The organism is Pseudomonas sp. UF-293 (assembly GCF_058245595.1).
The window spans coordinates 1-55,005 of the sequence record NZ_JBSICA010000028.1 but is presented as its reverse complement, the minus strand read 5'-3'; the positions used below and the strand labels follow the sequence as shown (position 1 = coordinate 55,005).

At 59.4% G+C, this 55,005-nt stretch carries 58 protein-coding genes and 1 pseudogene (1 of these 59 only partly in view); 38 read left to right on the top strand and 21 right to left on the bottom strand.

Annotation, left to right across the window (positions count from 1 at the left end):
* From AC4IHP_RS22850 to hcnC, 5 genes are all read left to right on the top strand, one after another.
* Window positions 1-459: the end of a hypothetical protein gene (locus tag AC4IHP_RS22850; RefSeq protein ID WP_460118383.1), read on the top strand. 471 nt of this gene lie to the left of the window's left edge; the window shows 459 of its 930 coding nt (coding positions 472-930); the start codon falls outside the window, past its left edge; it ends in the stop codon at window positions 457-459.
* Window positions 460-563: 104 nt separating this feature from the next.
* Window positions 564-1,220 (top strand): hypothetical protein, encoded by a 657-nt coding sequence (locus AC4IHP_RS22845; RefSeq protein ID WP_490832827.1) that lies wholly within the window; start codon window positions 564-566, stop codon window positions 1,218-1,220.
* A gap of 238 nt (window positions 1,221-1,458) precedes the next feature.
* Window positions 1,459-1,773, top strand: coding sequence for a (2Fe-2S)-binding protein (locus tag AC4IHP_RS22840; RefSeq protein ID WP_460118387.1), 315 nt, complete (start codon window positions 1,459-1,461; stop codon window positions 1,771-1,773).
* Window positions 1,770-3,179 carry a cyanide-forming glycine dehydrogenase subunit HcnB gene (hcnB, locus tag AC4IHP_RS22835; protein WP_490832826.1) on the top strand — a complete coding sequence of 470 codons (1,410 nt, stop codon included), beginning with the start codon at window positions 1,770-1,772 and terminating at the stop codon, window positions 3,177-3,179. The genes AC4IHP_RS22840 and hcnB overlap by 4 nt, the downstream gene beginning before the upstream one ends.
* Window positions 3,172-4,431: a cyanide-forming glycine dehydrogenase subunit HcnC gene (hcnC, locus tag AC4IHP_RS22830; protein WP_490832825.1), complete on the top strand. Its 1,260-nt coding sequence runs from the start codon at window positions 3,172-3,174 to the stop codon at window positions 4,429-4,431. Before hcnB ends, hcnC begins: the two co-directional genes overlap by 8 nt.
* A gap of 252 nt (window positions 4,432-4,683) precedes the next feature.
* Here hcnC and AC4IHP_RS22825 read toward each other — a convergent pair whose 3' ends face one another.
* On the bottom strand, window positions 4,684-6,492 hold the full coding sequence (locus tag AC4IHP_RS22825) for a monovalent cation:proton antiporter-2 (CPA2) family protein (RefSeq protein WP_490832824.1): 1,809 nt from the start codon (window positions 6,490-6,492) through the stop codon (window positions 4,684-4,686).
* Window positions 6,493-6,750: 258 nt separating this feature from the next.
* Here AC4IHP_RS22825 and AC4IHP_RS22820 point away from each other — a divergent pair, with 258 nt between their 5' ends.
* On the top strand, window positions 6,751-7,665 hold the full coding sequence (locus AC4IHP_RS22820; protein WP_490832823.1) for a LysR family transcriptional regulator: 915 nt from the start codon (window positions 6,751-6,753) through the stop codon (window positions 7,663-7,665).
* Here AC4IHP_RS22820 and AC4IHP_RS22815 read toward each other — a convergent pair.
* Window positions 7,655-8,425: a substrate-binding domain-containing protein gene (locus AC4IHP_RS22815; RefSeq protein WP_460118395.1), complete on the bottom strand. Its 771-nt coding sequence runs from the start codon at window positions 8,423-8,425 to the stop codon at window positions 7,655-7,657. The genes AC4IHP_RS22820 and AC4IHP_RS22815 overlap by 11 nt on opposite strands.
* A gap of 12 nt (window positions 8,426-8,437) precedes the next feature.
* Window positions 8,438-9,730, bottom strand: a complete 1,293-nt coding sequence (locus tag AC4IHP_RS22810; RefSeq protein ID WP_016775219.1) for an MFS transporter — start codon at window positions 9,728-9,730, stop codon at window positions 8,438-8,440.
* Window positions 9,731-10,255: 525 nt separating this feature from the next.
* On the opposite strand from AC4IHP_RS22810, the gene AC4IHP_RS22805 reads away from it, so the two are divergent.
* Window positions 10,256-10,564, top strand: a complete 309-nt coding sequence (locus AC4IHP_RS22805) for an RcnB family protein (RefSeq protein ID WP_024013366.1) — start codon at window positions 10,256-10,258, stop codon at window positions 10,562-10,564.
* A 19-nt stretch (window positions 10,565-10,583) separates the two neighbouring features.
* Here AC4IHP_RS22805 and AC4IHP_RS22800 read toward each other — a convergent pair whose 3' ends face one another.
* Together AC4IHP_RS22800 and AC4IHP_RS22795 are read right to left on the bottom strand one after the other, a co-directional pair.
* Window positions 10,584-10,895, bottom strand: coding sequence for a protealysin inhibitor emfourin (locus AC4IHP_RS22800; protein ID WP_490832822.1), 312 nt, complete (start codon window positions 10,893-10,895; stop codon window positions 10,584-10,586).
* Between the two features lie 14 nt (window positions 10,896-10,909).
* A complete protein-coding gene (locus AC4IHP_RS22795; RefSeq protein ID WP_252880461.1) occupies window positions 10,910-11,956 on the bottom strand; it encodes a M4 family metallopeptidase in 1,047 nt (348 codons plus the stop codon).
* A 131-nt stretch (window positions 11,957-12,087) separates the two neighbouring features.
* On the opposite strand from AC4IHP_RS22795, the gene AC4IHP_RS22790 reads away from it, so the two are divergent.
* Window positions 12,088-12,426, top strand: a complete 339-nt coding sequence (locus AC4IHP_RS22790; protein WP_071172862.1) for an FKBP-type peptidyl-prolyl cis-trans isomerase — start codon at window positions 12,088-12,090, stop codon at window positions 12,424-12,426.
* Window positions 12,427-12,488: 62 nt separating this feature from the next.
* Here AC4IHP_RS22790 and AC4IHP_RS22785 read toward each other — a convergent pair whose 3' ends face one another.
* Entirely contained in the window at window positions 12,489-12,824 is a 336-nt protein-coding gene (locus AC4IHP_RS22785; RefSeq protein WP_490832821.1) for a hypothetical protein, read from the bottom strand.
* Between the two features lie 141 nt (window positions 12,825-12,965).
* Complete coding sequence (gene ftrA, locus AC4IHP_RS22780; protein ID WP_490832820.1) at window positions 12,966-13,922, bottom strand: transcriptional regulator FtrA; 957 nt, start codon at window positions 13,920-13,922, stop codon at window positions 12,966-12,968.
* A 100-nt stretch (window positions 13,923-14,022) separates the two neighbouring features.
* Between ftrA and AC4IHP_RS22775 the strand changes: the two genes are divergently transcribed.
* The 4 genes from AC4IHP_RS22775 (at window position 14,023) to AC4IHP_RS22760 (ending at window position 17,784) form a co-directional block, all read left to right on the top strand.
* On the top strand, window positions 14,023-14,451 hold the full coding sequence (locus AC4IHP_RS22775; RefSeq protein ID WP_490832819.1) for a rhodanese-like domain-containing protein: 429 nt from the start codon (window positions 14,023-14,025) through the stop codon (window positions 14,449-14,451).
* Between the two features lie 333 nt (window positions 14,452-14,784).
* Complete coding sequence (locus AC4IHP_RS22770; RefSeq protein ID WP_024013359.1) at window positions 14,785-15,564, top strand: ABC transporter substrate-binding protein; 780 nt, start codon at window positions 14,785-14,787, stop codon at window positions 15,562-15,564.
* A gap of 212 nt (window positions 15,565-15,776) precedes the next feature.
* The gene (locus AC4IHP_RS22765) at window positions 15,777-16,889 is read left to right on the top strand and encodes a succinylglutamate desuccinylase/aspartoacylase family protein (RefSeq protein WP_490832818.1); all 1,113 of its coding nucleotides are present in this window, start codon (window positions 15,777-15,779) and stop codon (window positions 16,887-16,889) included.
* 181 nt (window positions 16,890-17,070) lie between these two features.
* Window positions 17,071-17,784, top strand: a complete 714-nt coding sequence (locus AC4IHP_RS22760; RefSeq protein ID WP_460118415.1) for an alpha/beta hydrolase — start codon at window positions 17,071-17,073, stop codon at window positions 17,782-17,784.
* Here the strand turns inward: AC4IHP_RS22760 and AC4IHP_RS22755 are convergent.
* Together AC4IHP_RS22755 and AC4IHP_RS22750 are read right to left on the bottom strand one after the other, a co-directional pair.
* The gene (locus AC4IHP_RS22755) at window positions 17,774-18,331 is read right to left on the bottom strand and encodes a DcrB/PsbP domain-containing protein (protein WP_460118417.1); all 558 of its coding nucleotides are present in this window, start codon (window positions 18,329-18,331) and stop codon (window positions 17,774-17,776) included. The genes AC4IHP_RS22760 and AC4IHP_RS22755 overlap by 11 nt on opposite strands.
* An 83-nt stretch (window positions 18,332-18,414) precedes the next feature.
* On the bottom strand, window positions 18,415-19,188 hold the full coding sequence (locus tag AC4IHP_RS22750) for a hypothetical protein (RefSeq protein WP_490832817.1): 774 nt from the start codon (window positions 19,186-19,188) through the stop codon (window positions 18,415-18,417).
* 146 nt (window positions 19,189-19,334) lie between these two features.
* Between AC4IHP_RS22750 and AC4IHP_RS22745 the strand changes: the two genes are divergently transcribed.
* The 4 genes from AC4IHP_RS22745 (at window position 19,335) to AC4IHP_RS22730 (ending at window position 23,501) form a co-directional block, all read left to right on the top strand.
* On the top strand, window positions 19,335-19,871 hold the full coding sequence (locus AC4IHP_RS22745; RefSeq protein WP_460118421.1) for a chalcone isomerase family protein: 537 nt from the start codon (window positions 19,335-19,337) through the stop codon (window positions 19,869-19,871).
* 105 nt (window positions 19,872-19,976) lie between these two features.
* Entirely contained in the window at window positions 19,977-21,296 is a 1,320-nt protein-coding gene (locus AC4IHP_RS22740) for an Nramp family divalent metal transporter (protein WP_490832816.1), read from the top strand.
* 166 nt (window positions 21,297-21,462) lie between these two features.
* A complete protein-coding gene (locus tag AC4IHP_RS22735; RefSeq protein WP_039762216.1) occupies window positions 21,463-22,683 on the top strand; it encodes a putative DNA modification/repair radical SAM protein in 1,221 nt (406 codons plus the stop codon).
* Window positions 22,680-23,501, top strand: coding sequence for a TIGR03915 family putative DNA repair protein (locus tag AC4IHP_RS22730; RefSeq protein ID WP_490832815.1), 822 nt, complete (start codon window positions 22,680-22,682; stop codon window positions 23,499-23,501). The genes AC4IHP_RS22735 and AC4IHP_RS22730 overlap by 4 nt, the downstream gene beginning before the upstream one ends.
* A 148-nt stretch (window positions 23,502-23,649) precedes the next feature.
* Here the strand turns inward: AC4IHP_RS22730 and AC4IHP_RS22725 are convergent, their stop codons facing one another.
* The 5 genes from AC4IHP_RS22725 to AC4IHP_RS22705 all read right to left on the bottom strand — a co-directional run bounded on the left by AC4IHP_RS22725 (window position 23,650) and on the right by AC4IHP_RS22705 (window position 29,849).
* A complete protein-coding gene (locus AC4IHP_RS22725) occupies window positions 23,650-24,669 on the bottom strand; it encodes a branched-chain amino acid aminotransferase (protein WP_016775201.1) in 1,020 nt (339 codons plus the stop codon).
* 234 nt (window positions 24,670-24,903) lie between these two features.
* Window positions 24,904-26,277: a dihydrolipoyl dehydrogenase gene (gene lpdA / locus AC4IHP_RS22720; RefSeq protein WP_490832814.1), complete on the bottom strand. Its 1,374-nt coding sequence runs from the start codon at window positions 26,275-26,277 to the stop codon at window positions 24,904-24,906.
* A 4-nt stretch (window positions 26,278-26,281) separates the two neighbouring features.
* Window positions 26,282-27,553 carry a dihydrolipoamide acetyltransferase family protein gene (locus AC4IHP_RS22715; RefSeq protein WP_490832813.1) on the bottom strand — a complete coding sequence of 424 codons (1,272 nt, stop codon included), beginning with the start codon at window positions 27,551-27,553 and terminating at the stop codon, window positions 26,282-26,284.
* Entirely contained in the window at window positions 27,554-28,612 is a 1,059-nt protein-coding gene (locus AC4IHP_RS22710) for an alpha-ketoacid dehydrogenase subunit beta (RefSeq protein WP_007952909.1), read from the bottom strand.
* Window position 28,613: 1 nt separating this feature from the next.
* Window positions 28,614-29,849, bottom strand: a complete 1,236-nt coding sequence (locus AC4IHP_RS22705) for a 3-methyl-2-oxobutanoate dehydrogenase (2-methylpropanoyl-transferring) subunit alpha (RefSeq protein ID WP_490832812.1) — start codon at window positions 29,847-29,849, stop codon at window positions 28,614-28,616.
* 184 nt (window positions 29,850-30,033) lie between these two features.
* Between AC4IHP_RS22705 and bkdR the strand changes: the two genes are divergently transcribed.
* On the top strand, window positions 30,034-30,522 hold the full coding sequence (gene bkdR, locus AC4IHP_RS22700; RefSeq protein WP_039762201.1) for a Bkd operon transcriptional regulator BkdR: 489 nt from the start codon (window positions 30,034-30,036) through the stop codon (window positions 30,520-30,522).
* A gap of 126 nt (window positions 30,523-30,648) precedes the next feature.
* The gene (locus tag AC4IHP_RS22695) at window positions 30,649-31,365 is read left to right on the top strand and encodes a class I SAM-dependent methyltransferase (protein ID WP_460118434.1); all 717 of its coding nucleotides are present in this window, start codon (window positions 30,649-30,651) and stop codon (window positions 31,363-31,365) included.
* A 14-nt stretch (window positions 31,366-31,379) separates the two neighbouring features.
* Here AC4IHP_RS22695 and AC4IHP_RS22690 read toward each other — a convergent pair whose 3' ends face one another.
* The gene (locus tag AC4IHP_RS22690) at window positions 31,380-31,628 is read right to left on the bottom strand and encodes a DUF6555 family protein (protein ID WP_460118436.1); all 249 of its coding nucleotides are present in this window, start codon (window positions 31,626-31,628) and stop codon (window positions 31,380-31,382) included.
* 160 nt (window positions 31,629-31,788) lie between these two features.
* Between AC4IHP_RS22690 and AC4IHP_RS22685 the strand changes: the two are divergent.
* Window positions 31,789-32,188 (top strand): annotated as a pseudogene (locus AC4IHP_RS22685) (ATP-binding protein); the annotation flags it as partial.
* Window positions 32,189-32,333: 145 nt separating this feature from the next.
* Here AC4IHP_RS22685 and AC4IHP_RS22680 read toward each other — a convergent pair.
* A complete protein-coding gene (locus AC4IHP_RS22680) occupies window positions 32,334-33,101 on the bottom strand; it encodes a sulfite exporter TauE/SafE family protein (protein WP_490832811.1) in 768 nt (255 codons plus the stop codon).
* Window positions 33,102-33,247: 146 nt separating this feature from the next.
* Window positions 33,248-34,003 carry a hypothetical protein gene (locus tag AC4IHP_RS22675; protein WP_490832810.1) on the bottom strand — a complete coding sequence of 252 codons (756 nt, stop codon included), beginning with the start codon at window positions 34,001-34,003 and terminating at the stop codon, window positions 33,248-33,250.
* A 142-nt stretch (window positions 34,004-34,145) separates the two neighbouring features.
* On the opposite strand from AC4IHP_RS22675, the gene AC4IHP_RS22670 reads away from it, so the two are divergent.
* The 7 genes from AC4IHP_RS22670 (at window position 34,146) to AC4IHP_RS22640 (ending at window position 39,729) form a co-directional block, all read left to right on the top strand.
* Window positions 34,146-35,012, top strand: a complete 867-nt coding sequence (locus AC4IHP_RS22670; protein ID WP_490832809.1) for a LysR family transcriptional regulator — start codon at window positions 34,146-34,148, stop codon at window positions 35,010-35,012.
* A 124-nt stretch (window positions 35,013-35,136) separates the two neighbouring features.
* On the top strand, window positions 35,137-35,697 hold the full coding sequence (locus AC4IHP_RS22665) for a nucleotidyltransferase family protein (RefSeq protein ID WP_490832808.1): 561 nt from the start codon (window positions 35,137-35,139) through the stop codon (window positions 35,695-35,697).
* A gap of 41 nt (window positions 35,698-35,738) precedes the next feature.
* On the top strand, window positions 35,739-36,173 hold the full coding sequence (locus AC4IHP_RS22660; protein ID WP_490832807.1) for an NUDIX hydrolase: 435 nt from the start codon (window positions 35,739-35,741) through the stop codon (window positions 36,171-36,173).
* Window positions 36,174-36,181: 8 nt separating this feature from the next.
* Window positions 36,182-36,592 carry a hypothetical protein gene (locus AC4IHP_RS22655; protein WP_490832806.1) on the top strand — a complete coding sequence of 137 codons (411 nt, stop codon included), beginning with the start codon at window positions 36,182-36,184 and terminating at the stop codon, window positions 36,590-36,592.
* A 441-nt stretch (window positions 36,593-37,033) separates the two neighbouring features.
* Window positions 37,034-37,393: a DUF6124 family protein gene (locus tag AC4IHP_RS22650; protein ID WP_490832805.1), complete on the top strand. Its 360-nt coding sequence runs from the start codon at window positions 37,034-37,036 to the stop codon at window positions 37,391-37,393.
* A gap of 138 nt (window positions 37,394-37,531) precedes the next feature.
* Entirely contained in the window at window positions 37,532-39,073 is a 1,542-nt protein-coding gene (locus AC4IHP_RS22645) for a phospholipase effector Tle1 domain-containing protein (protein WP_490832804.1), read from the top strand.
* Window positions 39,073-39,729, top strand: coding sequence for a DUF2931 family protein (locus tag AC4IHP_RS22640; RefSeq protein WP_490832803.1), 657 nt, complete (start codon window positions 39,073-39,075; stop codon window positions 39,727-39,729). Before AC4IHP_RS22645 ends, AC4IHP_RS22640 begins: the two co-directional genes overlap by 1 nt.
* 75 nt (window positions 39,730-39,804) lie before the next feature.
* Here AC4IHP_RS22640 and AC4IHP_RS22635 read toward each other — a convergent pair whose 3' ends face one another.
* Together AC4IHP_RS22635 and AC4IHP_RS22630 are read right to left on the bottom strand one after the other, a co-directional pair.
* The gene (locus tag AC4IHP_RS22635; RefSeq protein WP_490832802.1) at window positions 39,805-40,764 is read right to left on the bottom strand and encodes an EamA family transporter; all 960 of its coding nucleotides are present in this window, start codon (window positions 40,762-40,764) and stop codon (window positions 39,805-39,807) included.
* 168 nt (window positions 40,765-40,932) lie between these two features.
* Window positions 40,933-41,859: a LysR family transcriptional regulator gene (locus AC4IHP_RS22630; protein WP_490832801.1), complete on the bottom strand. Its 927-nt coding sequence runs from the start codon at window positions 41,857-41,859 to the stop codon at window positions 40,933-40,935.
* A 112-nt stretch (window positions 41,860-41,971) separates the two neighbouring features.
* Here AC4IHP_RS22630 and AC4IHP_RS22625 point away from each other — a divergent pair, with 112 nt between their 5' ends.
* The 9 genes from AC4IHP_RS22625 (at window position 41,972) to AC4IHP_RS22585 (ending at window position 49,906) form a co-directional block, all read left to right on the top strand.
* Entirely contained in the window at window positions 41,972-42,724 is a 753-nt protein-coding gene (locus AC4IHP_RS22625; RefSeq protein ID WP_490832800.1) for a 3-oxoacyl-ACP reductase family protein, read from the top strand.
* A 7-nt stretch (window positions 42,725-42,731) separates the two neighbouring features.
* Window positions 42,732-43,328: an NADPH-dependent F420 reductase gene (locus AC4IHP_RS22620; protein ID WP_490832839.1), complete on the top strand. Its 597-nt coding sequence runs from the start codon at window positions 42,732-42,734 to the stop codon at window positions 43,326-43,328.
* Window positions 43,329-43,377: 49 nt separating this feature from the next.
* On the top strand, window positions 43,378-43,770 hold the full coding sequence (locus AC4IHP_RS22615; protein WP_490832799.1) for a nuclear transport factor 2 family protein: 393 nt from the start codon (window positions 43,378-43,380) through the stop codon (window positions 43,768-43,770).
* Window positions 43,771-43,893: 123 nt separating this feature from the next.
* On the top strand, window positions 43,894-45,546 hold the full coding sequence (locus AC4IHP_RS22610; protein ID WP_490832798.1) for a sensor domain-containing diguanylate cyclase: 1,653 nt from the start codon (window positions 43,894-43,896) through the stop codon (window positions 45,544-45,546).
* Between the two features lie 143 nt (window positions 45,547-45,689).
* Complete coding sequence (locus AC4IHP_RS22605; RefSeq protein WP_490832797.1) at window positions 45,690-47,273, top strand: EAL domain-containing protein; 1,584 nt, start codon at window positions 45,690-45,692, stop codon at window positions 47,271-47,273.
* A gap of 59 nt (window positions 47,274-47,332) precedes the next feature.
* Window positions 47,333-47,635: an ArsR/SmtB family transcription factor gene (locus tag AC4IHP_RS22600; RefSeq protein WP_460118461.1), complete on the top strand. Its 303-nt coding sequence runs from the start codon at window positions 47,333-47,335 to the stop codon at window positions 47,633-47,635.
* Between the two features lie 63 nt (window positions 47,636-47,698).
* The gene (locus AC4IHP_RS22595) at window positions 47,699-48,673 is read left to right on the top strand and encodes a zinc-dependent alcohol dehydrogenase family protein (protein WP_460118463.1); all 975 of its coding nucleotides are present in this window, start codon (window positions 47,699-47,701) and stop codon (window positions 48,671-48,673) included.
* 28 nt (window positions 48,674-48,701) lie between these two features.
* Entirely contained in the window at window positions 48,702-49,043 is a 342-nt protein-coding gene (locus AC4IHP_RS22590) for an antibiotic biosynthesis monooxygenase family protein (RefSeq protein WP_490832796.1), read from the top strand.
* Window positions 49,044-49,051: 8 nt separating this feature from the next.
* Entirely contained in the window at window positions 49,052-49,906 is an 855-nt protein-coding gene (locus AC4IHP_RS22585; protein WP_490832795.1) for a DUF695 domain-containing protein, read from the top strand.
* Between the two features lie 195 nt (window positions 49,907-50,101).
* Here the strand turns inward: AC4IHP_RS22585 and AC4IHP_RS22580 are convergent, their stop codons facing one another.
* Window positions 50,102-51,958, bottom strand: coding sequence for an ABC transporter ATP-binding protein (locus AC4IHP_RS22580; RefSeq protein WP_056784851.1), 1,857 nt, complete (start codon window positions 51,956-51,958; stop codon window positions 50,102-50,104).
* 298 nt (window positions 51,959-52,256) lie between these two features.
* Between AC4IHP_RS22580 and AC4IHP_RS22575 the strand changes: the two genes are divergently transcribed.
* From AC4IHP_RS22575 to AC4IHP_RS22565, 3 genes are read left to right on the top strand one after another with little or no spacing between them, the layout of a single operon-like run.
* Window positions 52,257-52,907: a hypothetical protein gene (locus tag AC4IHP_RS22575; RefSeq protein WP_490832794.1), complete on the top strand. Its 651-nt coding sequence runs from the start codon at window positions 52,257-52,259 to the stop codon at window positions 52,905-52,907.
* Entirely contained in the window at window positions 52,907-53,335 is a 429-nt protein-coding gene (locus AC4IHP_RS22570) for a phage holin family protein (RefSeq protein ID WP_460118471.1), read from the top strand. Before AC4IHP_RS22575 ends, AC4IHP_RS22570 begins: the two co-directional genes overlap by 1 nt.
* Window positions 53,332-54,144, top strand: a complete 813-nt coding sequence (locus tag AC4IHP_RS22565; RefSeq protein ID WP_490832793.1) for a DUF3618 domain-containing protein — start codon at window positions 53,332-53,334, stop codon at window positions 54,142-54,144. Before AC4IHP_RS22570 ends, AC4IHP_RS22565 begins: the two co-directional genes overlap by 4 nt.
* Here AC4IHP_RS22565 and AC4IHP_RS22560 read toward each other — a convergent pair.
* Window positions 54,121-54,480 (bottom strand): hypothetical protein, encoded by a 360-nt coding sequence (locus AC4IHP_RS22560; protein ID WP_490832792.1) that lies wholly within the window; start codon window positions 54,478-54,480, stop codon window positions 54,121-54,123. The two genes, AC4IHP_RS22565 and AC4IHP_RS22560, sit on opposite strands and share 24 nt — an antisense overlap.
* Window positions 54,481-55,005: the final 525 nt, after the last annotated feature.

The window sequence follows — 55,005 nt, the reverse complement described above, 5'->3', positions numbered from 1 at the left end:
TCGGCTGCTGCCAACACTGACAGCGATCAGTACGGCTACTTCGTTGACAGCCTGTTCCGCGATGACCGTCCTGCTGCCGTCAGCGATGACGCCGCACGCGGCACCGTAACCCGCATTTTCGCCCAGAGCCTGGCCAACGGTCAGCTCAGCGCCGAAGACCGCACCTACCTTGCACAACTGGTGTCGCAACGTACCAACCTGAGCCAGGCCGATGCTGAACGTCGCGTTGACGAAATCTACGCCAACACACAGAAAGCCATTGCTGACGCGAAACTGAAAGCCCAGCAAGCGGCCGACACCGCCGCCAAAGTCGCTGCCTACACCTCGCTGTGGATGTTCGTCGCGCTGCTGGCCGGTGCGTTCTTCGCCAGCCTCGCAGCCACCTTCGGCGGTCGTCGTCGCGATGCGGTCGAGTACGTTGAAGTCGACACCTACACCACTACCACTCCGGTCCGTTAAAAAGGAGAGTCACCATGCGCTCATTACTGCTGTTCTTCCTCGGCGTACCGATCCCGATCATCATCCTGATCGCCCTGTTCGTACACTGATCCCTCTGAGGCAGGATGCCTCTGCCGCTTTCATCTTCGGGTGAAAGCGGCTTTTTTGCTTTCTGCGGGGCCAAAAGCGAAAATCCCTGCGCACAGCGGGCGTTCCGCTTTATCACTTTAAGGATGAGTCAGTTGGACAAGAAGGAAATCAAACGCCAGGTCAGCGAAATGCTCGTTGCCGGTCGCTCGAAAACCGAGACTTTCAAGGCATTCTCTGGTGGTGCGCTGAAAGACAAGGCGCTGGCCTACCTGATCGGCTCGCGCCCGGATCCGGATCTGATTGAACGACACGCTGGCAAGATCAAAATTCTTCTTGGACTGATTTATGTTCAGGCGCTGATCGGTCTGGTGGGTGGCTATCTCCTGGGGCTGACCATCAGCACCGGTTTCGCCATTGGACTTGGTTTGTTTGCAGGGGGCGTGCCTTTGCTCTTTGCCTGGGGTTTTTATCGCAACGCGGCTCATGCTTACACGGTGTATGTGGTGCTCTCGATCAGCCAGGTGCCGCGCATGTTCAAGGAATACGGAGAGGACCCGACCGGTACGGTGATCGGCGTGGCAATCACGCTGGCGATGATCTTCTACGTTGCCTGGCTGAAAAACCTGTTGTTCCCCGACCTTGGTTTCTTCGGCGCAAAGAAAATCAAAGGCCAGTTCGTCTTCTCCAACTGAGCGTTGTCCATCCCGACATTTTCACTGGCCTGGATCAATATTTCGCGTTGCGATATCGCCTACCGTAAATGACCCAGGCCTTTGCTGAGGTATGAGCTACAGTCCTTCTCGCGCACCTTGTTGCGCTGACGAAGTATCCGCGTCGACGTTGAAAACACAGCAATAAAAGCGTCGACGAGGCGTAGTGCAGCAAGGAGCTGTCACAACCTCAACTGAATCTTCACGGACGAACACCGTAATGAACTGCCTAGAAAGAACTTTCGATATCCAGCCGTTGGTGCAGGCGGACATGACCGTGCACATCAATGGCCAAGCGGTCAGCGCCGGCATTGGCGAAACTGTCCTCAGCGTCATCCAGTCCCTCGGCGTGCGTCAGATCGCACGCAATGATCACGATCAGATCAGCGGCGCCTATTGCGGCATGGGCGTGTGCCAGTGCTGTCTGGTGAAAATCAACGGTCGCCACAAACGCCGCGCCTGCCAGACCGTAGTGCGCGACGGCATGCAGATTGAAACCCAGGTCAACCGCGTCGTCGGCCAGGAGGTCGCATGAGCCTGCAACCGCTGATTGTCGGCGGTGGGCCGGCGGGCATGGCGGCGGCCATCGAACTGGCGCGCCACGGGGTGCGCTGCACCTTGCTCGAAGAGGCTTCGCGCCTCGGAGGGGTGGTCTATCGCGGGCCGTTGCGCGATGGCGTGCAGCTGGATTATCTCGGCCCGCGTTATTCCGAAGCACTGGACAAACTGCACGGCGAATTTCAGCAGCAGTCGGGGCTGATTGACGTGCGCCTCAACCATCGCGTGGTCGGCGCTGAAGGCACCCGCGCGTTGGTGGTGCTCGACGGCGATGAGCAACTGCACGAGATGGCTTATCCGCAGCTGTTGCTGGCCGCCGGTTGCCATGAGCGCAGCGTGCCGTTTCCCGGCTGGACGTTGCCGGGAGTCATCCTGCTCGGCGGTTTGCAGTTGCAAATCAAGAGCGGCGTGGTCAAACCGCAAGGGCCGGTGATCATCGCCGGCACCGGGCCGCTGCTGCCGTTGGTGGCGACCCAATTGCACGCCGCTGGCGTGCGCGTCGCCGGCGTCTACGAGGCTTGCGCGTTCGGCAAGATCGCCCGCGAGAGTCTGGCGCTACTGAACAAACCGCAACTGTTCCTCGACGGCTTGAGCATGCTCGCTTATCTGAAATTGCACGGCATTGCGATGAATTACGGCTGGGGTGTGGTGGAAGCCCACGGCGCAGGCGAGTTGAAAAGCGTCAGCGTCGCGCCGTATTCGGCGACGTGGGAGGCGGACCTTTCGCGGGTCGAACGCTTCGAAGCGCAGACGCTGGCGGTGGGTTACGGTTTTATTCCGCGCACGCAATTGAGCCAGCAGATGGGTCTCGATCACGGCTTCAGCGACGACGGTTACCTGCGGGCCCACGCCAATGTCTGGCAGCAAAGCAACGTGGCGCATGTGCATCTGGCCGGTGACATGGGCGGAATTCGCGGCGGTGAAGCGGCGATGCTCACCGGCAAGATCGCTGCCACTTCGATCCTGCTGCAACGTGGCGAACTCGACGCCGAACTGGCCCGCGTCCGCCGTGACCGCTACCTGAGCAAACTCAGAGCCATCGTGCGCTTCCGTGCAGCCGTGGATCGCTATACGGCGCGCGGTGTCGGCCAGACTGCTTTGCCCGCAGCCGACACGGTGATCTGCCGCTGCGAACATGCGACCCGCGCCGACATCGATCTGGCCCTGGAGCAGGGTGTGCAAGACATCGCCAGCCTGAAAATGCGCACCCGCGTGAGCATGGGCGATTGTCAGGGGCGGATGTGCGTCGGCTATTGCAGCGATCGCCTGCGCCAGGCCACCGGACGTCAGGATGTCGGCTGGCTGCGCCCGCGCTTTCCGATTGATCCAGTGCCGTTTTCCGCATTCCAGTCCCTCGGCACAGAGGCCGCCTCCCATGAGTAAGTTCTACGACGTGGTCATTGCCGGTGGCGGCGTGATCGGCGCGTCCTGCGCCTACCAATTGTCCAAACGCAAAGAACTCAAGGTAGCGCTGATCGACGCCAAGCGCCCCGGCAATGCGACCCGTGCTTCGGCTGGCGGTTTGTGGGCGATCGGCGAATCGGTCGGCCTCGGTTGCGGGGTGATCTTCTTTCGCATGATGTCGGCCAATCGCAAGCGCGCAACCCGGGGCGCGGCGGTGGCGGTGGACGCCAGTACGCCGCATATTTTGCCGCAGTCGTTTTTCGATTTTGCCTTGCAGTCCAACGCGCTGTACCCGGCGTTGCACCGCGAGTTGAAAGACAATCACGGCATGGATTGCAAGTTCGAGAAGACCGGGCTGAAATTCGTGATTTATGACGACGAGGATCGGCTCTACGCCGAGCACATCGTCGGCTGCATTCCGCATCTGGCCGATCAGGTGCGCTGGCTCGATCAAGCGGCGTTGCGGGAGGCGGAGCCGAGTGTCAGTCATGAGGCTCGCGGTGCATTGGAGTTTCTCTGCGACCATCAGGTCAGCCCGTTTCGCCTCGCGGATGCCTACATGGAAGGCGGGCGGCAGAACGGCGTCGACATCTTCGTCAACACCAATGTTACCGGCGTGTTGCATCATGGCACTCGCGTGACTGGCGTGCAGACGGCGGAGGCGGGGGTGTTTCACTGCAAGACGCTGATCAACGCCGCTGGTGCCTGGGCGGCGGATCTGAGCGAGTGGGCGACGGGGATTCGTATTCCGGTAAAACCGGTGAAAGGCCAGATCCTGCTGACCGAGCGCATGCCGAAGATCCTCAATGGCTGCCTGACCACCAGCGATTGTTACGTGGCGCAAAAGGACAACGGCGAAATCCTCATTGGTAGCACCACCGAAGACAAAGGCTTCGACGTCACCACCACCTTCCCGGAAATCGCCGGACTGGTGCAGGGCGCGGTGCGCTGTTTGCCGGAGCTGGCGGACGTAAACCTCAAGCGCACCTGGGCCGGACTGCGTCCGGGCTCACCGGATGAGTTGCCGATCCTCGGGCCGATGCGTGGGGTGGAGGGTTATCTGAACGCTTGCGGGCACTTCCGCACCGGCATTTTGACTTCGGCAATTACCGGGGTGTTGCTGGATAAACTGGTGAGTGACGAACCGCTGCCGCTGGATATCACGCCGTTTCTGGCGGATCGGTTTGCAGTCACAGCCGTCGAGCCTGCGCCCACGCTGGAACTGGCCTGACGCGTCCGCCTGTAGGAGTGAGCCTGCTCGCGATAGTGGTTTACCAGTCAACATCTTCGGCGACTGGAGGACCGCCATCGCGAGCAGGCTCGCTCCCACATTTGATGGTGGTGTACGCAATTTCCCTGGCGCCACCAAAACCTGTGGGAGCGAGCCTGCTCGCGAATGCAATCTGTCAGTGAAGTATTGGGTGACTGACACGACGCTTCGCGAGCAGGCTCGCTCCCACAGTTGGATCTGCGCAAGGCACGATCAGGATTTTCGGGCTTCTTCTTCGAGTTGATCCGATTCGAACAGTTTGGCCAGTTCCGCCCGGGCTTCCTGGGCGGTCTGCAGGACTTTGGCGGCGTCGTCGTAGACGGCGTGTTGCGCCTCCAGTACCTGTTCGTCGTGATGCTTGAAACGCTTGATCCGCGCATCGGCCTGGGCTTGTGTCAGACCGAGGCCGACCAGCGTGCGCCGGCTCATTTCCAGACTCGAATAGTAAGTCTCGCGAATCGCTTCCGCGCCCACGTCAACCAGGCGATGCACGTGCTGACGGTTACGCGCGCGAGCGATGATTTTCATGTGCGGATAGTGCTTGTGCACCACTTCCGCAGTCTTGATGTTGGTTTCTGGATCATCCGTGGCGATGACGAAATATTCCGCCTCGCCAACCTTCGCCGCATGCAGAATTTCCGGGCGCATCGGGTCGCCGTAGAACACTGGCACACCGCCAAAGCTGCGCGACAGTTCGATGGTTTCCACTGAGGTGTCCAGCGCGACGAACTTGATGTTCTGCGCGCGCAGGATCCGCGCCACGATCTGGCCCATCCGGCCCATGCCGGCAATCACCACGCGCGGCGCTTCGGTATCGATTTCGCGGAATTTCTCCGGCACTTCCACCGGCTGCACTTTCGGGCTGACCAGCCGCGCGCAGATCAACAGCAGCAACGGCGTCAGCGCCATCGACAGGGTGATGGTCAGCACCAGCAGGTCGTACAGACGCGGCTCGAACAGGCCCTGATCACGGCCGATCTTGAACACCACGAAAGCGAACTCACCGCCGGCAGCCAGGACGATGCCGAGGCGGATCGCGCTGATCTTGTTCAACCCGCCTGCCAGCCGCCCGACGACGAACAGCAGCGGCAATTTCAGACCGATCAGCAGCAGGGTCAGGCCCAACACGGTGATCGGCGCGCTCAACAACAGGCTGAGATTGGCGCCCATGCCGACGCTGATGAAAAACAGCCCGAGCAGCAGGCCCTTGAACGGTTCGATCTGCGCTTCCAGCTCATGCCGATATTCCGAATCCGCCAGCAGCAGACCGGCGAGAAACGCCCCGAGCGCCATCGACACGCCGACCAGATCCATCAGCCACGCCGTGCCGATCACCACCAGCAACGCCGTGGCAGTGGATACCTCGGGCAGACCGGTTTTCGCCACCACGCGGAACACCGGCCGCAGCAGATACCGCCCGCCGATCACCACCACGGCAATGCCGCCGAGCACCTGCAAACTGTGACGAATATCGTCGGCGGTGCTGGTGTGATGATCGACGCCGGCGAGCATCGGCACCAGGGCGATCAATGGAATCGCCGCGATGTCCTGAAACAGCAGAATCGCAAACGCCAGACGCCCGTGGGGGCTGGTCAGTTCCTTGCGTTCGGCAAGGCTTTGCAGGCCGAACGCTGTGGAGGACAGCGCCAGACCGAGGCCCAGCACGATCGCACTGTTCAGCGGCTGGCCGAACACCGACAGCGCCAGCCCACCGATCACCGACGCCGTCAGCAGCACCTGCGCCAGGCCGACGCCGAACACCGATTTGCGCATCACCCACAAGCGCCGAGGCGACAGTTCGAGGCCGATGATGAACAGCAACAACACCACGCCGAGTTCGGAAATATGCGCAACGCTTTGCGGATTGCCGATCAGGCCAAGCACCGATGGGCCGATGATCACCCCGGCAAACAGATAACCGAGCACAGCGCCCAGTTGCAGACGTTTGGCCAAAGGCACGGTGAGCACGGCCGCGAATAGAAACACGACAGCGGCTTGCAACAGATTGCCTTCATGGGGCATTGGAACGACTCCTGACTACGGGTACGGCGAGGGTGACAAGGATAAGGGTTCAATCAATTTCAGATCCACCAACGATCCTTGTAGGAGCTGTCGAGTGCAACGAGGCTGCGATCTTTTGATCTTGCTTTTGCCTTCAGAGAATCAAGATCAAAAGATCGCAGCCTGCGGCAGCTCCTACAGGGGATCTTATGTGCTCTGTAATAATTTGCATCAACTGGTTACATTTATAACCCCCGCGCATCAATTTCCGGAAACGCCATGGCCATCAACTTCGACCTCAATGACCTGCAAGCCTTCCGTGCAGTGGTCGAGCAGGGCAGTTTTCGCAAGGCTGCCGACACCGTACGCCTGTCGCAACCGGCGCTTAGCCGGCGCATTGAGAAGCTCGAAGACGCCCTCGGCGTCAAACTGTTCGAGCGCACCACGCGCAAGGTCAGCCTGACCCAGGCCGGACGCGGCTTCATGCCCAGTGTCGAACGCTTGCTGGATGATCTCGACATTGCCTTGCTCGGCATCAGCGAAGTAGCTTCGACCCGTTTGGGCCATGTCACCGTGGCCTGCGTGCCGTCGGCTGCGTACTACTTCATGCCCCGCGTGGTCGCGCGTTATCACCAGCAGTTTCCACGGATCAAAGTCAAAGTCCTCGATTCCAGTGCTCACGATGTGTTGAGTGCGGTGGTCAATGGCGAGGCGGATTTCGGTTTGAGTTTCCTCGGCACGCAGGATGCCAAAGTCGAGTTCGAACCGCTTGTGCAGGAGTGCTACGTTGTCGCCTGTCGTCGCGATCATCCGCTGGCCGGGCGCAGCAGCGTCAGTTGGGGCGAGTTCTATCAGCAGGATTACATCGCGCTGGACAAGACTTCGGGTAATCGCTTTCTGCTCGATCAGGCCTTGGGCGGGGTGGTGCCGCAGCGGCAGAGCATCTGCGAGACGCGGCATGTTACGACGATGATCGGTTTGGTGGAGGCGGGGTTGGGCGTGGCAGCGGTGCCGTTGATGGCGATGCCAGGGCCGGATCATCCGATCCTGACGCGGGTGCCGCTGACCGAGCCGCAAGTGATGCGCAGTGTCGGCATCATCAAGCGCCGGGATCGCACGTTGACCCCGGCGGCTTTGGAACTGGAGCGGCTGGTCGTGGAAATGCGCGTCCAGCCGCCAACGATCAACGCTTGACCGAATCCAGTCCGGTGGCCTGCACGTCAGCCTGAGCGGCCGGTGCAGCGAGGTAGGCGAGCAGGGCTTTGGCTTCTTGCGGATGCTCGGCCTTGACCGGAATGCCCGCGGCAAAACGCGTCACCGACTGTACCGATTCCGGAATCTTCGCGACGAAGCTCACGCCCGGCACCGGCAGCAATTCGCTGACCTGCTGGAAGCCCAGCTGATAGTCGCCAGTGGCAACCACCGAACCGACCGGGATCCTGGCAATCATCTTGGCTTTCGGTTTCAACTGATCTTCAATGCCGAGTTTCTTGAACAGCTGCTGCTCGATATACACGCCGCTGGCGCTGTCGGAGTACGCCACCGACTGCGCGCCGAGCAGGGTTTTCTTCAGGCCATCGACGCTGCTGATGTCCGGTTTCGCCGCGCCTTCACGCACCACCATGCCGATCCGCGAATCCGCCAGTTCAACGCGGGAGGCCGGGTCGACCTTGCCTTGTTTGATCAGCTCATCGAGGGCGTAACCGACCATGATCACCACGTCGGCGTGCTCACCGCGTGCCAGACGATTGGGAATCGCTTCGGGCGCCTTGCCCATCGACGGGCCGAGACTGGTGGTGAGCGTGTTGCCCGTTGCGGCGGCGAATTTCGGCCCGAGGATCTTGTAGGCGGCAGTGAAACCACCGGAGGTCATCACGCTCAGTTCTTCGGCCTGGGCCGCGAAGTTGAAGGCGAGACCGGCGAGCAGGGCGGTGACAGTAAAAAGTTTTTTCATGGCGAGTATTCCTCAGGCCGCGACAGGTTGCAGACGACCACCGGCACGGCGGTACAGATAAAGCGTGGCGCACAGGGCGCACAGGGCACCGATGCTCATCCAGTAGCCTGGCGCGGCTTTGTCGCCGGTGTACTGGATCAGGAAGGTCGACATCGCCGGGGTGAAACCGCCGAAGATCGCCGTGGCCAGGCTGTAAGCCAGGGAGAAACCGGCGACGCGCACTTCCACCGGCATGATTTCGGTCAGCGCCGGAATCATCGCGCCGTTGTACAAGCCGTAGATGAACGACAGCCACAGCAGCGACAGCAGCATGTTGGTGAAGCTCGGCGCCTGCACCAGGAACGACAGCGCCGGATACGTCGTGGCCAGCGCCAGCAAGGCCATGCCGATCAATACCGGACGACGGCCGATGCGGTCGGACAACGCGCCGCCAATCGGCAGCCAGAAGAAGTTCGACACACCCACCAGCAGCGTCACCAGCAGCGCGTCGGAAGTGCTCAGGTGCAGCACGGTTTTACCGAAGGTCGGTGCGTATACGGTGATCAGGTAGAACGCGGTGGTGGTCAGCGCGACCATCAGCATTCCGCCGAGCACCACGCCCCAGTTCTGGCCGAGGGTGCGGAACACTTCGCGCATGCTCGGGCGATGTTTACGCGCGGCGAACTCTTCGGTTTCCGCCAGATTGCGGCGCAGGAAAAAGATGAACGGGACGATCATGCAGCCGACGAAAAACGGAATGCGCCAGCCCCACGCGGCCACGGCTTGCGGCTCCATCCACTGGTTCAGACCGTAGCCCAGCGCGGCCGCGACGATGATCGCCACTTGCTGACTGGCCGACTGCCAAGCGGTGAAAAAGCCTTTGCGCCCCGGCGTGGCGATCTCGGACAGATACACCGAAACACCGCCCAATTCCGCACCGGCCGAGAAGCCTTGCAGCAGCCGGCCAATCAGCACCAGTGCCGGGGCGAACAGGCCAATGGTTTCGTATCCGGGCACCAGCACAATCAATATCGTGCCGCTGGCCATGATCGACAGGGTGACGATCAGACCTTTGCGCCGGCCGACATCATCAATGTACGCGCCGAGCACTATGGCGCCGAGCGGACGCATCAGGAAGCCTGCGCCGAATACCGCGAAAGTCATCATCAGGGAGGCGAACTCACTGCTCGCCGGGAAGAACACCGCCGCGATCTGCGTGGCGTAGAAGCCGAACAGAAAGAAGTCGAACTGTTCGAGGAAGTTGCCCGAGGTCACCCGGAAGATGGCACCGGCCCGCGAGCCGTTGGTTGGGATTGAGGCTGTCATTGAAAAGTACTCCACCGCTTTTATGACGTGCGCTACGGAGAAGCGGCGCACGGTTTTTATTGAGGTGGATGGTGGCGCAGATGTAACAATCTGTTAATTGCATTGTTGGCATGGATTGATGCGTAGGGCGGATCAATCCCTCCACTCAGCCTCCCGACGTCGCTGGTGGATCAAGATCGAAAGCGGTACTCGAGCTAACGCTCATCGTGTAGGAGCTGCCGAAGGCTGCGATCTTTTGATCTGGTTTTTGCTGTTGTAGGAGTGAGTCTGCTCGCGATAGCGGTATCTCAGGCGAAAACGATGTTTGCCAGTCGAAGGTGTATCGCGAGCAGGCTCACTCCTACAGGGACCGGAGCTCTGGTCAAAAAATGTGGTGAAACACCAATCCCTGTGGGAGCTGGCCTGCCAGCGATGGCGGTCTGATGGACAAAGCCTTCTGACGGCCACATCCGGCAAAAAACAAGGAATGTTTCCCGCGCCGCGCAGTCGGAGTTCAGGTACTACTCATCTGAAAGAGGTTCACCGATGAACAGCAAAACCCTAATCGCCAGCCTGGCCCTTGTTGCCGGTATTGCCGGGATCACGCCCATTGTTCAAGCGGCGCAAACCTCCAGCGAACCTGCCGTGCAATCGCCTACCAGCGATCGCCAACTGAAGGTCAACGACCGCGCACCGGAAATGTATCAGCGCGAAGACAAGGCGCTGAAGAACTGGAAAGCCAAAGGTCTGAAAGCACCGATCGAGCAGGCGCAGTGGGTGCAGATCAATGACAAGTACGTGATGGTGATGATCACCAACGGCACGATTGTCGAGATGCAGCCGGTCGAGAAATAGTCTGAATATCGGGGGAGCGTTACAAAAGCTCCCCCTTGTCCCACAAATGCACCAGCTCCCCCGGTGCCCGATCCTCCGGCACCTTCAACACTATTTCCCCGGACTGATAGCGCACTTCAATCTGGTAGAAGCGCTGATCCCCACGTCCCGATTCGCTATTGTCCAGTGGCAGGCAACCTTCGAGCACCGAGCAGATCCTTGAACGCTGACTGATATCGCACTGGGCAAATTCGATTTCCCTTGGGCGGCTCAGGCTGTGAATCGCTGCAACGCCACCCTGGCGAGATACGCGCAAAACGGAATCTTTATCCAGCTCGGGTAGCGTTTTCATACGGTCTCCTCGGATTATTCGATACCGACCTGTGCCCAGGCTTGCTGCACTGCGTCGGCTGCTTCGGCGCCGAAGCGCTCGCCGGCGTGGTTGATCGTCAGTTTTGCGAACGCGTCGAACGTTGCGTCCTGTTTCAATCGGTCATCACACAGCGTGTCGTACCAGATGCGTCCGGCTTTTTCCCAGGCGAAGCCGCCAAACGCTCGGGCTGCCAGGTAAAACGCGCGGTTGGGAATGCCGGAGTTGATGTGTACGCCGCCATTGTCTTCGCTGGTGATGACGAACTTGCGCATGTGATCCGGTTGCGGATCCTTGCCCAGCATCGGGTCGTCGTATGCCGTGCCGGGGTGCGACATCGAGCGCAGGCCCTTGCCCTGGATCTGTGGCATCAGCAGGTCGGCGCCGATCAACCAGTCTGCCTGCTCGGCGGTTTCGCCGAGGGTGTATTGCTTGGTCAACACGCCGAACACGTCTGACAGCGACTCGTTCAACGCGCCGGACTGGTTGGCATAAATCAGCCCGGCTTCGCTTTCGGTGACGCCGTGGGCCAGTTCATGGCCGATGACATCGAGCGAGCGAGTGAAGCGCTGGAAGATTTCGCCATCGCCGTCACCGAAGACCATCTGCGCGCCGTTCCAGAATGCGTTCTCGTAGCCCTGGCCATAATGCACGCTGCCGATCAGCGCGAATCCCTGATTGTCGATCGAGTCGCGACCGAGCACCTTCCAGAAGAAATCATAGCTGGCGCCCAGCGCATCGTAAGCCTCGTCGACCGCCGGGTCCCCCGATGCCGGCTGGCCCTCGAGGCGCACCGGCATGCCCGGCAAGAGCATTTTGTTCTGCGCATCATGCACGCTGCGCCGCGCCAGGCCAGGCTTGCTCGCCTCCGGCAGAATCGCCCGCGCCGGCGGCTGCGAAGGACGGCCGGGGTTGGGCAGCAGGCTGCGTACATGATTGAGCGTCTGCATCGCGGCGTTGCGCTGCGGCTCGGAGCCGTGGGCAATGATGCGGTTGAGAATGTAGGGCGGGATGAAACTGCGCAGCAATCGAGAGTCGGTCATCTAAGCATCCTTGTCGTCATACGATGTCGATACACATGTGAGCGGCGATGCGTGTTTTCGGTTCCATGGATTGCCATCGACGCCGGATTCTGCGAAAAACGCCGCCTGCGAACACCTCAAGAGCCAACGACATGACAGACGAACTGCAAATCATCGACCTGCAAGCGGGCGACGGCAAAGCCGCAGTGAAAGGCGCACTGATCACCACCCAATACACCGGCTGGCTGGAAGACGGCACCGAATTCGATTCGTCCTGGAGCCGGGGCAAACCGTTTCAGTGCGTGATCGGCACTGGCCGCGTGATCAAAGGCTGGGATCAGGGCCTGATGGGCATGCAGGTCGGCGGCAAACGCAAATTGCTGGTACCGGCGCATCTGGGCTACGGCGAGCGGACCATGGGCAAGATCCCGCCGAATTCGAATCTGGTGTTTGAGATTGAGTTGCTGGAGGTTTTGACGCGGGAGGATTGAGGTCTGAGGAGCGTGCGTCTGGATGACGCCACCCTCATCCAAACGCTTGCAACTTCGGATGCTCAGGTGAACATCTCTATATCGTCAATTGTGTCCTCAATGACGCCCTGCAACGAGGGCATCCGACGCCTTACGTTTTCGAGCGCCGGCAAAACGGTTTCGGCATCCAGTCTTCCATGTCGACGAGCGATATGGCCCAGGGCGGTGATGGCAGAGGCAGCGATCGCTTCGGTTTCGCTGGAGAGATACTTGGCGCAGATTTCCTCTGCCCAACTGCCATCGGGTTCATTCAAGCCAATGGAGATCAGTGCGCAAATCACATCCTCCTGAGCGCCGCTGGTCAGTAATCGTACGGATTCATCATGATCTATTGACGGGTCTTGGTAGGTGAGTTTCATTGGCGCAGCTGTGTCCTTTTTGGCTGTTAACGGATTGACGAGACGTGTGCCTCGCCAGCAGGCTCGCTCCCACAGAGTTGACGGCGTTTGCCAGTGCACTGCATGTCGACCAGCGCTGCATCAAGCCATCATCGCCTCACCCTACCGCCCAAACCGCTCCCGATAAACCGACGGCGGCACGCCCACCACGCTGCGAAACGCCACACGAAAACTTTCTACCGAGCGATAGCCGCAGCGCTGGGCGATTTGCTCGGTGTGTTGATGGGTGCTCTCAAGCAGCTCCCGCGCTCGCGCCAGGCGTTCATGTTGCAGCCACGCCTTGGGCGTTTGCCCGCTGGCTTCGGTGAAACGCCGCAAAAACGTGCGCTCGCTCATCGCCGCTTCACTGGCCAGATCGCGCACTTCCAGCGGTTCGTGCAGGCGTTCGCGGGCCCATTGCATGATTCGCGACAGGTCGCTGCGGGGTGTCGGGCTGACCGGGGTGGGGATGAATTGGGCCTGGCCGCCGGTGCGTTGCGGCGACATGACCAGGCGCCGCGCGACGGCGTTGGCGACCTGCGTGCCGAAGTCACGTGTCACTAGATGCAGGCAGGCGTCGATGCCGGCCGCGCTGCCGGCGGAGGTGATGAGTTGGCCGGCGTCGACATAAAGCACGTCCGGATCGACCTCAATGGCCGGGAAGCGTTGCGCCAGTTCACTGGTGTAGCGCCAGTGGGTGGTGGCGCGGTGGCCGTCGAGCAGGCCGCTGGCGGCGAGGACGAACACGCCGGAGCAAATCGACAGCAAACGCGCGCCTCGGTCATGGGCCTGACGCAACGCGTCGATCAGCGCAGGCGGTACCGAGGCGCTGCGGTCGCGCCAGCCGGGAATGACGATGGTGCGCGCTGCGGCGAGCAGTTCCAGGCCGCCATCGGCCAGCACCTGAATCCCGCCCATGGCGCGCATCGGGCCTGGATCGACTGCCGCTATCGCATGCTCGTACCAAGGGAAATCGAACTCAGGCCGGGCCAGGCCGAAGATCTCCACGGCAATGCCGAACTCGAATGTGCAGAGGCCGTCGTAGGCCAGAATGGCAACCAGATTGGGCTGAGTGGGCATTTGGCGGAAAACTCCCGGTCGGTGTCTTGCGCGCCACTGTAGCGGCAAGCGCCGTCTCGATAAAGTCTGTTCATACCCCACAGACAAAGGAGCGACACACATGAGCAGCCTGGTTCGCGAAATCCCTGCGGCCCCTTCGGCGATTGCCCTGATGCATTTCAGCAATCGTCTGACCTTCGAAACCGATTGTTCCGACGTGTTTAGTAGCCAAGAGGCCGGGGAGGTCGATTTTGTTCTGGTGGATGTGCGCGGCCCATTGGCGTTCGAGCGCGGCCATGTGCCCCGCGCGATCAATATCCCGACCCGCTTGCTCACGGCGGAGCGCTTGGCCGATTACCCAAGACACACTTTGTTCGTGGTCTATTGCGCCGGACCCCATTGTAACGGCGCGAACAAGGCTGCGGTGAAGCTGGCGGCGTTGGGCTATCCGGTCAAGGAGATGATCGGCGGCGTTACTGGATGGCTGGATGAAGGTTTCAAACTGAGCGCAGTGACAGTCGCCAACACACCCATCGCCTGCGAGTGCTGACGTTTCTGTAGGCGCTGCCGAAGGCTGCGATCTTTTGATCTTGATCTCAAAAAACAAGATCAAAAGATCGCAGCCTTCGGCAGCTCCTACAGGGGAATCGGCATTTTTTGCTCTGAAAACATTCCTGTCCTACAGCCTTCGCACCACCACGGCGCACGCCTTGACCCTCGTCAATGCGTGCGCCGATGTTCTGTAAGTATTTGTCGCTTAAAAACAATTGCCCCCGTGCGCGTCGCCATAGACTGCCGGCCACTTCGGTTTTTGCCGTTTGAACGCCATGACCGAATGCTGAATCGAAAGCTGCCAATAAAAGCCTCCGCACGGGAGTAATAAATGAAAAAGCTAGTGATGTTCGGTGCCCTGGCACTGTCGATGTTGTCCCTGACCGCTGTGGCCGAAGACGCCAAGCCGATCCGCATCGGTATCGAAGCCGGTTACCCGCCATTCTCGATGAAAACCCCTGACGGCAAACTCACTGGTTTTGACGTGGACATCGGCGATGCGCTGTGCGCGCAGATGAAGGTCAAATGCACGTGGGTCGAGCAAGAGTTCGATGGCCTGATCCCGGCACTGAAAGTGAAAAAAATCGACGCGATTCTGTCGTCGATGACCATCACTGACGACCGCAAGAAAAACGTCGATTTCACCATCAAGTACTACCACACCCCGGCGCGCTTCGTGATGAAGGAAGGCTCCGGTGTGAAAGACCCGCTGACCGAACTCAAAGGCAAGAAAGTCGGTGTGCTGCGCGCCAGTACTCACGACCGTTACGCGACCGAAGTACTGGTTCCGGCCGGGATCGAACTGGTGCGCTACGGCTCGCAGCAGGAAGCCAACCTCGACATGGTCTCCGGACGTATCGACGCGATGCTGGCCGACTCGGTCAACCTCAGCGACGGTTTCCTGAAAACCGACGCTGGCAAAGGCTTCGAATTCGTCGGCCCGACCTATGAAGACGCCAAGTACTTCGGCGGCGGTGCTGGCATTGCCGTGCGCAAGGGCGATACCGCGCTGGCTGAGCAGTTCAACAAAGCCATCACCGAAATCCGCGCCAATGGCGAGTACAAGAAAGTCCAGGACAAGTACTTCGACTTTGACGTGTACGGCCATTAATACGCCGTGAAAAAAAGTGGCCACCGTTTGCGCGGTGGCCACTTTTTTTATGTTCTTTTATTGATGGAAATTCTCTGTGGGAGCGAGCCTGCTCGCGAAAGCGGTCTGACATTCGACATCGACATCGACATCGTCATCGTCTGACCTGACGCATTCGCGAGCAGGCTCGCTCCCACAGGGTTTTGCGTAACCCAGCTATTGAGGAGTTTCACATGCAACGCATCGACCACGTTCTGCCCTGGAGCCACTTGGGCAGCGAGCGCTTCCTCAGCGTGTTCCGTTACGGCGCTGGCAGCCGGAAAGTCTATATCCAGGCCAGTCTGCATGCCGATGAACTGCCCGGCATGCGCACCGCGTGGGAACTCAAGCTGCGTTTGAACGAACTGGAACAGCAGGGCCGCTTGCAGGGCGTCATCGAACTGGTGCCGGTGGCCAATCCGATCGGCCTGGATCAGCATCTGCAAGGCAATCACATGGGCCGCTTCGAACTGGGCAGCGGCAAGAACTTCAATCGCTCATTCGTCGAGCTCAGCGCCCCGGTAGCGGCGCTGGTTGGCGAGCGCCTGGGCGCGGATGCCGAAGCCAATGTTGCGCTGATCCGTCAGACCATGGCTCAGGTCTTTGATGAGTTGCCGGCAGCAAAGTCGCAATTGGAGGCCTTGCATCGCTTGTTGCTGCGCCACGCCTGCGACGCCGACATCACCCTCGATTTGCATTGCGACTTCGACGCTGCGATTCACCTTTACGCGCTGCCGCAACACTGGCCGCATTGGCAATCATTGGCGGCGCGGTTGAAGGCGGGCGTCGCATTGCTCTGCGAAGATTCCGGCGGCAGCTCGTTCGATGAGTCGTGCTCGACGCCGTGGTTGCGTCTGGCCAAAGCCTTCCCCAACGCGGCGATTCCGCCGGCTAACCTGGCGACCACGCTGGAGCTGGGCAGCATGGGCGACACCCGCGTCGATCAGGCTCAGGCCAATTGCGAAGCGATTCTGGGCTTTCTCGCCGAGCAGGGCTTCATCAGCGGCGAATGGCCGGCGGCGCCGAGCGAATGTTGTGAAGGTCTGCCGTTTGAAGGCACTGAATACCTGTTTGCGCCGCACCACGGCGTGGTCAGTTTCTTGCGCAATGCCGGCGAGTGGGTAGAGCAGGGCGACGCGTTGTTCGAAGTCGTCGATCCACTGCAGGATCGCGTAACCACTGTGCGCGCCGGCACCAGCGGGGTGCTGTTTGCGATTGATCGCGGGCGTTATACCGAGCCGGGGATCTGGCAGGCGAAAGTGGCAGGGCGGGTGCCGTTTCGTACCGGCAAGCTGACCAACGACTGACAGGTTGCGGTAAATGTGCGGGCCTCTTCGCGAGCAGGCTCGCTCCCACAAGGGAACGCATTTCAACGGTGGGAGCGAGCCTGCTCGCGAAAGGGCCATCAGCCACTCCACAAAATTTGGTTCCTCAGCCGAGAATGTTAGGCTCCCCCGCGAACCCGACACTCTGTGAAGGACCGCTGCAATGCTGAAGATTTTCGCTCTGCTAACCCTGCTCGCATCCACCGCCGTCCAGGCGCAAACCACCCTGCAATCCGATCTGCCACTCAAGTACCTCGAACAGGTCCACGCCGACGCCGAGCCGCGTCCGCTGGTGATTTTCCTGCACGGTTACGGCAGTAACGAGGCCGATCTGATCGGCATGAAATTTCAGCTGCCGGCACAGTACAACTACCTGTCGGTGCGCGCGCCGATGACGTTGGGTGAAGGACGTTACCAGTGGTTTCGCAAGAAGGGCGAAGGTGCCTACAACGGCGAGACCGATGATCTGAAGGTCAGCGGTCAGAAGCTGCGCGACTTTATCGCCCAGGCCGCGAGGAAATATCACGCCGCGCCGGACAAGGTATACCTGATCGGTTTTAGCCAGGGCGCGATGATGAGTTACGAAGTGGGCCTGCGCGCCCCGGCGGCCGTGGGCGGCTTTGCCGCGTTGAGCGGGCGCTTGTTGCCGGTGCTCAAAGCCGAACTCAAGCCTGGCCAGCCGCTGCCGCTGAGCATCTTTATCGGCCACGGCACTGCCGATGACCCGGTGCCTTACCGTCACGGCACCGAGGCCAACGCGCTATTGCAGAAGCTCGATTACAAGCCTGAGTTTCACGCTTATCCGGGCGTCGGCCACAGTATCAGTGCTGCCGAATTGCGCGATCTGAATGGCTGGCTGCAGCGGCTCAATCCTTGACGATGGTTTTGACCAAAGCATCGTGACCTTTCTTGTCGCTGGCGCGGGAAATCACCTGCACCAGCGCCATCTTCGTTCCGGAGCCGGCCAGCAGCGTGGTGTTGAGAGTCTGGCCACCGCCCTGGGTGGCGGTGCTGTCAACCTGGCGCAGGCCGAGGCCGGTGCCTTTCTGGGTCAGGCTTTTCTCGCTGAGCTTGTTGAAGTCTGGCAGAGCCTTGCGCTGATCGTCGATGAAACTCGACACGCTGCCGTCGAGAAATTCACTGTCGTTATCCTTGACGTTCTGCCCTGCGGGGATCTGGTTTTCGGCGGCGATAACCACGGTTTTGGTGGTCTGATTAGTGTACATGGTGCCCTTGGCCCCGCTCGGGCTGGCGGGCAACGGGTCGGCGACAAAGCCTTTGGGCAGGACAAAGGCAAACTTGCCGTCAAGCAGCGAGACCTTTTCGGTTTTGACTTTTTCCTTGGCTGCGTGTGCGTTGATCGCGGCGAAACCGGCGACGGCCGCCAGCATCAGGACGACGGCTTTTTTGCTCAACAATGACATCTGAATCTCCGGGAAGTGGTCGCGCGAGGCGGCCGATCATCCCACGGAGCACACCAGGCGTTCCAGCGCGATTCGTCCGGGCGCTATTGTGCTTGCGCCTTCGCCACTGGTCGCGCCAGCAGCCGTCGGGTCACCCCGAGCATGGCCACAGACACTGCCACTCCCACTGCGAAGCCGCTGAGGCCCATGCTCGGCAGCGTCAAGGCCGACACCAGGCAGAACGCCGAAAACGAATACATGCCGGTCGCCGTTGCGCGCAATAACGCAGCGGTAAAAGCCGGGCCTCGGGTTTGTTGCGAGAACACCGCCATGACGCTGCCCAGCACCGGGAACACCGCGAGCAGGCCGCTCCAGCGTTCGCCGACGGTGCTCGCCAGCATCGTCACCACCAGCGTCAGCGCCGCGCCGGCGATCATCCGCCAGATCAGTTTGTCCGACTTCGGTGCTGGCCCGTTCAATACTGGATGCACCTCAGGGAACAGATAAGGCGAAGCGAGCAGTGCCACCGCTGCCGCAATCACCGAGAACGGCAAGGACGCCGGAATTACCGACAACACCGCCGCCAGTACGCCCCAAACCGCCAGTGAAATTGTAAGCGCCCATGGCCAATTGGCGCGTTGCGCGACCTGCGCATAGGTGATGCAGAACGCGATCATCGCGAACATTGCCGACAGCGCCGCCACCGCCGATTGCGCGGCAAACTGCGGCCCTTGTTCGATGGCGAGGAAAAACAGGATCGGCCCGACCACCACCGGCAATCCCGACAGCCACCCGGCCACGCTCGGCCCCCAACGTTTGCCCGCCAGGGAAATCAGCAGGAGAAAACCGGGAATCAGCAGCAGTTTGAGGATCAGCACGCGGGTGTCTCCATCGGGTCAGGATGAGCCACGTTAGCACTGCCGATTGAAGATTGCTGCCTATGTTCGCAATTTTTGTATACAAAAATTCAAGCGCGAATCCGGCTATGCTTTGATCATCACAATGCGGCGGAGACGATACGGCGATGAACAGAACACCCAAGCTCGTACGTGGCTGTTGTGGCATCGGCTTGTGGGCCCTGTTGCTGACGCCGACATGGGCCAATTGGCAGGACGCGGTGCCGGGGGCGCAAATCATCGGCAGCGGCGATTTCAGTGTGTTCGGCTTCGACGTTTACAGTGCGCGTCTGTGGAGTGCCGCGCGGCCTCTGGCGGACGGCCAGCCGTTTGCACTGGAGCTGATCTACCGGCGCAAAATTTCGCGAGACGATCTGGTCAGCACCAGCGTCGACGAAATCAAACGTCTCGGCGGCCCCCGTGTCAGTCCGGCACAACTGGCCGATTGGCAGGTGCAGATGCAGCAATCGTTCGTCGATGTGCAGGCCGGCACACGCATCACCGGTGTGTATCTGCCGGGGCAGGGCGCGCGTTTTTTTATCGGCCAGAAGCTTCAGCATGAAATCGACGATCCGCAATTTGCCAAGGCGTTTTTTGATATCTGGCTGGATCCCCGTACGCGCAGTCCCGAGTTGCGCGAGCAGTTGCTGGGCGTGACCCCATAAGATCAGAAGATCGCAGCGCTTCGAAGGCTGCGATCTTTTGCTCTTCAACGCTTTGGTCGAAACGTCTAAGCTGCCGGGCTCCCGTGTTTGTTTCTGGATGTGTGCGTGAAATTCAGTTTGCCCAAAATCGCCACCGCGCCGTTTTGCCCGCCGGAAGTGGCCGGCAGCGTCGCGGTCGATCCTACTGCCTCGTTCTTCAAGCGCGTTTTGCGTTTCGCCGGCCCAGGTTTGCTGGTGTCGATTGGCTACATGGACCCGGGCAACTGGGCGACCGCGATCGAGGCCGGTTCGCGTTTTGGCTACAGCCTGTTGTTCGTGGTGCTGCTGGCGAGCCTGGCCGGCATGGTGGTGCAGTGCCTGTGTTCGCGGCTGGGCATCGCCACTGGTCGCGATCTGGCGCAGCTGTCCCGCGAGCGCTACAGCACGCCGACCGCGCGTTTGCAGTGGGGCTTGGCGGAAATCTCGATCATCGCCACCGACCTCGCCGAGGTGCTTGGCTGCGCCTTGGCATTTCACCTGCTACTCGGCTGTTCGCTGACCTTCGGCATCGCTCTGACGGCGTTCGACACACTGCTGGTGCTGGCCCTGCAGAACCGTGGTTTCCGCCGTCTCGAAGCGATCATGCTGGTGCTGGTCGCGACCATCGGCGTGTGTTTTTTCATTGAACTGTTGCTGATCAAACCCTACTGGCCAGACGTCGCGATGGGCTTCAAACCGTCGCTGTCGGCTATTGGCGATGCTGCGCCGCTGTATCTGGCCATTGGCATCCTCGGCGCCACCGTCATGCCGCATAACCTGTATCTGCACACCTCGATCGTGCAGACGCGGATGATCGGCAAGGACCTGGCGAGCAAGCAGGACGCAGTGAAACTGGCGCGCATCGACACCATCGGTTCGCTGGCCCTGGCGCTGCTGGTCAACGCGGCGATCCTGATTCTCGCAGCGGCGGCGTTTCACCAGTCCGGGCACACCGATGTGGTCGATATTCAGGACGCTTATCACCTGCTTGATCCGCTGGTGGGAGGTGCGCTGGCGAGTGTGTTGTTCGGTGTGGCGCTGCTCGCGTCGGGACAGAGCTCGACTTTTACCGGGACCATCGCCGGGCAGGTGATCATGGAGGGCTATCTGAATCTGCGCATCCCGTGCTGGCAGCGGCGTTTGATCACTCGCGGGCTGGCGCTGATACCGGCGTTCATCGGCGTATGGCTGCTCGGGGATGGCGCGATCGGCAAGTTGCTGGTGTTGAGCCAGGTCGTGCTCAGCCTGCAACTGCCGTTCGCCTTGTACCCGCTGATTCGCATGACCAACGACCGGCAATTGATGGGGCCGTTCGTCAATCGCTGGCCGACGCGGGTGCTGGCGTGGGGGCTGTTTGTATTGATCAGCGGGGCGAATTGCTGGTTGATCTTGCAATGGGCGGTTTGATCGCTGAGTAGCGGTGACTGGCAGGGCCTCTTCGCGAGCAGGCTCGCTCCCACTGGTTGCGCGGTTGGTCGCAATTCAGATGGCCAGCCGACGAGGGGTCATCCATCAACTTGTTTCGCGGCGGGCGAGCCTATACTGTATATGCACACAGTAAAGAGTCCGCGCCATGCAAATCATCGACAAGCTCAGCATCCTCGCCGACGCCGCCAAGTACGACGCCTCCTGCGCCAGCAGTGGTGCGCCCAAGCGCAGCTCCGAGGGCAAGAGCGGGCTCGGTTCGACGGATGGCATGGGCATTTGTCACAGCTACACGCCGGACGGGCGTTGTGTGTCGTTGCTGAAAATTCTGCTGACCAACTTCTGCCTTTACGATTGCCAGTACTGCGTCAACCGCCGTTCCAGCGACGTGCCGCGTGCGCGCTTCACCCCGGAAGAAGTCGTGACGCTGACCATGGATTTCTACCGGCGCAACTGCGTCAGCGGCCTGTTTCTCAGCTCCGGAATCATCCGCTCGGCGGACTACACCATGGAGCAACTGGTGCGCGTGGCGAAGTTGCTGCGTGAAGAGCACGAATTTCGCGGCTACATCCATTTGAAGACCATTCCGGAAGCCGATCCGGCCTTGATCGAGGAGGCTGGGCGTTACGCCGACCGCCTCAGCGTCAACATCGAACTGCCCACCGACGCCAGCCTGCAGACACTGGCGCCGGAGAAGGACATCACTTCCATCAAGCAAGCGATGAACACCATCTACACCGGCGTGCAAACAGTATTGAACGAGCCGCGCTCGGCAAAATTCGCCCCGGCCGGACAAAGCACGCAATTGATCGTCGGTGCCGATGACACCGACGACAGCACCATCCTCCACAGCGCTCAATCCCTGTATGGCAACTTCCGTTTGCGCCGGGTCTATTACTCGGCATTCAGCCCGATCCCCGACAGCCCGAAAAGCGTACCGCTCGCCGCGCCGCCGCTGATGCGCGAGCACCGTTTGTATCAGGCTGATTTCCTCCTGCGCAGCTACGGCTACAGCGCAGATGAATTACTCAAGGGGCCGGGCAATCTGGCGCTCGACATCGACCCGAAGCTGGCCTGGGCGCTGGAAAATCGCGAAGTGTTCCCGCTGGACCTCAACCGTGCCGACGCATCGCTGATCGCGCGCATTCCCGGCATCGGTTTGCGTACCACCGAGCGCCTGGTCGAGCTGCGCCGCCAGCGCCGCATCCGTTACGAAGACGTAGCGCGGATGCGCTGTGTGCTGGCCAAGGCCAAGCCGTTCATCATCACCAGCGATTACCACCCGCAGCAGGCAGAAGTCACCAGCCATATGCTCTACCAGCAATTGCGTGACCGGCCGATGCCGCAGCAGATGGGGTTGTGGGGATGATCAGTCTTGATTGCGATGATCTGTTCGACACCTGGCGCCAGCAGGCGCGCTGGTTGCTCAGCCATGAAATCGATCCGAGTCTGGTGAGCTGGGCGGCGGAGGGCGTTGGCGATCTGTTTGCCAGTGATGATCATGTTCCCGAAGGGCAGGGGCCGTTTCAGGCGCGTATTCCGCGCGCGCTGCTCGACACCCTCGAACAAGCGGCGCGCTTTCGCGGCGAGCAACGCTGGAGCTTGTTGTATGAAGTGCTGTGGCGCGTCAGTCATGGCGACCGTACGGCGATGATGGCCGGCGATAAACTCGGCAGCGAGTTGCAGCGCCGCATCAAGCAGGTCAGCCGCGAGGCCCATCATCTGCATGCATTCGTGCGTTTCATCGAGCGGCCGAAGGATCTGCCCGGCCCGCAATACGTGGCGTGGCACGAGCCGGCCCATGACATCCTGCACAGCGCCAGCGAGCATTTCATCGGGCGCATGGGCCAGCATCGCTGGTTGATCGCCACGCCGCGCGATGGTGTGTACTACGACGGTGAGCAGTTGATTCACGAGCGCCAGTGCCCGATCGAATGGCAACAGCTGGCGCAGAATGTCGACGACCCGCATGGCGATCTTTGGTTGACCTACTACAGCCACATCTTCAACCCGGCGCGGTTGAACCCGAAGGTCATGCAGGGGCATCTGCCGGTTCGTTTCTGGAAGAACCTGCCGGAGGGTGAATTGATCCCGGGATTGATCACCCAGGCGCGGATGGGCAAGCAGCAGAATGGGCAGGCGAGTGGGATTGCCAGTCGAGCCGGGAAGCGGATTGCTTTGAAATAGAAGATCAAAAGATCGCAGCCTTCGGCAGCTCCTACACGGTCTCTGTAGGAGCTGCCGAAGGCTGCGATCTTTTGACTTTTTGTAGCCCAATAAAAAGCCCTCCATCAATCACTCAATGGAGGGCTTTTCCACATCAATAACTGTCAATTCAAACTTTGACGATCCAGCCCGCTGGCGCTTCGATGTCGCCGGTCTGCACGCCAGTCAGCTCTTTGTAGAGCTGCTGGGTCACCGGGCCTACCTCGGTTTCGCTATGGAATACATGCAGATGATCGTTGTAGCTGATGCCACCAATCGGCGTGATCACTGCTGCGGTACCGCAGGCACCGGCTTCCTTGAAGTCCGACAGCTTATCGATCAGCACGTCGCCTTCAACCACTTCCAGGCCCAGACGCGATTTGGCCAGTTCGATCAGCGACAGGCGGGTGATGCCTGGCAGGACCGACGGCGAGTTCGGGGTTACGAACTTGTTGTCGTGGGTGATCCCGAAGAAGTTGGCCGAACCGACTTCCTCGATCTTGGTGTGGGTCATCGGATCGAGGTAGATCGCGTCGGCGAAGTTGGCTTTCTTGGCCTTCGAGCCCGGCATCAGGCTGGCGGCGTAGTTGCCGCCGACCTTGGCCGCACCGGTGCCTTGTGGGGCCGCGCGGTCGTAGCTGGAGATCTGGAAGTTGTGCGGGGTCAGGCCGCCCTTGAAGTAGGCGCCGACCGGAATGCAGAAGATCGAGAAGATGAACTCGGGCGCGGTGCGTACGCCGATGTTGTCACCAACGCCGATTACGAACGGGCGCAGGTACAGCGCGCCGCCGGTGCCGTACGGCGGGATGAAACGCTCGTTGGCGCGGACCACGGCTTTGCAGGCTTCGATGAACTGCTCGGTATCGACCGTCGGCATCAGCAGACGCGCGCAGCTGCGTTGCATGCGCAGGGCGTTCTGGTCCGGGCGGAACAGGTTGATCGAACCGTCCTTGCAACGATAGGCCTTCATGCCTTCGAAGCACTGCTGACCATAGTGAAGGGCTGTGGAGCCTTCGCTGATGTGCAGGACGTTATCTTCGGTCAGGGTGCCTTTGTCCCACTCGCCATCGCGAAAGTACGACAGATAGCGCTTGTCGGTCTTGATGTAGTCAAAACCCAGCTTGTCCCAATTGATGCTTTCGTTACCCATGACACCCTCTATCACTGAACAACCGCCGAAACGGTTCAAGGCTTCTGACGTTTTTTTGGATGGGCACAACAATACTTCATTCTTGAGCGGTTTCGCAGCCCGGACTATCGGATGACGCTCAGATAAATAGTGTTGCCCTTAAGAATTCGCGAGCAGGCTCGCTCCCACAGGGGGAATGCATTTCAAATGTGGGAGCGAGCCTGCTCGCGAAGGGGCCATCACTGCCACCGCACATCACAGATGCAGCGCATGCCCCAGCGCACGCAACGCCGCTTCCTGCACCGCTTCGCCCAAGGTTGGGTGCGCATGAATGGTGCCGCCGATGTCTTCCAGCCGCGCGCCCATTTCCAGGCTTTGTGCAAACGCCGTCGACAATTCGGAAACCCCAACGCCCACCGCTTGCCAACCGACAATCACATGATTATCCCGACGAGCAACCACGCGCACGAAGCCGCTTTTCGATTCCAGGGTCATCGCCCGGCCGTTGGCGGCGAACGGGAAGCTGGAAACGATGCAGTCCACGCCGGCCGCCTTGGCTTCGTCCGGGGTCTTGCCGACCACCACCAGTTCCGGGTCGGTAAAACACACGGCAGCGATGGCGGTGGGGGTGAACTCACGGGTTTTGCCGCTGATCAGCTCGGCAACCATCTCGCCTTGGGCCATGGCGCGGTGAGCAAGCATCGGTTCGCCGCTGACATCGCCAATGGCGTAGACATTGCGCATGCTGGTCTGGCAACGGCTGTCTATCTTGATCGCCGAACCGTTCATATCGAGGTTCAGCGCTTCGAGATTGAAGCCTTGAGTATTGGGTTTGCGTCCGACCGCAACCAGCACCTGATCAGTTTCCAGGTTCAAGGTTTCGCCCTCGGGATCGCGCACCTGCAATGTGCCGTCGAAACCCAGCACGCTGTGCTTGAGGTACAGCTTCACGCCCAGGTGCTTCAGCGCTTCATGTACCGGTTGCGTCAGTTCTGCGTCATAGGCCGGCAGAATCCGGTCCTGCGCCTCGACCACGCTGACGTCGGCGCCGAGCTTGCGATAGGCAATGCCCAATTCCAGGCCGATGTAACCACCGCCGACCACGACCAGGCGTTTTGGCACGGACGTCGGCGCCAGCGCTTCGGTGGAGGAGATGATCGGCCCGCCAATCGGCAGGATCGGCAGGTTGACGCTGGTCGAACCGGTGGCCAGCACCAGATGCTCGCACTGGATGCGCGTATCGCCGACTTCCACGGTTTTGCCATCGATGATTTTTGCCCAGCCATTGACGACCTGGACCTTGTTCTTCTTCAGCAGCGCAGCGACTCCAGTGGTCAGGCGATCAACGATGCCGTCCTTCCACTCAACGCTTTTGCTGATATCCAGGGTCGGCGCGGCAACGCTGATGCCGAGTGCCGAATGCTGACTGTGATGCTGCGTCTGGTGGAACTGCTCAGCCACATGAATCAGCGCTTTTGACGGAATGCAGCCGATATTCAGGCAGGTGCCGCCCAACGATTGGCCTTCGACCAAAATGGTCGGAATACCCAATTGCCCGGCGCGGATCGCGGTGACGTAACCGCCGGGGCCGCCGCCGATGATCAGCAGCGTGGTGTTCAGAGATTGCATTCCATTACTCCACAAACAAGGTAGCGGGTTGTTCGAGCAAGCCACGGATGGCCTGAATGAAGAGCGCCGCATCCATGCCATCGACCACGCGGTGATCGAAGGAGCTGGAGAGGTTCATCATCTTGCGGATCACCACTTGGCCTTTGACCACCATTGGCCGCTCGACGATTTTGTTCACGCCGACGATGGCCACTTCCGGCAGGTTCAGCACCGGCGTGCTGACAATACCGCCCAACGCGCCGAGGCTGGTCAGGGTGATGCTCGAGCCGGACAGTTCATCGCGGCTGGCCTTGCCATTGCGCGCGGCGTTGGCCAGGCGCGAGATCTCGGCGGCGCTGTCCCACAGGCTGCGCGCTTCGGCGTGACGCACGACTGGCACCATCAGCCCGACATCGCTTTGCGTGGCGACACCGACATGCACCGCGCCGAGGCGGGTGATGACTTGCGCTTCGTCGTCGTAACGGGCGTTCATCTGCGGGAAGTCGCGCAGGGCCACAACCAGCGCGCGAACGAGGAACGGCAGCAAGGTCAACTTGCCACGACTGGCGCCGTGCTTTTCATTCAGATGCGCGCGCAGTTCTTCGATCGCGGTGACGTCGATTTCCTCGACGTAGCTGAAATGCGCGGCACGCTGAGTAGCATCCTGCATGCGTTGAGCGATCTTGCGGCGCATGCCGATCACTTGAATCTGTTCTTCGTCGTTGCGTTGGGCGTAAGCGGCAGCTGGCGCCGAAGCGTTCGACTGACCTTGCGCCAGATAAGCCTCGAGGTCTTCGTGTAGCACACGCCCGGCCGGGCCGGTGCCGCGAACCAGACGCAACTGGATGCCCAGATCCAACGCGTGTTTGCGCACGGCCGGCGAGGCGAGCGGGCGTTCGTTGGCTTCGCGAGCAACTATCGGACCCTGGCAAACGGCAGCCGGACGTGGTGCAGCGGCTGCGGCGGGTTTGCTTTCGACAGCGGCTTCAACTTTCGGCGCAACCGGTGCTTCTTTCACTGGAGCGGGTGCGGCGGACACTTTGAGGTTGCCGGCACCCTCAACCTCGATGCTGATCAGCACACTGCCGACCGCCATCACTTCACCCGGCTGACCTCCAAGGGCAATCACTTTCCCGTGCACTGGCGACGGAATATCGACCATCGCCTTGTCGGTCATCACATCCGCCAGCACCTGGTCTTCAACCACCAGATCGCCAACCTTGACGTGCCACTGCGACAGTTCTACTTCTGCGATGCCTTCGCCGATGTCCGGCATCTTGATAACGTGCGTGCCCATTCAGACCTCCATGACCCGTTTCAACGCCGCACCCACTCGGGACGGCCCTGGGAAATACGCCCACTCCTGCGCGTGCGGGTAGGGCGTGTCCCAACCGGTGACGCGTTCGATCGGCGCTTCCAGGTGATGGAAGCAGTGCTCTTGCACCAGCGACACCAGTTCGGCGCCGAAACCGCAAGTGCGGGTGGCTTCGTGAACCACCACGCAGCGGCCGGTTTTCTTCACTGACTTGACGATGGTTTCCAGGTCCAGCGGCCACAGGCTGCGCAGGTCGATGACCTCGGCATCCACGCCTGACTCTTCGGCAGCCACTTGCGACACATAAACGGTGGTGCCGTAAGTCAGCACGGTCACGTCCTTGCCCGGACGGGTGATCGCAGCGACGTCCAGCGGCACGGTGTAATAGCCGTCCGGCACTTGCGCGGCAGGGTGTTTCGACCACGGGGTTACCGGGCGGTCGTGATGGCCGTCGAACGGGCCGTTGTACAGGCGTTTCGGCTCAAGGAAGATCACCGGGTCATCGTTTTCGATGGAGGCGATCAGCAGACCTTTGGCGTCATACGGGTTGGACGGCATCACCGTACGCAGACCGCAGACCTGAGTGAACATCGCCTCGATGCTCTGGCTGTGAGTCTGACCGCCGTAGATACCGCCGCCGCACGGCATGCGCAGGGTCATCGGTGCGGTGAACTCGCCGGCCGAGCGATAACGCAGGCGTGCCGCTTCGGAAATGATCTGGTCGGAAGCAGGGTAGACGTAGTCGGCGAACTGGATTTCTGCGACCGGACGCAAACCGTAGGCGCCCATGCCAACGGCCACGCCGACGATGCCGCTTTCCGAAATCGGCGCGTCGAACACCCGCGAGGTGCCGTACTTGGTCTGCAGGCCTTCGGTGCAGCGGAACACACCGCCGAAGTAACCGACGTCCTGGCCGAAGACGACGACGTTGTCATCACGCTCAAGCATCACATCCATGGCCGAGCGCAGGGCCTGGATCATGGTCATGGTGGTCGTGGTCATGGCGGTTTCCAACTGAATATTGTTGTTGTGATCGTTCATGTCAGATCCCCAACTGCTGACGCTGGCGCTTCAAGTGCTCCGGCATCTCTTTGTAGACGTCTTCGAACATGGTCGCGGCGCTCGGAATCTGGCCACCGGCGAGGGTGCCGTACTGTTCGGCCTGTTTCTGCGCGGCGATGACTTCGGCTTCGAGGTCGGCGCTGACGGTGGCGTGCTCTTCCTCGGACCAGTGGCCGGCTTTGATCAGGTGTTGTTTCAGGCGCGCAATCGGATCGCCGAGAGGGAAGTGGCTCCAGTCATCGGCGGGGCGGTATTTCGAGGGATCGTCGGAGGTCGAGTGCGGGCCGGCGCGGTAGGTGACCCATTCGATCATGGTCGGGCCGAGATTGCGCCGGGCGCGTTCGGCAGCCCAGGCGGAAGCGGCGTAGACGGCGTAGAAGTCGTTGCCGTCGACACGCAGCGAAGCGATGCCGCAACCGACGCCGCGTCCGGCGAAGGTGGTGGCTTCACCACCGGCAATCGCCTGGAAGGTGGAAATCGCCCACTGATTGTTGACGACGTTAAGAATCACCGGCGCGCGGTAAACGTGGGCGAAGGTCAGGGCGGTGTGGAAGTCGGATTCGGCGGTGGCGCCGTCACCAATCCACGCCGAGGCGATTTTGGTGTCGCCCTTGATCGCCGAGGCCATGCCCCAGCCGACGCCTTGAATGAACTGGGTGGCGAGGTTGCCGGAAATGGTGAAGAACCCGGCGTCCTTGACCGAATACATGATCGGCAACTGGCGGCCCTTGAGCGGATCGCGCTCGTTGGACAGCAACTGGCAGATCAGGTCGACCAGCGGCACATCGCGGGCCATCAGGATGCTTTGCTGGCGGTAGGTCGGGAAGCACATATCGTCGATGTTCAGTGCCAACGCCTGGGCGCTGCCGATGGCTTCTTCGCCGAGGCTCTGCATGTAGAACGACATCTTTTTCTGCCGCTGGGCGACGACCATGCGGTTGTCGTAGATGCGCGTCTTGAGCATCGCGCGCATGCCTTTGCGCAGAATCTCGACCGGCACGTTTTCAGCCCAGGGGCCGAGGGCGTTGCCCTGATCGTCAACCACGCGAATCAGGCCCCGCGCCAGGTCGGCGGTGTCGGCAGGTTCTACATCGATTGGAGGTTTGCGCACCGTACCGGCATCGGTCAGATGCAGGTAGGAAAAGTCGGTTTTGCAGCCGGGACGGCCCGAGGGTTCAGGGACGTGCAGGCGCAGCGGTTCATACGCTTGGGTCATGGCTTCTACGCTCGATCTTGTGAATTTCTTGTAGTGAGCTGGCAGTCATTCCGGGATGAGGAAATCTTGTCCTACAACAATCATAGGCGCGGGCAAGAAGAATATTTCTCTGTGTTTCGTTGCACTGGCGGCCATTTGCAGATAGAAATTCTGCATAAACATAAAAAACAGGTGGTTTTGTCTCATGCGCAAACTGGACCGTACCGATATCGGCATTCTCAACAGCCTTCAGGAGAACGCACGCATCACCAACGCTGACCTCGCTCGCTCGGTGAACCTGTCGCCGACGCCATGCTTCAACCGGGTCAAGGCAATGGAAGAATTGGGCCTGATTCGTGAGCAGGTAACGCTGCTTGACGCTGATCTGTTGGGGCTGCACGTCAACGTGTTCATTCACGTCAGCCTGGAGAAACAGGTGGAAGAAGCGCTGCAGCATTTCGAGGAAGCGATCTCGGATCGCCCCGAGGTCATGGAGTGCTATCTGATGGCCGGCGATCCGGATTATCTGATCCGCGTGCTGGTGCCGAGCATCCAGTCGCTGGAACGCTTCATGATGGATTTTCTGACCAAGGTGCCCGGCGTCGCCAACATCCGCTCGAGCTTTGCCCTCAAGCAGGTTCGCTACAAGACTGCGCTGCCCTTGCCGGCGAATGGATTGACGTTGGGCACCTGAGCGCTCCGGCAGACCTGACGACGGCGTGCCTGCGTATTCCCCAGCGGAATATCCCCCATGAAATCATTGGATTTTTCTTCCTTATGCTCATGGCGTAGCGTGCCATCAAGGACAAGGAGAATCCCCATGACCCAACTCGCCCTCGATCCCGCCGGCAAATTCGACAACTCCAGAGCCAATGAATACGCCAGGCAAAGCCGCATTGCCCTGGCCGGGTACGACGCCTGTCACGACCTGTCCGCCTGCATGTTGGCCGCCAGCCTCGGCCCGTCGCGCTCGGCAAAAGTGCTGGTGGTCGGTGCCGGCGGCACAGCGCAGGAAATCATCGCCATGGCCGCGCTGGAGCCAAGCTGGAATTTCACTGCAGTGGACCCTTCCGAGCCGATGCTGAGTGCCGCCACCGAGCACTTGCGCGCCAATGATCTGTTGCACAGAACCCGAGTACATCTCGGCCATGTCGAAGACTTGCCGGCAGACGCGTCCTTCGATGCCGCGACGCTGATCGGCGTGCTGCATCACTTGGGCGGCGACACGGCCAAGCAACAGATCCTGCAATCCATTCACGCCCGGCTCAAACCCGGCGCGCCGTTGATCGTCGCCGGCAATCATTACGCTTACGAAAGTCAGCCGTTGCTGCTCCAAGCCTGGAGCCAGCGCTGGCGACAGCAGGGCGCCACCGCCGAGGAGGTGCAGGCGAAACTCGGGAAGATTTTGCAGGGCGCTGATCCGCCGCACTCGGAGGCGGCGGTTCAGGCGTTGTTGCAACACGCGGGGTTCGGTGAGGCGACGCGGTTTTTCAGTAGTCTGTTCTGGGGCGCCTGGCTGACATGCAGGGTGGCTTGAGCCGCGCCGTTTGCCTATGCCTCCGTCCAGTCCAGTGCTGCGGTTTCGCGCCACTTCACATGGGTGATGCCGTAGCGCTCGGCCTGGGGTTTGGAAACGACTTTCAACGGCGGTTTGCCCGGTTTTGGAATCGGCGCAATACCGGCGTCACAGCTCGCCCAATGCCAAGCGTCGGCGTTGCGCATACTTTTGGCGCGGATGACGAATGATTTTGGCTGGTCGTGCAGTTTGTATTCGATGACGAAAATATCGGTGCTACGCATGAGTTCCTCCTTACGCTCATACGTAAATGATTTTGTCCGACAAAAAAAATTCAAAGGATTTTCTGGCCAGGTGATCAGCGACACAAAACGCTCTGGAACGCGGTTCTCCAAGGATTCTCAGGAGCCGGGAAACCTGCTCGCCGATCAACACATGGGCGCCGCCGGGGTGCGCGGCCCGGCGCGTCTCGCCACGTTGCGCCTGGTGGCCTCGCAGGCCCGCGATCTCGCTGGACAACGCGCGTCTGTATCGCGACCTCGCCGAGCGCGAAGCGCAGATCCGCCGGCTGGTCCCCGCCAACATCATCGTTTGGAGCGTGGAAGGGCAAATCATCGAGGCCAACGACGCGTTCCTGCGCATGGTCGGTTACACCCGTGACGAGTTGCTTTCGGGCGGTGTGCATTGGCGTGACATGACCCCGCCGGCGATGTGCGCCAACAGCGATGTCGCCACCGGGCTGGGCATGGGGTTGTCGATCTGCCGCACGATCATTGAAAGTCACGGCGGACGGTTGTGGGCCGAGCGCAGTGAGCCGAGGGGCGCGCGGGTGGTGTTTGAGTTGCCGCGTTGCCTGGATCAATAACCCGGCTATCCGGGCGTCGCACCCGGGTGCGTCTCAATCGCTTGCTGAGCGTCGAAGAACTGGCCGAGGTGGTGCACCTGAGCCCGGCAATTCACCCGCGTATTCAGTATGAGGCGACCAGTGTCTACGAAAAAATATTGATCCCCATCCTGCCTATCAGAAATACGAGCAGGATCAGGAAAAAAACTCTGATGAAACTGCTTCCATAACGTAATGCCAGAAAAACACCGGTCAGTGCGCCGGCCATATTGCATAAGGCAACCACGCCGCCAATCGCCCACAAGACGTTACCGGAGGGGATAAAAAAAATAAGCGCAGCGCTGAACGTCCCCAGATTGACCAGTTTTGCAGAGGCTGATGCATTGAGGAAATCAAAGCCAAAGACCTTGACGAAGATAAACAGCAGCAGGCTGCCACTGCCCGGACCGAAGACACCATCGTAGAAACCGATCAGACTGCCAAAGAATACTCCAAGGCAAATATCTTTCGTTCCGAAGTGTCGGCCTTGGCCTGCCAAACCAAGTTTTTTCTCCATAAACGTGTAGATAGCCATGACTATCAATATGAAAAAGACAACGACCTCCATCAATCTTTTAGGGACAAGGGATACTGAGAGAGCGCCGAGAAAAGAAAATAAAAAAGCGGCGAGCATGGTCGGAAGCATTAAATTCCAGCGGATTTTTATGCGCTTCAAGTAACCCGATATTGATGAAATATTGCCTGCCAGAACGGCCAGTTTGTTGGTGCCGAAAATGGTGGCAAGACTGTACTGCGGTAGAGCATGTAGAAGTGCTGGCACCTGAACCAGGCCTCCGCCACCGACCGCAGCGTCTATCAGGCCACCACAGAACGCGAAGAAACCCAGCGCAAGAACAGCGTGTTCAACATCCATGCGATAGATCCCTGCGGAACGTCGTTTTAGCCGGAAGGTTCATGAGTCGCTCGTGGTCTTATATTGAATATCGTTAAAACATGCCGATCATTCTTCAACTTCAAGTTGCGAGAGTTTTATCGGCGTGTTTTGTCAGTCAATAGATGTCAAGAGGTCATAATCCGATGCATGGCGGAGAATGCATTGCCGACTCTTTCATTGTAATTGAGCATGATGCCCTTCAGGCGCGCAGGTTTGAATTCCAAACCTACCGTCCGACCGTAAGCTTGCGCGGCCGCCAAGGCATGCAATCCGTGTTTATTCTCAACTTCACCGGAGTGGCCCATTACGTAGCCTTTGGCATTACGCAGGCTCTGCGTGTTTGTTCCAACCCAGGCTGACGCACCAAAAGCTGCAGTCATGTAGTTGTACATTCCGTCATGGCCCTGATGTCCAAGACCGAAATCATCTTTCGCCACTTCATGCATATGCGCCATGACATTGTGGTACCCCTCACGTCTGTCGGGAGATACCGATATCGCATCCGCCGACAGGCGCATGATGATTTTTGCCGAGACAAGGCTGGTGGTTCTATGGGTTTCATTCCACCCATTGAAAAAGCTTAATACCGACGAATCTATTGCTGGTTTTTCGAGAAACGCCCTGAATGCGCTTTCAGCCGCCAGTTGCGCGTCTTGCGTGATGGAATGATTGAGTACCTCAAGCATGGCGTCCTGTACCTCAGCAACGTTCCCGACGCAGGCCAGCAAAGGTTGACGCCGTTGGTTTTCTTCTAAGGTACGTCCGGGAATTTTCAAGTTGCGTATGTGCCTGGGCAGGGCCTGGATAAATGTCTCGCCAAATTCTTGCATGGATTTATGTTCAAGCGGTTCCATACGACTCTGTGCCGATGCTGAGCTCATGATGTGTCCTTCTCCCTAAAGACCTATGAAATGTTTGGTTTTGATGCACTTTTTGCCTTGCAGCGGCGAAATTAGCCCGGTTTGTTGGTCTCCGACAAGTGACTTATACTGACCAAATCATTCATTTTTAATGAGCGTTTACATGGAGTTGTCGCAACTGATCATGTTCAAGGCAGTAGCCGATCTGGGCAGTATTGTTCGTGCCTCGGAACGATTGCATTGCGTGCCGTCCAACATCACCAACCGCATCAAGCTTTTGGAGCGTGAGCTTGGAGTTGACCTGTTTATAAGGAAAGGCAGAGGTTTGATCATCAGCCCTTCAGGTCGGCTTTTTCTCGGCTACACCAACAAAATCCTTTCTTTGTGCGAAGAATCGCAACGAGCGCTTGATCCGCTGTCAGCTCCTTCGGGAGAACTCAGGATTGGTGCCATAGAGTCATCCGCTACCGGCCGGTTACCCAAAGTGCTATCCAGGTTTCATCAACTCTACCCGGCTGTACAAATGCAATTCAGCACTGGCGATTGGTCACAATTATCCGCCGAAGTGGTCAACTACACATTGGACGGGGCAATAATTGCCGTCAGGCCAGAACATCCGGACATCGAGAGTCTGGAGATCTATGAAGAGGATCTAGTGGTGATTGCCTCGCCGTCCGCGGGGGTGATAAACCAGCCAGAGGACCTGCACGGTGTGGATTTATTCATGTGGCCTGAAGGATGTCCCTACAGAAAGGCTTTGCTAACCTGGCTGGAGCGGTACAAAGTTTTCAACCCGATAACAAGCATAGCCAGTTATGGCACCATCCTTGGCTGCGTAAGTTCAGGCGCCGGGATTTCGTTGGTGCCGAGAGGCATGTTTGAACAGTTCCGCCAGCTCGGCGGTATTCAAGGATTCTTCTTCAATGACTTAAAGCCTGTGCAGAATTATTTTATCTGGAACAGGCACGTTGAATCTCATCGCGCAAAAGACAAGTTTGCCGATTTGCTCAAGGAAGAGTTCAAGGTTTGAGCAGTGGGCGGCAGTTGGCCCTATCCTGCAAAGTTCGCCTGCACTCGCCATTCAGCACAAGGGACCGAGCGCTTACAGAGACCACTGATAGGCTCTCGCAACCATGGTCATTGGATTTAAATAAATGAATCTGGAAGCGCAACTGCGGGATTTGATTGCTGAAGATCCCGTCCGCATGCACATCCTGCGCATAGTCAGAGATCTCAACTTGCCGGACTGCTGGGTTGCCGCAGGTTTTGTGCGCAGCCTGGTTTGGGATCATCTGCATCAGCGCCAACCTTCGCCGTTGCCCGAGGACATTGATGTCGTATGGTTTGACAAAGCATGTGCCAGCGCGCAAACAGACCTGGCCGTGGAGGTAGAGCTTGCAGCACTGTGCAGCGGCTTGAACTGGTCGGTGAAAAACCAGGCACGCATGCACCAGCGGAACGCCGATGCGCCCTATGGGGCGGCTGCCGATGCAATGACGTTCTGGCCGGAAACTGCTACGGCAGTAGGGGTCAGGCTTGATCGGCATGGTGCGATAGAGGTTTCGGCGCCGTTGGGGCTAGAGGATTTGTTTGCGCTGAAAGTGCGGCCAACCGCCCGATTTGAAAGTGATAAAAACGCGGTGTTTGAGGAGCGCATGCAATCGAAGAGATGGCTCGAGATCTGGCCGAAGTTGACGCTCGTAACGCAGGGTTGATGCCACCCCGATGGATCATTTAAACCGATAAGGAAATCTTTATGCATCCCGACAAGGCCTGTCCTGTTGTGCTTTGTTTCGCACAGCGCCCGCGAATCCTGCTGTTTCGACATCCACAGGCCGGGGTGCAGTTGGTAAAAGGAACCATTGAGCGCGGAGAAACACCCGCCCAGGCCGCTTTGCGAGAATTGGCGCAAGAGTCCGGTATTGAGAATGCGACAATCGCGCAGGATTTGGGATGCTGGGAGTCTGGCCACCACGGACAAGTCTGGTCGTTCCAACTTTGCGAGGTGCGTGAGCCACTGCCAGAGCGATGGTCTCACCAGACACTGGATGATCATGGGCATGTTTTCGAGTTTTTCTGGGCCTCGCTCGATGAGTTACCGTATGACGATTGCCGTCCTGTGTTTCGTCGAGCGCTGGGATTTTTGGATGAGATTTTGAAGTATCAAGGACAACGAGGGACAGACGACTGAGGAGCAAAATGGAAATCAACCGGCTGCTTAAGAAGCGACAGTTGAATGTGCAGGAACAGAATGCCGTGACTGCCCACCGCCTGATGACGACCGCAAGATTCTGGCGTAATGCCGGTCTTCCCATTGCCTTGGTTGGTTATGGTGAAAGCCAGGGCATCGACTGGGCGGGCACCGTGGTACTTGAACTGGAAGTCGATTTCCCCGGCATGCCAAGGCTGCATGGCTTGATCCTGAATCAGGCAGAACGGTTCATAGCCTTCGAAATTGACACCGACATCGACCACCAATGTGTGAAAGCTGTGGAGCGATGGGAAGATGTAACTTCAATTCAGAACCATGCGGTTTCCCAGCGCGGCACTGGTAAAGGTTTCGCTGTAATTGCTCTTCAGGTCAGACGGGAAATTTCAGGATCGCGATAGGCAAGGATCGCCGGGAACCTCAGCACAATCCCCTTGTAGGAGTGAGCCTGCTCGCGATGACGCCAGCCCATTCACTGCCACATAAACAGAAAACTCTCAACCCGTTTAAACAGTAACTCCAGCATTAAGCAAACGGCTACAACGCCTTGCGCCATTCCCTACGACTACGCCAGAATCCGCCGGCTTGTGCGTCTGCCGTTCCCTCCGTAACTTGATTCCTGTCACTGCTCATCAGTGATCGGGTCTGCAAGCCCGTCGGAAATCAGTCGCATAGCCCTGCCAAAGGACACTCGTTCGTGTCCGCTCAATGGCGGCTTTGTGCGGGAGATCTTCGGGTCTGCCGGGTTCCTGATTTCCCGGTCTTGCAGACCCGCACACAGCTGCCACCCATCATCTGCAAGTGATGTTGGTAGCTCCAGACGAATAATCAGGAGTTTCACCATGTTCAAAGTCACACCCAATCCCCCAACCACCGACCCCGCATCCCCCTACGAATCCAGTGCATCGAAAAAGCTCCACGAAGCCGCCGAACGCGCCCTCGATCACCACCTCGGCCCCGCCGAAATCCTGGCCAGCACCAACACCCCGGAACAGATGTTCCTCGCCAACCCGAAATACGACACCGAATCCCTACTGGCCAACGCCAGCGAATCCCTCGGCTCGGCCACCACCATGCTCTACGACTTCGCCGCGCTGCTCGACAACCCGCGCCGCAAGACGTTGCTGGGCATTGCCCAGGTCGTCATGCTCGGCGAAATCGCCGTCAATCAGGCTTTGGACAAAGTCGAAATAGCCAAATAAGCCGCAACGCGACGGGAGCAAAACCCTCGTCGCAATCCCGGGCGCACCATCGCTGGCACACGGCCACGGCTTGCACCACCCGGCCTCGACTGTCACCCTTCGGGCCGTTCTTCAAGGATCAGAACAAGGAATCAAGGATTGAGTGGTTACGTTCCAAATCCGCCGAAAAACTACCGCTACGAACAAGCCAAACCCGTCGACCTACACGCCCAGCATTGGGCCGAGTATGAGAAACACGGGAAAGAGCCCGCGCGCGAACCTGAGAAAATCGGGATTGCGTTGAGGATTGGGGTGTTCTTTGATGGCACGGGCAACAACGCAAACAACTCAGCTGCGGGGTTGTTGTGTGGTGCTCAGCATCCGATTGCGCCTGAGGATATACCAGCTAGCTGCATGCCTTATATGAGTGACCCGGATAGTAGTTATGGTAACGATGTAAGCAATGTAAAAAAGCTGAGTAACCTTTACGATGCAATGCCTGAGGCAATAGGAGAAGGTACCCAGAAGAGTGCTTCTCGCGTCGTTTATGTCGAGGGTATCGGAACGCAGTCCGGGGAAGAAGATAGCAAGCTAGGTGCGGGCACTGGACGGGGAGAAACGGGCGTAGCCAGCAGAGTCGAATCTTCGTTTCCGAGCATTCAACAAGCCATCAGCCGAGCTCTGATCGATAATCCTGGCAGTGAAATTACATCTTTGAAATTTGACGTATTTGGATTCAGTCGCGGCGCGGCTGCTGCGCGGCATTTTGCCAATGAGGTCGTCCGCACTAGCCGCGGCCCACTTGGCATTGTGCTAAGAAACTTGCCACGAGCTTTCAGTCCAAAATTCAACGATCAATACCAAGGCGACATCGACATAGGCTTCATCGGCTTGTTCGACACAGTCCCGTCGATAGCTGGTTGGTCCAATCTCGGAAATATAAGGAGCCCAATCGCGACCGGTATAAAACTCTATCTCGACCGTCGTTTCTTCACCAACGTTGTCCAACTAACTGCGCGCGATGAATGCAGGGCCAACTTCGCACTTAGTCGTGTCAAAGCTGATCATTTGGAAATTACGCTACCGGGCGTACATTCCGATATCGGCGGAGGCTATCTCGAGAGCGCCCAAGAGTGTGTACTGGTAAGCCCCATGCAAACGCTGGTTGTGTCCTTAAACACCGACGTCAAAGCGACGTCAATCTATCGCGATGCACTTGATGCACAAAACCAATGGCTGGCCAAAGGTTGGCCTAAGGCCATGCTGGAAATAGTGACGCCTGAAGCATCGTTGATCCCTAATGAACCTCGGGATCGGCTCAGTCGTACTCAAAAGCGTGTTTATGCTGCTCTTCAGCTCAAGCGCCCGGTGAGCGGCATGCTGTCCAGAGTGTATTTGCGATTGATGCATCGCTTGGCGAAAGAAAAGGGTGCCCGCTTCAACGACATTCCAGATACTCCGGATTTAGCGATTCCGGCAGAGCTTCAAGCGTTGTGCGATAGATTTTTGGCTGGAAATTACAGCGTCACAGCGCAGGAAAACGAATTGCTGAAATTAAAGTACATTCACACCTCCGCCAACTGGAACCATCCATTAGGACGAACAGACGGAGGCGGAATAAACGCGGTTTACATCAACGCACCAACTCAAGACTCCATCCGAGTGCAACATCCACACGTACCTGACTGGACGCTTTGGTGATGAAGATTTATGTAACCATCTTGTTTGCACTTTTTATGTCTGGCTGCCAATCCGCTGATCCGCTGTCCGCCGAATCCGACCCCAAATCGAGTGCATGGGAGCTCGCCTTCACCGAACCGTACTACATGAAGGTATGGGTAGAAGACAGCGCTGTTGAAGACATCAACGGCAAGTTATTTCGACGCACCGGATCGGGAACTGCAGCAGGCGGCGAACCGGAAACCGGTGAAGAATCCGCTCGAGGCTGGCATGCGGTTGGCGCTGCTGCAAAACCGGTGATTGGTGCCGACTTGCCCAAACGTATTTATGTGCGCTGGCAGTCTATTGCCGAATCACAGACCTATCGGGTCTGGATAGATGTGCCGGAAGAAGCCAGGCAACTGATGGCGGCATCGGTTAATCAAAGATGTCCTGAAACTCCGGATGAACAAGCCAGCTATGGCGCCTCGATTTATTTGGGACTGGCGCCCGGAGGCGTCGTGCAGGTGTTTGTTCGCGATGCCTGTCATCGCCCCGTCAAAGTAGCCAGGGCCAAGGCTGAAATCGAGCCGTTGGGACCTAGCCAAGGGAAGAACGAAGGACGCTATGCTTATCCTGTAAGTGAAAAGGCCAAGTGGTATATCGACAAATACGGCATCCCTTACGGTAGTTGGTAACTGGCGTGCCTTGGCATGCAATTGCCACCTTTATCGGAGGCAATTGCGATGCTGCTGATGCGCTACCACACCCCCTCAAACCTCAGCCTTCACCCCAACCTTCACCGTCGCCTTCCGATACGTCAGCAAAACAATCCCGCTCACCACAATCACTCCACCCACGATCTGTCCTCTGCTTAGCATCTGATCCAGCACAATCCAGCCCATTAACAACGTCGCCAGTGGTTCGATGTTCATCACCGGGGCATTGCGTGGCATGTCCAGTCTGGGCACGGAGATGAACAGGACGATAAAACCGGTGCCGTACAGTACGACCAGCGTGGCGAGGGCCAACCAGCCGGTTGAGGTGGCGGGGAGGTTGAGTCCGCCGGGGAGGGCGCCGGTCAGGCCGGCCAGATTGACGCTGCTGAACACGATGAAGATGGTCAGCAGGCTGCGCACCGAGCCGCGCACTTGCGACAGTTTGTGATCGGTGATCCACAGCGCGCAGGCGAAGACGCTGGCGGCGCAGAAGGCGAGTGTGACGCCCAGCAACCATTCCGAGCCGACGCTGGCGCTGTCTGACAGACGTCCGGGGACGTCCAGCACGAATACCAGCCCGACGAGAATCAAGCCCATCAACATCGCGGTGCGCGCGCTTGGTCGTGGGCCGCCCAGCGCCCAGGTCAGCAAGGCAAGCAGGATCGGAAATACGTTGGCCACCAGCAGCGCCAAAGCGACCGGCACTCGTGCGACAGCGGAGTACAGACACAGGCTCTGCGCAGTAATCAGCAGGCCCAACAACAGTTGCCAACGCCACGCGCCGGTCGGCAGACGCAGGCTTTGCCGCTGCCACAGGACGAGAATGGCAAGCACCAGCAAGGTCCCGCCCGAGCGCATCAGAATTGCCAGCAGCACACCCGCGCCGTCATCAAAAGCCACCCGTGCCGCGACGTGGTTGCCGGCGAACGCACAACCCATGCACAACAGAATGATCACGGCGAGATAACGGGGGAAGGGTGGCGGTACGGTTGGCGCAAACTCAGGACGGGACATGGCAGATCTCAAAAATGATAGCCACTCGGGGTGGCTCAGGTTTTTATTATGTTGTCGTACAACTGCCCGATTTGTACCGTAATCGAGCAGACGCGGCAAGCTCGAAAGGCTTGATAAGCCGCTTAGGCGTGACGCTGCTTGAGTTTCAGAGGTCGTATAACTTGCTTGCTAAGCCCGAGCATCGAGTCGAGTCGCCCACCCATCCTCTCGAGCCTGACCGACCAGAAAATCCACAAACGCCCGGGTTTTGGCCGGCAACAGTTTCTGGCTGGAAAAGTACAAATAGATCTGCCCCGCATCGACATACCAATCCGGCAAAACCCTTTCCAGCGTACCGTCCTGCAGATAAGGCAAAACATCCGGAACTGCCAACAGCGCAACCCCCAATCCCAGTCGCGCGCACTGACACAGCGCTTGTGGATCGTTGACCAACAGGCGCGGCTTCAACTCCAAAGGCGCTCGTTGCCCGTCGCGCCTTTGCAGCATCCAGCTGCGCACCTTGCCGGTCTGCACCGAGCGCATGGCCAGGTGATCGAGCGTCGACAGTTCCTCAATGTGCCGGATGCGCTGGTGTCCCGAGAGGTACTCCTTTGATGCCACCAGAATCAGATGCGCCGGCGCGATGGCCCTGGCCACCACACCTTGCGCCAACTCGATGCCGCCGCCGATGGCCGCATCAAATCCATCTGCGATGAGATCGACCTGGCGATTGTCGACGTGCCATTCAGGGGTCACGGCGGGGTACTGCTTGAGAAACTCCGGCATCAGCGGCAGCAGAAAATCCCTGGCGAAACCGGGTGCTGCGCTCAGACGCAAAAGCCCTGAAGGCTCTCCAGCATTGCCGGCCACATCGGCGATCGCCGCCTGAACGCTCTCAAGTCCCGAACCGACGTTGGTCAAAAAGCGCTCTCCCGCCTCGGTCAGCGTGAGTTTGCGCGTGCTGCGCTGAAACAAGCGTACGCCGAGGTTGGCCTCCAGCTGCGCGACATTGCGACTGACCGCTGCTGGAGTCAGGCCCAGGCGTCGCGCGGCCGCAGAGAAGCTTCCCGCCTCGGCGCTGCGCACGAATGAGAGCAAATTGCCTAACGTTTCCATCCGTGCACCTTCAACTGATGATTGAAAGTGATTCTAGGTGGCTTCCACTACTGATGGAAGATCAAAAGGCGCCTCATAGCCTCATCTACTTCAACCACCCAGAGGCTCGACCATGAACACATCCACGCTTCCACTGACCGGCAAAATCGCCATCGTTACCGGTGGCTCACGCAGCATCGGCGCAGCAATCGCCAAGCGGCTCGCGGCAGACGGCGCAACCGTCGCCATCACCTACAACGCATCGCCAGATCGCGCCGCAGCGGTCGTGCAGCAAATCGTTGCGGCGGGCGGCCAGGCTGTGGCGCTGGCGGCTGATGCGGGCAATCCCGAGGCTGTAGGTGCAGCGATTGCCGAGGTTGCACAGCGTTTTGGCAAGATCGACATTCTGGTGAACAACGCTGGTATCAGCCTGCTCGGTGCCCCGGAGGACATCGCCTTCGAGGATTTTCAACGCATCCTTGCGGTGAACGTGACCGGCGTCTTCGTCGCCACTCAGCAAGCGCTCAAACACATGGGGCAGGGCGGTCGGATCATTCACATCGGCAGTTCGATGGTGCAATACGCTGCGTTCGCTACCGCCTCCGTCTACACCCTGAGCAAAGGTGCGCTGACCGGTTTCAGTCGTGGACTGGTGCGCGATCTGGGGCCGCGCGGCATCACTGTGAACACCGTCCATCCCGGCCCGACCGACAGCGACATGAACCCGGCCGACGGGCCTATTGCGGACTTCCTACGCCCGAACATCGCCATGGGGCGGTACGGTGAGGGCAAGGATGTTGCCAGCGCGGTGGCGTACCTGGCCAGTGCAGAGGCAGGGTTTGTCACCGGCGCAGAATTAATCGTCGACGGCGGCTTCACAGCGTAAGGAGAGCATCATGACTATCAGCATCATTGGTACTGGCTCCATCGGCACCGCCATCGCTCGGTTGCTCGTCAACGCGGGCCTGCCGGTCAGCCTGGCCAACAGTCGCGGGCCGCAAAGTCTTGCTGGCGTTGTCAGCGAATTGGGCCCACTCGCGCAAGCCGTAACAGCTCGGCAGGCGAGTCAGGCGGACGTCGTCTTTCTGGCGGTGAACTGGTCGAAGATCCCCGACGCGGTGCGCGATCTCGGGCCTTGGGATGGGCGCATCGTGATCGATGCCAACAACCCGATCGAGGCGCCACTGTTCAAGCCGTTCGATCTGGGCGGCCAGCCGTCTTCGCAAGTGGTGGCGCAGATGCTGCCCGGTGCGCACGTGGTCAAGGCCTTCAACCATTTGCTCGCGGCTCTGCTGACCGATCCCACCGCCGAGGGCGGCAAGCGTGTGCTGTTTTATTCCGGTGAAGATGCCGCGAGCAAAACCAAGGTTGCAGAGCTGATCACTCAACTGGGTTTTTACGGCATCGATCTGGGCGGTGTGCAGCAGGGAATGCTTGCGCAGTTTCCGGGCGGACCTTTGCCAGCCTTGAACCTGGTCAAACATGGTTAACCGCTGAGCCCGCGCAACCGGGCTTCACATCTCAATCGAGGATTAAAAAATGTCTGGCTCAGATTCGCGAAATGTCAACGAAGTGGAAAACTACGACGCCTTGCTGCGGGCCAACCTGCAGCGCGTGTTCAACGAGCGCGATGCACAGCGGCGCATGGCAGCGGTGCAGGAGCTTTTTGCAGGCACACCGACGATGTACGAACCGATTGGCATCGTCACCGGGCGGGCGGCGATTTCAGAAGTGGCCGGTGCGTTGCTGGCTCAGTTCGGGCCGGACTTCGAGTTTGTTCCGGAGGGGCCGGCGGTTGGGCACCACGGCTTGGGTTACCTGCGCTGGCATGCGGGCCCGAGCGCTGGACCGGTTGTCGTCAGTGGCGCCGATGTGGCAGAAATCAAAGCGGGAAAAATCGTGCGGTTGTGGGTATTGCTGGACCCGGCTTGAAGTTCAAACGCAGCGGGGAGACGCTCTCGTATTGGAAGTCGCTCAGGCGTCTCACGCACGAGCGCATATACTCGCTGAGGCGCTTTCGCTGCGAACTCCCAAAGAGACCTGTCAGGGAAGACGATGATCGACAGAACGGACCCCCCAAATGAATCGGCCAGCGACGAGACGCTGGGTGCCACGCAACCCGTAACTGCGCTGAATTTGCGTTGGCTGATTCTCTCACTGGTACTGCTGTCTGTTCTGGCGACGTTGGGCAACAGCCTTGTCACGGCCTACCGCGTGCAGCGCGATGCCTTGGTTGATCATGCCCTGCAGTCGAACAGCGCCTATGCAGCTAAGGTCGCTTCGAGTCTCGCTGAATTCATTCATTCAGCACAGAACCATCTTCGTTACAGCGCCAGTGAATTGGGCCAGGCCTGGGGTGACCCCAGCGTCATGCGCGCCGAAGCGCTGCGCCTGCAAAAACAGGATGCCGATTTCAACTCGATTGCCATAATCGATAGCACTGCCAAGGTGCTGGAAGCGTACCCGGATACCCTGCAAATCAACGGTTCAACGCTGCGTTCGGATGCCATTCTCAAAGCTATCGAGGCGAGGCGGCCGTTCATCAGTTCCGCGTATACATCCGCCGCCGGCAATCTCGTCGTATTTATCTCCGAACCCGTCTACGACTCTGCTAAGCGTTACGTGGGCATCATCGGCGGCTCGGTTTATCTGCGCGAAGACAACGCACTGCACACCTTGATCAGCCGCCATTTTCACCACGAAGGCACCTTTGCTTTTGTAGCAGATCAGGATCGGCAACTGCTTTTTCACCCTGAGGCGGCGCGCATTGGCGACACCCTGGGCTGGAGCAAAACCGTCGACGCCGCGTTGCGTGGCGAGAGCGGCTCGATGAGCGTACGTAACTACAAAGGCGTACCCATGCTCGCCGGGTACGCTCAGGTGCCGGGCGCTGGCTGGGCCGTGGTCGCGCAGCAGCCGCGCGAGGTCAGTCTGGCGCCGCTGAACACCTTGATGCGCGATGTGCTGCTGGGAATGCTGCCTGCCGCCCTGATCGGCTTCGTACTGATCTGGTTCGGCACCTTGCTGATCTGTCGCCCGCTCAATCAGCTGTCGCGTATTGCCCGGCAGTTGTCAGCGCCGCAGGCCAGTGAGCAACTTCGCCACGTCAAGGCCTGGTATCACGAGGCGTTTTCCATCCGCCAGGCGATGCTTGCCGGCGTGCAGTTGTTGCAAGCGAAGCTGGGTCACCTGAACCAGCAGGTGCTGACCGACGCCATGACCGGGCTGGCCAATCGCAGAGCCATGGATGAGGAGTTGCGCCGCCTTGAGCGCAGCGGTCAGCCATATTCGGTGTTATCGCTGGACATCGACCATTTCAAAACGGTTAACGACACCTTCGGCCACGACAAGGGTGATCTGGCGATCAAACAGGTCGCGCATACCCTGCAAACCTATTCCCGCGTCGGCGACCTGGCGTGCCGAGCCGGGGGAGAGGAATTCTTGCTGATTTTGCCGCAGACCGATGTCGGGTCAGCCAGTGCCATCGCTGAGCGGATTCGTCAGGCCATTGCGACCAGTGATATTCCGACCGTAGGGCGCATTACCGCTTCGATCGGCGTGGCAACGTGTGAACACTTGCCGACTACTGCAGAAATCGTCCTGAAGAAAGCCGATGAATGCCTCTACCGCGCCAAACAGGGTGGACGCAATCGAGTGGAATCGTACCTGTCGATGGCCTCAAGCAATTGCGATGAGACTACAAATTGATCCACGTCACGGGGCTTTCAACTAATCGGCAGAGTTGTTGATTCTGCTTCGATTCCAAGCTAAAAGCAGCGGTAGGTGCCGCGCAAACGGCGCGTCCAGCAGTCGCGATGACGCGTCACGGGCCAACTCATTCGGGCGGTGAAATGAAGCGTTCAAAGATCATGCGGCGGGGAATATTGCTGACGGCCCTTGCGGTGATCGTCCCGTTGGGCATGACCCTCGCGGCTGGCTGGATGCTGTCGATCTACGCGGCGCACGACCGCCTGCAGACGCTCGCCGCGATTGCCAACGATCGCGCCAGTCAGACATTCGCGCAGGCCTCCCAAGCGCTGAAGAGCATGGCCATTACTGACCTCGAACCCTGCTCGCCACAAGCCATCGAGCAGATGCGCATGATTGCCATCAATACCTTTTCGGTCGAGACGGTGGGCTATGAAGAGGATGTGTTTGCCTGCACGTCATGGGGCGCCACGCCGCCGCGGACGAATAAATGGGCGGAGGATTTCGTCACTGACGACGGGGTGAAGGTGTCCGTCGATGCGCGCGATGACAACGAGCTGATCAAACCGATGCTGGCATTGCAGTTTGCTGCGTTCAACGTGCTGGTCGACCCGGAACAGTTTCGCGAAGTCGTGCTGGATGAAGGCGTCAGGCTGGCCGTCGGCACACGTCAGGGCCGCTTGCTCGGCCCGGCGGACCCGAACATGGCGAGTTTCCTCGCCTTGGTGCATGAGGGGCCTACGCATGGCCTCAAGGACGGCTTTCTCTACACACTGGTGGCCCAGGGCAACTTCACCGTAATCGCCGCAATCCCGCGAAAGGAACTGTTGCGCAGCCTCGGGCAACACGTCCTTTATCTGCTGCCGATCGGTCTTGTCATCACCCTGGGCCTGGTCATTGCGAGCCTGGGCTGGTGGCGACGCAAGCTGTCCCCGCTGGCGGCACTGGAGCGCGCGGTGCAGCGCCAAGAGTTCGTGGTCCATTATCAGCCGATCATCGAAATTGAAACCCGGCGCTGCATCGGTGCCGAAGCCTTGATCCGCTGGCGCAAACCCAACGGCACGCTGGTCTACCCGGACGTGTTCATCCCGCTGGCCGAATCCAGTGGATTGATCGCAGCGATCACTGACCAAGTGGTCCATCGTGTATTCGCAGACCTTGGCGCCATGCTCGCCAGTGACCGTTCGCTGCACGTGGCCTTGAACCTGGCCGCCGCCGATGTGAGCTCCGGCCGACTGATACCGACTTTGTTGACTGAAAGCCAACGCCTCGACGTGCTGCCCGCGCAGATATGGCTTGAAGTGACAGAGCGCAGCCTCGTCGATCTGGCGTTAGCGAAAATAACGCTGGAGCGCGCACGAAGCGCCGGGTTTGTAGTTGCGCTGGATGACTTCGGCACTGGCTATTCGAGTTTGCAATACCTGCAGCAATTACCACTGGACGTGCTCAAGATCGACCGATCCTTCGTTGAGCAGATCAGCGAAGCAGAGGAGCAGACCTTGCTGGTCACTCACGTCATTCAGATGGGCCACGCGCTGCGGCTGACACTTGTCGCTGAGGGCGTCGAGACCCCGGCGCAGCTCGACTTCCTGCACGCCAGCCAGGTGCGCTATGCACAAGGATGGCTGTTCGCGAAAGCCATGGAATGCGCACAGTTCCAACAGCTCTATCTGGACGGTCGGCCTTGCACCGACGCGCGCATTCTTCAGGACCCGATTGTTTCTTGAAAGAAATGAGTCAAAAAGAATCGCATTGACATATCGAAAAATCTCGATATCCTCGGCGCATGGAACTGATCGAAATCTTCAAAGCCCTCTCGAACCCGACGCGCCTCAAGATCCTTGAAGGCCTGAAGGATCCCGTCAAGAACTTCCCCCCGCAGGATGAGGGTGACGTTTTTGTCGAGGGCGTCTGCGTCAGCAGCATTCAGGAAGGTATCGGCCTGTCGCAGTCGACGGTGTCGAGTTATCTGGCCACGTTGCAGCGGGTGGGGCTGGTTGAAGTGCGGCGCATCGGTCAATGGACCTACTACAAACGCAATGAGGCTGCTATCAGCGCGCTTGCAGAGATCATAGGGAAAGAGCTGTAAATTTTTTTACTACAGGATATCGAGAATTCTCGATATCCCTCTTTATCGATACGAGGTTTTGCCATGAAAGCGATGATTCTGAAATCCTTCGGCGGTCCTGAATCGTTCGAACTCAACGACGTTCCAAAACCGGTTCCGCAAGCGGGCCAAGTGCTGGTCCGAGTGCACGCCACTTCCATCAATCCGCTGGATTATCAGGTTCGGCGCGGCGACTATCCCGACCTGGTGCCGCTGCCAGCCATTACCGGCCACGACGTATCGGGCGTGGTCGAGGCTATCGGGCCGGGCGTCAGCGCCTTCGCACCTGGCGACGAGGTCTGGTACACCCCGCAGATATTCGACGGGCAGGGCAGTTATGCCGAATACCACGTCGCATCCGAAAACATCATCGCCAGAAAGCCTGCGTCGCTGAGCCACCTCGAGGCGGCCAGTCTGAGTCTGGTCGGCGGCACGGTTTGGGAAGCGCTGACCGTGCGCGCCGTGCTTCGCGTTGGCGAAAGCATTCTGATCCACGGTGGCGCGGGCGGGGTGGGGCATGTGGCAATTCAGGTGGCCAAGGCCATGGGCGCCAGAGTGTTCACCACCGTGCGCGAGGCCAACGCCGAGTTCGTCCGCAGCCTGGGCGCTGATGTGGTGATCGATTACACCCAAGAGGATTACGTCGAAGCGATCATGCGCGAAACCGCCGGGCATGGCGTTGATGTGGTGTTCGACACCATCGGCGGCGATACCCTGTCCCGCAGCGCCGACGCGCTCGCCCAGCTTGGCCGCGTCGTCTCGATCGTCGACATTGCGCAGCCGCAAAACCTCGTCCAGGCCTGGGGCAAGAACGCCAGCTATCACTTCGTCTTCACCCGGCAGAATCGCGGCAAGCTCGATGAACTGAGCGCGTTGGTCGAGCGCGGTCAGCTGCGGCCACACGTTGGCGCCGTCTATTCCCTCGCCGATATCCCGCTCGCCCACGCCCGACTCGAGAGCGGCAACAACGGTCTGCTGGGAAAAATCGCCATCGCCGTCGAGCCTTCGCTCATCGTCTGAATCCGCTCACTGATTTTGGAGAAACATCATGGTCTACGAGATCGCTGTGCTGCCCGTTCACCCGCAACAGACTGAAGCCTTTCGACGGGCATTTGCCGAAGTCGAACCGTTGCTCACTCGCGCCAAAGGTTACGGCGGCCACTTGCTGACGCAAGGTATTGAAACCCCCGAGCAATTCAATTTGATCGTGCGCTGGCGGTCACTTGAGGACCACTCGCCGGGGTTTGAAGAAAGTGAAGACCACCTGCAGTTCATGCTGGGACTGGAAGATTATTTTTCGGCGGAACCGAGGGTGTATCACATTGAGGGTGGTGCTTTTCCGGGCGGCCAGTTGAGCGTTGCGGGCAGTGGTTCAAGTACAGATAGCTGAGTGTTCTGATGGCTTTCGTCACAAGTGGCTGGTTCTGGCCGGGCTTCGCTTGTGACGAACTGCCATTTTCGCTGCGCTTTGGCCTGTTCATACGACAGGGGTGGCAGGCAGAATGCACCTCTTTTACATCGCTCTCGAACTGTTGCCACACCAAGGAAGGCCACTTGAACCACGCCACTTTCCACGCTTCCCCGCGCCCTCAAATCTGGCCCGCCGCTCTGTTATTCGCGCTGGCAACTCTAGTCATAACCGGTTGTTCGCGATCCCACTCTCCAAGGCCGGTGGAGCGCGATCCTTGTCTGGATGCCGGTCCAGTAAATACAACCGCCCATCACAAATGCGTGAGCGAGCGGGAAGAGCGCATCGCTGAAGCGCTCCGAATACTGCTCAGTGATGATCCGGCTGAACACCGGCAAGTGGCTGCGCCAGGCGACAGCGATTTTCAACCGTCTGATTTTCCTGACGACCCGATGCCGGCGCGTTTTCGCATGCCTTCCAACCTGAATCTCAAGGACGCCCAGGCGTTTGCTTACAAGACTCGAATCAGCTGGAAATACGTGCCGGATCACTTCCTGCCAAGTCCAAGGGAATACGCGCGGATGATGCAAATGGACCGTCTGATCCAGGCAGCCGTCGCAACGGATGATTCGGCAAAGTGGGGGTGCACGGTCACTGGCGGACAACGCATGGAGTGGGTTTTCTACACGCTGGACGACGCGGCCTTTGTCAGCCGTGCGCAGGCAGCTCTTGCCCAGACCGGGCCCTATCCGATCGAGTTCAGCAGCCGTAAACAGGTCGATGTCAGTGCTGAGGTGCAGAATGCCGAGCAAACTCGACTCACGCCCAAGCGATGCCTGGAGTAAAAACTCTCCACGCATAACCTATTGCAACGGGCTCCTCTCATAGGAAGGAGTCCGTAGCCGTGGTCGGTTCAGAGGCGTTCGTTGCGGGCGCAGCGGCCCTCTCCTGCTGCGGATTACAGGCATGCGCCCTCCAGAATTCATTCTCGAAAAACTCGAGCCGATCCTGTAGGCCTTGGCTCAGGCCCTCCAGCCTGATTACTCCTCCATCACCTCGACCAAACCCCGATCCTCACCCAGGAACCCGCCGCTCTGGTGCTGCCACAACCGCGCATAGGTGCCGTTTTTCTCAAGCAACTGCGCGTGGGTGCCTTGTTCGATGATGCGGCCTTCGTCCATGACGATCAGCCGGTCCATCGCCGCAATGGTCGACAAGCGGTGGGCGATGGCGATCACGGTTTTGCCCTGCATCATTTCATCGAGGCTTTCCTGAATCGCGACTTCAACCTCGGAATCCAGCGCGCTGGTGGCTTCATCAAGCAACAGGATAGGCGCGTTTTTCAGCATCACCCGGGCGATGGCGATGCGTTGGCGCTGGCCGCCCGAAAGCTTGATGCCGCGTTCGCCGACCAGCGTGTCGTAACCGCTGTGGCCCTGCTTGTCGCTCAACTGGCTGATGAAACCATCGGCCTGGGCGTTCACTGCCGCGCGATGGATGTCTTCGTCGGTGGCGTCCGGGCGACCGTAGGCGATGTTGTCGCGGATCGAACGGTGCAACAGCGACGTGTCCTGGGTGACCATGCCGATCACGCTGCGCAGGCTGTCCTGAGTCACCTCGGCGATGTTCTGCCCATCGATGCGGATCTCGCCGCGATCAACGTCGTAGAAGCGCAGCAGCAGGTTGATCAGCGTCGACTTGCCCGCACCGGAGCGGCCGACCAGGCCGATTTTTTCGCCCGGGCGAATGTGCAGGGTCAAGCCGTCGAGCACCTGACGTTCGCCGTTGTAGTTGAAGCTGACATTGTCGAAAACCACTTCGCCGCCGGCCGGCTCCAGCACTTTGGCATCCGGTGCGTCCTGGACTTTCGGGCCGCTGGTCAGCGTGGCCATGCCGTCCTGCACGGTGCCGATGTTTTCGAACAGCGAAGTCATCTGCCACATGATCCAGTGCGACATGCCATTGATGCGCAACGCCATGGCGGTGATCGCCGCGACGGCGCCGGTACCGACTTCGCCCTGATGCCACAGCCACAGCGCGTAACCGCCGGCGCCGAGAATCAACGCCACCACCAGCGCCTGATTGACGATTTCGAACTGGCTGACCAGACGCATCTGGCGAAATCCGGTGAGCTTGAAATCTTCCATCGCTGCACGGGCAAAGTGCGCTTCACGTTTGGAGTGCGAGAACAGTTTGACCGTGGTGATGTTGGTGTAGGCGTCGGCAATCCGCCCGGTCATCGACGAGCGCGCATCGGCCTGCTCCTGGCCGACCTTGCCCAGCCGTGGGACGAAATACACCATCGCCAGCCCGAACAAAACGATCCACGCCAAGAACGGCAGCATCAACTTCAATGCAAAGCCACCGGCCAGCGCAATGATCGCGATGAAGTACACGCCGATGCCGGGGAGGATTTCGATCAGGGTGAACAGCACCTCGCGCACCGACAACGCGGTCTGCATGACCTTCGTCGTGACCCGACCGGAAAACTCGTCGGAGAAGAACGACAGACTTTGCCGCAGCATCAACCGGTGAAAGTCCCAGCGCAGGCGCAGCGGCAGATTGATCGCGAGGATCTGGTGCTGAACCATCGTACGCAGCGCCACCAGGCCGATGCTGACCACCAGCACGATGCCGATGCCCCACAGCACACGGCTTTCCTCATCACCGGCAGCGCCGCCGGACTGCCAGGTCGAGAGCAGATCCACCACTTGCCCAAGGAAAGAAAACAGCCACGCCTCGTAGATCGACACGCTGGCGCTGAGCAGGGCGAAGGCCAGAATGTAACCGCGCGCCCCCCGGGTACAGGCCCACAAGAAGCGCATCAGGCCAACTGGCGGTGGGGGCGCCTCGTCGGGCGGGAAGGGGTCGAGCCTTTCTTCAAACAGGCGAAGCATTGCGGTCTCCGAAGTGATCAGGGTGTGGGGATTCTGCCATCTATCGGCGGCGTTGCGGGTTTCGACGCCATGTTGCAGATCAATCCTTGTGCCTTGTCTTGACCGCAGGCAGGCGCAGAAGCTCAACGCAATCCTGCCTGGCGCAACCTTTCGTCGCTGATCCCGGCCAGACGTTGCACGCTCATCAACCTCTTTGAACTCTCGCGCAAGCTGCTTCGTCATCATCTATGTGGGGGCTCGAGGCAACGTTGCCGTGTAGTCCCGTTTTTGCGTTTTCAGTCAGAAGGCGAGGGGCGACATGAATACTTCAGACAGCAGGGCAGGCTTTGAATCAGGTGATCCGAACAGCAAGCCTGGACAAGGTTTTGAACATTTGAAAGACGACGTGAATGAAGCGCTGGGCGGCGCGCGGCAACAGGCTGATGCGCAATTCGGTCAGTATCGCGACACGGCGGCCGAGCAGATCGAAGCCTTGGCGCAAGGGGCGAAAAGCTTCGTCTCGGAGCTGCAGGACAAGGACACGCTGGGCATGTCCGACTACCTGACTGACATGGCCGATTCCATGACCGGACTGGCGGGCAATCTGCGCGGCAAGAGTGCCGAGCAGTTGCTGCACGATGCGGCCGATCTGGCGCGCAGCAATCCGGGGCTATTCATCGCCGGCAGCATTGCCATCGGTTTCGGACTGTCGCGGTTTCTCAAGGCGGGGACGGCTGCGGCAGCGACGGTCAGTGCCGAACACGCTCCGGCGGCGGGCTCCACCTCGACGCCACCGCCAGCCGATTACGGCGCGCAGCGGCCTTATGAATCGTCAATGCCGCCGTCGACCCACGCCAATCCGGGACTGGCCACCGGCATCACCCCGACCTCGCCCAGTGACAGCGATCACCCCTCTGATTTTGCCGCGGCTTCCGTACCGCACGCACCCGACGCCAAAGGAGAACTGTGATGAACAGAGATGAATCTGATCTGAGCGGGGCAAGGCCCCTTGGCCAAGCGGATGACGCTTCGGTGGTCGGTCTGTTGCGACAACTGTCGCGCGAAGTTCCGGCGTTGTTCACCAAGGAGCTGGCGCTGGCCAAAGCCGAACTGCAGAACAGCCTCAGCACGCTGAAGGCAGGCATCGGTGCGGTGGCCGGTGGTGCGATCGTGTTTCTCGCTGGCTTCATCATTCTCCTGATGTCGGCGGTGTACGGCCTGAGCATGTTCATGGCGCCGTGGCTGGCCGCGCTGATCGTCGGCGTAGTGGTGATGATCATCGGCTTCGCCATGCTGCAATCCGGGAAGAAGCAATTCGAGCCATCTCACTTCAAACCTGATCGCACCCTCGACGCCTTGAACAAGGATCAGGAAGCGCTGCGGAGGAAAGTCTCATGAAAAGCGAACTGGATATCGAAGCGGAAAAAAGCCCGGAGCAGATCGAGCGCGAAATCGATGCGCAACGTGCGAGCATCGGCAACATCGTCGATCAATTGGAAAGCAAGTTCACTCCCGGGCAGATGATCGATCAGGCCTGGGGAATGATGCAGAGCAACGGCTCGACGTTCTTTACCAATCTGGGCACCAGCGTGCGCAATAACCCGGTGCCAGCGGTGCTGACTTCGGTGGGCCTGCTCTGGCTGATGATGAGCCAGAATCGACCGCCCGTGCCGCAACCGACCTATCGTAGCGGTCCGGATCAGGACAAGGCTGGCGAGTGGGCCGACGGTTTGGCCGACGGCATCGACAGTGCCCGCGCGCATTTGCACTCGACTACTGACTCGCTGAAGGACGGCTACCAGTCGTTGAAAGGCAAGGCCAGCCACCTCGGTGAAAACGTCGGTGCGGCGAAGGAAAATCTGAGCCATGCGATGCATGACGCCGGTGATCGACTGTCGCGTAATTCGCAAGTGCTTGGCCAGCAATTCAGTCACATGCTCAAAGAGCAACCGCTGATGGTCGCTGCCGCTGGGGTTGCGCTCGGTGCATTGCTCGGCGCGGCGTTGCCGACCACTTCAACTGAGCAGCGCTACATGGGCCGTACCAGCGCTGGCATGGTCGACAAGGCCAAGCAAAAAGCTCAGGAAGGGTACGAGGCCGTGCGTGACACGGTGACCCGAACCACCGAACAAACCGAGGTTGAGACCAGGCCAGATCCGGCTCGGCCGTCGTCTTCCGATTTGTCACAGGGTCTGGGTACATCCTGACAGTGAGAAATGAGGGGAGGCCTGCAATGGGCCTCCCTTTTTATTGGGCTGCGGCTCAAGTCGATACCTCGTTTTGCGGGCCTTGCAGATATTCCACCAACGTCTGTGCACACGCTTCAATCGCGCCGTCGACCACCAGTTCGAAACCATGGGTATCTCATCCATATTTCCGATGATGCGCCCGGCGTACTCGCCATCGGGATCGGGTTTGCGACCCTTGAACAGGCCGATGACATTCCCGGCTCGATCGGTCCAGACCTCGTCGCAATGACGCTGCAGTTCTTCCAGGCAGATCGCCCGAACCTCGCCTTCCTGACCGCCGGGCCCGCGTGCCATGAGCAAGCGGCTCAATAGTCGTGGGGTGGATTGTTGGGGATGAAGATCGTTGGTATGTCCCGGACAACTGTGGGAGCGGGCTTGCTCGCGAAAGCGGTTGTTCAGGCGATGATGATGTTGAATGTACCGGCACCTTCGCGAGCAGGCTCGCTCCCACAGGGATTTGGGTTGCGACAAAGATTGCTGATTTGCCCCGGATTATTGTGGGAGCGGGCTTGCTCGCGAAAGCGGTGTGTCAGGCGATGATGGCGTTGAATGTGCCACCGCCTTCGCGGGCAAGCCCGCTCCCACAGGGATTTCGGTTGCGCTGAAGATTGTGACCTTGCCCCGGATTATTGTGGGAGCGGGCTTGCTCGCGAAAGCGGTGGGTCAGGCAATGATGGTGTCGAATGTGCCGGCGCCTTCGCGAGCAGGCTCGCTCCCAAAGGGGTTTCGGTTGCGCTGAAGATTGTGGGTTTGCTCCGGATCATTGTGGGAGCGAGCCTGCTCGCGAAAGCGGTGTGTCAGGCAATGATGGTGTTGAAT

Excerpts from the sequence above, each read along its gene's own strand:
- AC4IHP_RS22845 (WP_490832827.1), top strand. The coding sequence starts at position 564 with ATGCCTCTGCCGCTTTCATCTTCGGGTGAAAGCGGCTTTTTTGCTTTC.
- AC4IHP_RS22840 (WP_460118387.1), top strand. The coding sequence starts at position 1,459 with ATGAACTGCCTAGAAAGAACTTTCGATATCCAGCCGTTGGTGCAGGCG.
- hcnB (WP_490832826.1), top strand. The coding sequence starts at position 1,770 with ATGAGCCTGCAACCGCTGATTGTCGGCGGTGGGCCGGCGGGCATGGCG.
- hcnC (WP_490832825.1), top strand. The coding sequence starts at position 3,172 with ATGAGTAAGTTCTACGACGTGGTCATTGCCGGTGGCGGCGTGATCGGC.
- AC4IHP_RS22825 (WP_490832824.1), bottom strand. The coding sequence starts at position 6,492 with ATGCCCCATGAAGGCAATCTGTTGCAAGCCGCTGTCGTGTTTCTATTC.
- AC4IHP_RS22820 (WP_490832823.1), top strand. The coding sequence starts at position 6,751 with ATGGCCATCAACTTCGACCTCAATGACCTGCAAGCCTTCCGTGCAGTG.
- AC4IHP_RS22815 (WP_460118395.1), bottom strand. The coding sequence starts at position 8,425 with ATGAAAAAACTTTTTACTGTCACCGCCCTGCTCGCCGGTCTCGCCTTC.
- AC4IHP_RS22810 (WP_016775219.1), bottom strand. The coding sequence starts at position 9,730 with ATGACAGCCTCAATCCCAACCAACGGCTCGCGGGCCGGTGCCATCTTC.
- AC4IHP_RS22805 (WP_024013366.1), top strand. The coding sequence starts at position 10,256 with ATGAACAGCAAAACCCTAATCGCCAGCCTGGCCCTTGTTGCCGGTATT.
- AC4IHP_RS22800 (WP_490832822.1), bottom strand. The coding sequence starts at position 10,895 with ATGAAAACGCTACCCGAGCTGGATAAAGATTCCGTTTTGCGCGTATCT.
- AC4IHP_RS22795 (WP_252880461.1), bottom strand. The coding sequence starts at position 11,956 with ATGACCGACTCTCGATTGCTGCGCAGTTTCATCCCGCCCTACATTCTC.
- AC4IHP_RS22790 (WP_071172862.1), top strand. The coding sequence starts at position 12,088 with ATGACAGACGAACTGCAAATCATCGACCTGCAAGCGGGCGACGGCAAA.
- AC4IHP_RS22785 (WP_490832821.1), bottom strand. The coding sequence starts at position 12,824 with ATGAAACTCACCTACCAAGACCCGTCAATAGATCATGATGAATCCGTA.
- ftrA (WP_490832820.1), bottom strand. The coding sequence starts at position 13,922 with ATGCCCACTCAGCCCAATCTGGTTGCCATTCTGGCCTACGACGGCCTC.
- AC4IHP_RS22775 (WP_490832819.1), top strand. The coding sequence starts at position 14,023 with ATGAGCAGCCTGGTTCGCGAAATCCCTGCGGCCCCTTCGGCGATTGCC.
- AC4IHP_RS22770 (WP_024013359.1), top strand. The coding sequence starts at position 14,785 with ATGAAAAAGCTAGTGATGTTCGGTGCCCTGGCACTGTCGATGTTGTCC.
- AC4IHP_RS22765 (WP_490832818.1), top strand. The coding sequence starts at position 15,777 with ATGCAACGCATCGACCACGTTCTGCCCTGGAGCCACTTGGGCAGCGAG.
- AC4IHP_RS22760 (WP_460118415.1), top strand. The coding sequence starts at position 17,071 with ATGCTGAAGATTTTCGCTCTGCTAACCCTGCTCGCATCCACCGCCGTC.
- AC4IHP_RS22755 (WP_460118417.1), bottom strand. The coding sequence starts at position 18,331 with ATGTCATTGTTGAGCAAAAAAGCCGTCGTCCTGATGCTGGCGGCCGTC.
- AC4IHP_RS22745 (WP_460118421.1), top strand. The coding sequence starts at position 19,335 with ATGAACAGAACACCCAAGCTCGTACGTGGCTGTTGTGGCATCGGCTTG.
- AC4IHP_RS22735 (WP_039762216.1), top strand. The coding sequence starts at position 21,463 with ATGCAAATCATCGACAAGCTCAGCATCCTCGCCGACGCCGCCAAGTAC.
- AC4IHP_RS22730 (WP_490832815.1), top strand. The coding sequence starts at position 22,680 with ATGATCAGTCTTGATTGCGATGATCTGTTCGACACCTGGCGCCAGCAG.
- AC4IHP_RS22725 (WP_016775201.1), bottom strand. The coding sequence starts at position 24,669 with ATGGGTAACGAAAGCATCAATTGGGACAAGCTGGGTTTTGACTACATC.
- lpdA (WP_490832814.1), bottom strand. The coding sequence starts at position 26,277 with ATGCAATCTCTGAACACCACGCTGCTGATCATCGGCGGCGGCCCCGGC.
- AC4IHP_RS22715 (WP_490832813.1), bottom strand. The coding sequence starts at position 27,553 with ATGGGCACGCACGTTATCAAGATGCCGGACATCGGCGAAGGCATCGCA.
- AC4IHP_RS22710 (WP_007952909.1), bottom strand. The coding sequence starts at position 28,612 with ATGAACGATCACAACAACAATATTCAGTTGGAAACCGCCATGACCACG.
- AC4IHP_RS22705 (WP_490832812.1), bottom strand. The coding sequence starts at position 29,849 with ATGACCCAAGCGTATGAACCGCTGCGCCTGCACGTCCCTGAACCCTCG.
- bkdR (WP_039762201.1), top strand. The coding sequence starts at position 30,034 with ATGCGCAAACTGGACCGTACCGATATCGGCATTCTCAACAGCCTTCAG.
- AC4IHP_RS22695 (WP_460118434.1), top strand. The coding sequence starts at position 30,649 with ATGACCCAACTCGCCCTCGATCCCGCCGGCAAATTCGACAACTCCAGA.
- AC4IHP_RS22690 (WP_460118436.1), bottom strand. The coding sequence starts at position 31,628 with ATGCGTAGCACCGATATTTTCGTCATCGAATACAAACTGCACGACCAG.
- AC4IHP_RS22680 (WP_490832811.1), bottom strand. The coding sequence starts at position 33,101 with ATGGATGTTGAACACGCTGTTCTTGCGCTGGGTTTCTTCGCGTTCTGT.
- AC4IHP_RS22675 (WP_490832810.1), bottom strand. The coding sequence starts at position 34,003 with ATGAGCTCAGCATCGGCACAGAGTCGTATGGAACCGCTTGAACATAAA.
- AC4IHP_RS22670 (WP_490832809.1), top strand. The coding sequence starts at position 34,146 with ATGGAGTTGTCGCAACTGATCATGTTCAAGGCAGTAGCCGATCTGGGC.
- AC4IHP_RS22665 (WP_490832808.1), top strand. The coding sequence starts at position 35,137 with ATGAATCTGGAAGCGCAACTGCGGGATTTGATTGCTGAAGATCCCGTC.
- AC4IHP_RS22660 (WP_490832807.1), top strand. The coding sequence starts at position 35,739 with ATGCATCCCGACAAGGCCTGTCCTGTTGTGCTTTGTTTCGCACAGCGC.
- AC4IHP_RS22655 (WP_490832806.1), top strand. The coding sequence starts at position 36,182 with ATGGAAATCAACCGGCTGCTTAAGAAGCGACAGTTGAATGTGCAGGAA.
- AC4IHP_RS22650 (WP_490832805.1), top strand. The coding sequence starts at position 37,034 with ATGTTCAAAGTCACACCCAATCCCCCAACCACCGACCCCGCATCCCCC.
- AC4IHP_RS22640 (WP_490832803.1), top strand. The coding sequence starts at position 39,073 with ATGAAGATTTATGTAACCATCTTGTTTGCACTTTTTATGTCTGGCTGC.
- AC4IHP_RS22635 (WP_490832802.1), bottom strand. The coding sequence starts at position 40,764 with ATGTCCCGTCCTGAGTTTGCGCCAACCGTACCGCCACCCTTCCCCCGT.
- AC4IHP_RS22630 (WP_490832801.1), bottom strand. The coding sequence starts at position 41,859 with ATGGAAACGTTAGGCAATTTGCTCTCATTCGTGCGCAGCGCCGAGGCG.
- AC4IHP_RS22625 (WP_490832800.1), top strand. The coding sequence starts at position 41,972 with ATGAACACATCCACGCTTCCACTGACCGGCAAAATCGCCATCGTTACC.
- AC4IHP_RS22615 (WP_490832799.1), top strand. The coding sequence starts at position 43,378 with ATGTCTGGCTCAGATTCGCGAAATGTCAACGAAGTGGAAAACTACGAC.
- AC4IHP_RS22610 (WP_490832798.1), top strand. The coding sequence starts at position 43,894 with ATGATCGACAGAACGGACCCCCCAAATGAATCGGCCAGCGACGAGACG.
- AC4IHP_RS22605 (WP_490832797.1), top strand. The coding sequence starts at position 45,690 with ATGAAGCGTTCAAAGATCATGCGGCGGGGAATATTGCTGACGGCCCTT.
- AC4IHP_RS22600 (WP_460118461.1), top strand. The coding sequence starts at position 47,333 with ATGGAACTGATCGAAATCTTCAAAGCCCTCTCGAACCCGACGCGCCTC.
- AC4IHP_RS22595 (WP_460118463.1), top strand. The coding sequence starts at position 47,699 with ATGAAAGCGATGATTCTGAAATCCTTCGGCGGTCCTGAATCGTTCGAA.
- AC4IHP_RS22590 (WP_490832796.1), top strand. The coding sequence starts at position 48,702 with ATGGTCTACGAGATCGCTGTGCTGCCCGTTCACCCGCAACAGACTGAA.
- AC4IHP_RS22585 (WP_490832795.1), top strand. The coding sequence starts at position 49,052 with ATGGCTTTCGTCACAAGTGGCTGGTTCTGGCCGGGCTTCGCTTGTGAC.
- AC4IHP_RS22580 (WP_056784851.1), bottom strand. The coding sequence starts at position 51,958 with ATGCTTCGCCTGTTTGAAGAAAGGCTCGACCCCTTCCCGCCCGACGAG.
- AC4IHP_RS22575 (WP_490832794.1), top strand. The coding sequence starts at position 52,257 with ATGAATACTTCAGACAGCAGGGCAGGCTTTGAATCAGGTGATCCGAAC.
- AC4IHP_RS22570 (WP_460118471.1), top strand. The coding sequence starts at position 52,907 with ATGAACAGAGATGAATCTGATCTGAGCGGGGCAAGGCCCCTTGGCCAA.
- AC4IHP_RS22565 (WP_490832793.1), top strand. The coding sequence starts at position 53,332 with ATGAAAAGCGAACTGGATATCGAAGCGGAAAAAAGCCCGGAGCAGATC.
- AC4IHP_RS22560 (WP_490832792.1), bottom strand. The coding sequence starts at position 54,480 with ATGGCACGCGGGCCCGGCGGTCAGGAAGGCGAGGTTCGGGCGATCTGC.